This window comes from Rhizobium sp. IBUN, from assembly GCF_000510625.1.
Lineage (GTDB): Bacteria > Pseudomonadota > Alphaproteobacteria > Rhizobiales > Rhizobiaceae > Rhizobium > Rhizobium altiplani.
Window position 1 is genome coordinate 1 of record NZ_AZNV01000032.1, and the last position, 56,753, is coordinate 56,753.

A 56,753-nucleotide genomic window follows, 5' to 3' on the forward strand; every position below is an offset into this window, starting at 1 on the left:
TCTGGAGAAGCCGCCGCTTGTGATCAGGCGCCAGTTCGGTCTTAGCGTTCAACGGTTCGACACGTTGCTGGATCCATGTCCTTTGCGTCCTGTCGGAGATATGCATGTATTCGTAGCCGACCGTCCCGCAATAACTGACACGCAGGCGATCCAGGATCTCGCGCATAGTGGCCAGTTCGCCCCCGAAGGGGCCGTCTACAAATATAGGGCGGTCAAGATCGGACTCGCTGAATCCATAGGAAGAAGGCTGCAATTCCTCGCTTTCGTCGGGTGTCATCAAACCCAGTGGATCCAGCTTCGCGGCCCGATGTCCGAGCATCCGATAGGCCCGGATGATCGCCAATGCCCGCGCCGTATCGCGGTTTGCGGAGAGACTGTCACCGTCCGACGGCGACTCTTGTCCTGCTTTCACCTCAAGCTCTTTGGCCCAGTTTCCATCAAGAGCGGAAATCAGGTCTCCATTGAGAGACATTGGCCAGGTCGCCGACTTCCAGGATGCGCCCGCCGCTGTTCTCCTGATATCGACCGCATCGTCGCCAAGCGAGGAGAAGAAATCGCGCCATTCTGGACCGACAGAATTCGGATCCTCCAGATATCGCGACTGCAGGCTTTCGATATACGCCGCATTTGCGATGTCGAGAAATGACGTTCTCGAAAACATCTCACTAGGTGGCTGCCGATCGAGCGCGCGATTCATCTGGGCATCCTTTCCATTTTTCGTTGGTTGCACCAGGGGCGGCGGTGGACCGGCCGCTCGCAACCCCTTGGCGCGTCGTGCAGCCACACGCCTGGCATCCTCGCCATATCGCGAGTCCATTTGCTTGCACGGACCACGCAAAGTATAGGGCTAAAGCAATGTCCGATACTTGAAGCAGTATGCAAAAACGGACAAACTGGACCCATACGCTGCCAGACGCACCGGTCGGACTGAGCTCAATCAAAATCGCGGGTGTGCTGCCGCGGCGGTTACTGACACCATGATCGCCGAACTCCCAGTACATTCCAATTATACGGAAGTATCGAAGCAGACCCCCTCCGCTTGGGTGTCGATGCGATCAAACCCATGTGGATCCCGCATCTAGTGCAGTTTAGGAATGTCGAGAGTGGACTGATCCCCGACAGCCGTGGGCCAGGTGGGACAACGCGACCCGCCGCCGCTCGCTGTGTCTATTGGATCCTTGCCTCCGACCACCTCTGGCGGGCGCGTTCCACGATTTCACTTTCGGAACGTGCCCCTTCCTGAAACAAGGCGATCACCATTGCAGCGACCTCGACCCTTGCCCTGCGGTCGCGCTCAATTCCGTTCTCGCGACAGATGCTCTTGAGAGCATGCTTGATGAATGAGAAGTCCAGGTAATATGGAGGAATATTGCGGGCGTCGAATGGCGCACCTCGCAGAAGGATGCTGCTCTGAACCGGAGCGCCTGCTCCGAGGTATTCTTTGTTCACAGCCGTCTTTCGCAAATCAGCCTCCGTGTCATTCGATAGAGCCGTTAACTGCTAAGATCGAATAAGCGTAGCAGATTTAGTCTTTGCTAATAAATCGCGTGACCGACGTTATCTACAGTTTTATGGGAGGCGCCGGCTGATTGGTAGTGGGCGGTGCTTGGGGCACTTCAAGCCCGCGGGTCTTCGGCAGCAAGCGGTAAGCACAGCCTTGCTCAACTATACTGGGCTCTACTAACCTCACGTGGTATGTATGCCATGGAGAAATCATCATGCGCCTGACAATAGCAATCAGCGTCGTAGTCCTGGTGCCCTTGGCCGCGTTCGCAAAATCGCCATCCGATATCGCCGACCTCGTGGGCTCGCGAGCCGCTGGCGCCGAGAGCGAAATGCAGGCGCGGGGCTATGTTGACGTGGGCGGCAACAATACCTGGTGGAACGCCGACAAGAAGCAGTGCGTCAAGGTTCGCGTCTCTCAGGGGCGTTATGCGTCGATATCGCAGATTAAGGCGTCGTCATGCGGCCAGAAGGCCACAGGCGCCATGAAATGCCCGCCCGATCTGTCTCAAGCCGACCTCTACAAATATCCGGGTTGCAGCCTGTAGCGCGGACCGGAATCTAGCAGTCTGGAAGTTGGTAGGGCTTGGACCGCAAGGCAAGCAAGATCCTGCGCCGGAGGAAATGACGGATCAAATGGCAGTGTGGTTCACCCCTTCGAACCAATCGAACTGTCGAACGTTCAACGAGATCATTAGCCGTAACCTCGAAAAGACACTCACTCCCATCAGGACTGCCCGGTGACCTATCCGCAACTCCGATCCGAAGACCCGGAACTGGCGACTGAAACACGAAGCGGGTTACCCGCTTTGGTCTTGGCAGCACTTGGTGTCGTTTACGGCGATATCGGGACCAGCCCGCTCTATGCGTTTCGCGAGGCTCTGCATGCGACAGCAGGATCGGGATCGCACCGGGAGAACGTGCTCGGCATTCTTTCGCTGATTGTGTGGGCCCTGACGATCGTCGTCACGGTGAAGTACGTAACGTTCGTTCTGAGGGCCGACAATCGAGGCGAAGGCGGGACGCTCTCCTTAATGACGCTTGCACGCCAGAGTTTCGTTGGGAAGCCAGCATGGATCCTCGTACTGGGCGTCGCTGGCGCTTCCCTGTTTCTCGGCGACGCGATCATAACGCCTGCAATCTCCGTGTTGTCGGCCGTCGAAGGGATCCAGGTCGTCGCTCCTGGGCTCTCCGGATGGATAGTGCCGATCACCGTCACCATCATTGCCGCGCTGTTCTTCGTGCAGCGCTTCGGGACGAGCGGGGTTGCATCGGTGTTCGGCCCCATCATGGCGGTCTGGTTTCTGGTTCTCGGAATAAGCGGCGGCATCCATATTCTCGACGACTTGGAAATCTTCAGTGCCCTCAACCCGCTTCATGGCATTCTCTATGCCTCGAGCAATGTCGGGCACGCGATCGCTGTCCTCGGAGCAGTGTTTCTTGCGGTCACAGGGGCGGAGGCGCTCTATGTCGACCTGGGCCATTTCGGCCGACGACCAATCGTGACGGCATGGTTTTTTCTCGTCTTCCCCTGCCTGCTTCTAAACTACTTCGGACAGGGCGCGTTCGTGCTTGCGAACCCGAAAATGACGCAACATCCCTTTTTTGACATGCATCCGGAATGGGCGCGGGTGCCGATCGTGTGTATGGCAACTGCGGCGACGGTCATTGCGAGCCAAGCAGTCATCTCGGGGGCATACTCCCTTGTTCGTCAGGCCATGCACCTCAATGTGCTACCGCGTCTCCAGATCCTGCACACCTCGGAAACACACTCCGGTCAGATCTTCATGCCGCAAGTGAACGCGTTCCTTTTCGTATTCGTCGTAGCACTCGTTCTGTATTTCAGGAGTTCGAGTGGACTTTCCGCCGCATACGGTATCGCGGTTACGGGCGAGATGCTCATCACCAGCATCCTGCTCTTCGTCGTGATGAAGCACATCTGGAAATGGACGACCGCGACCACTGCAGCCGTCATCGTCCCGCTCCTTTTCATAGACGCCGGGTTCTTCGTCGCGAATATCGCCAAGTTTCCTGAGGGAGGATGGGTTCCGGTCACCGTGGCATGCACCATGGGCCTTATCATGCAGACGTGGATGGCGGGACGCCGACTGTTGGCCGCCCGCACGCGTGCCGATGAAGTTCCGCTCGAGGGTATCATCCACAGGCTTGCCAAGAGACCGCCTCCCACTGTGCACGGAACGGCCGTCTTTCTGACAAGCGACGTCGAAGGCGCGCCCACGGCGCTGCTGCACAGCCTGAAGCACTACAAGGTCCTCCATGAGCACAATGTCATCCTCAGCGTCGTCACCGCGACGGAGCCGTTCGTGCCTGACGAGGAGAAGATCTTTCTCGAGAGTTTCAGTCCTCTGTTCAGCCGACTGGTGATTACGTTCGGATACATGGAGACGCCGAACATTCCGCGCGCCCTGGTGCTTGTGCGCAAGCTCGGACTGAAGTTCGATATCATGTCGACGTCGTTCTTCCTGTCACGCCGCACCATCCTTCCTTCGAAGAAAGGCGGAATGCCCTTCTGGCAGGATCGGCTGTTCATCATTCTCGCGCAGAACGCAGGCAACGCCACCGACTACTTCGGCCTTCCCAGCGGCAGAGTAGTGGAACTCGGGCTTCAAACTGTCATCTGACTGTTTGTTGACTGCGACGATGTCGGCTCCTGCTGGCGGAACCGCGAAGACAGCCGTTGCGTTTTCGCTGCGGAGGACGTGCTCGATGTCAAAACATGGCGAGATTTCAAGAGACGAGGTATCTGAACTCGAGTTGGCGCAACGGGTTTCGTCCGAAGCTCATGAGGGGCAGACGGACAAGACAGGCAATCCCTACGTCAGCCACTGCGAGCGAGTGGCCGATCGCGTCGAAGGTGCAAAAGAAAAGACAGTCGCTTTCCTTCACGATATCGTGGAGAAGTGCGACGGGTGGAACCTCGAACGTCTTCAACAATTGGGCTTCAGCAACGGCGTCGTCGATGCGGTGAACGCTCTAACCCGCCGCAAAAACGAAACCGACGATCAGCTTGTTCTTCGAGCAGTCGAAAACAAGATCGCCTGCCCTGTAAAGGTCGCCGATCTCCAAGACAATTTGCAGCAGGCCAACGCGGTCGGATCAGATCCCGTGAAATACAAACGAGGCCTGGAGCTTGTCGCAATGATACAGGCGGATCCAAATTTGACAGGTTTGACGTGAAGGAGTGTTGTCCCTTTCTCCTGTCCATCATAACGACTCCCTCGGCAACACAGTTATTCATTTGGCCCGCCGCTCAGGAATTCTCAAGCGTTTGAGTATCATCACTCGGCATGGGCCAGACAGGCATGCCCGCCATAAAACTGCAAACTGGCTGCAGGCAGCCTTGCGAATCGCATAAGTGTGTGCTTATGTGTTGTCATGATCGAACATGATATTTTCCGCGCTCTGGCGGATCCCACCCGCCGCACGATTTTCGAGAAGCTTGCAAACGGCAGCATGAATGCCAGCACGCTGCGCCAGGGTATGGATATCAGCCAGCCGGCGATGTCCCAGCATCTTGCGGTCTTGCGAGCGGCAAGGCTGGTGCGCGAACAAAAGGAGGGCCGCTTCGTGAACTATGAAGTCGATCCGGACGGGCTGGCCCTTATCGCGCAATGGCTCGCGAAATACCGCGCCTACTGGCCGGCTCGCGTCGACGCTCTGAAGCTCTTGCTGAAGGATATGGATCAATGAAGGACGTGAAGACGAAGGTGCCGGAAAGCAGTTTCGAGCAGAGATACGAACTGGAAGCGTCGCCGGAGAAGGTCTGGCGGGCGATCAGCATCGCGGAATTCCGGGAGAAGTGGCTGCCGAGGGAGGCGCTTGCCGAGCCACAGTCGCTCTCCGAAACGCCGGGCAAGGAAATCCGCTACAAATTGCGCGACGATACCCCGCCCCATCTCGAAAGCACCGTCACCTTCACGATCGCCCCGAATGGATCCGGCGGAACCAGCCTGCGGATCGTCCACGAGCTGACCGGCGCGACCTTCGAGCGGCTGACGAAAACGGTCGCCAACGGCAACAGCCCGACCCTCATGCTCGCCGCCTGACGCGGCAAGCCCTCCCGAAAATCTCGAATGATTGGAGTCGCCGATGCGCGAAGCGATGCAACTCGTCCCTATGGTCGTCGAACAATCCAGCAGAGGAGAGCGGTCTTTCGACATCTATTCCCGTCTGCTTCGTGAGCGGATCATCTTCCTCAACGGGGAGGTAAACGACACGGTCTCGGCGCTTGTCTGCGCACAATTGCTGTTTCTCGAAGCCGAAAGCCCCAAAAGGCCCATCCATCTCTACATCAATTCGCCAGGTGGCGTCGTAACCAGCGGTCTCGCGATGTACGATACGATGCGTTACATTCACGCCCCGGTGCATACGCTGTGCATGGGAACCGCCCGCTCGATGGGCTCGTTCCTGTTGATGTCCGGCCAGCCGGGCGAGCGCACTGCGCTTCCCAATGCCAGCATCCATATACATCAGCCGCTGGGCGGATTCCAAGGACAGGCATCGGACATGCTGATCCATGCCGAGGAAATGCAGAAGACCAAGCATCGCATGACAAGGCTCTACGCCGAGCATTGCGGCCGCACCTACGAAGAATTCGAGCAAGCGATGGATCGCGACCGCTTCATGACGGCGGAAGAGGCATTGGAATGGGGCCTTATCGACCGCATCCTGCAGGTTCGGGCAGTTGCCACCGACCACGTCGACGCGACTTGAAACAAGCCCGGCGCAATCCGGGGCACCGCTACTTCGCGAACCACCTCATGCGCAGGTTTCGATCGAGCCTTTTGCAGTCACTGGTCATGAGATTCCACGTGACATGGCTTCAGCCTGGCTCAGTGAGAGCCTGCGATCCCTCCGGGCTCTGCGCAACTTGGTGATCCACGTATTGCGCTCATCAAGGGCGATGACACGATGAGATTTGCATCCTCCAGCTCGATGGAGATGGAGATCGCCGGGCGTTACCTCTTAGCACTTGTTGACTCACCCGCGGTTGAACCGTAACTTGCCAACTCAGTCGTTAGGCTTGTCCTCACATGACGGATCAATCTCTTCAGCGTCGCCTTGCCGCCATCGTCGTTGTCGATGTGGTGGGATATTCACGCCTAATGGAGGCTGATGAAGTCGTAACGCTGGCAAACGTCAGGGAACTCCGTTCTGGCGTTATCGAGCCGGCGGTGATGCGCCACAACGGTCGCATCTTCAAGGTCATGGGCGACGGATTCTTAATCGAATTCGGAAGTGCGGTGCACGCGGTCGCAGCAGCATTGGAAATGCAACGGGCCACCTCTGCTGATTCAGGCGACCGGGGCCTGCTTTTGCGTGTAGGCGTCAATCTGGGAGATGTCATTGGCGACGGTTCAGACGTCCTCGGCGACGGCGTCAATGTCGCGGTGCGCCTCGAGACGCAGGCAGCACCGGGAGGTATCTGCATTTCAGCCAACGTTCACGGCGAGATTGTCGGCAAGATCGGCGACCGGTTCTTTGATGGAGGCGAACGCTACCTAAAGAACCTGACCCGCCCGGTCCACGTGTGGCATTGGCCGGATGCGCCGCAGAGCATGTTGCCGCTACCCGAGTGCCCCTCGATCGCTGTGTTGCCTTTCACGAATACGAGTGGGGATGAAGCGGACGCGCCTTTCGTCGACGGCTTGACCGAAGACCTCATCATCGACCTTTCCCGTACGGCTGGCCTGTTCGTCATCGCGCGCAATTCCGTCAACGGCTACAAGGGCAAGCCGGTTGATGTACGGTTGGTCGCCCAGGAGCTCGGCGTCCGCTACATCCTTGAGGGGAGCGCCAGACGTGCGAGGGGCCGTGTCCGCATCAAGGCCCAATTGATCGATGCGCTTGGCGGCCAGCAATTGTGGGCCGACCGGTTTGACAGGACGGTGGAAGATGTTTTCGAGTTGCAGGATGAAGTTAACGCCAAGATTGTTGAAGCCCTCGTCGGCCGGCTGACCATCCCGAAGCAGCGCAATCGGCCGAAGAACATGGAGGCGTACGACCTGTGTGTGCGCGCCCGCCGTCTGACGGAAGAGTCGCCGCAAACTGAGCGTGAGGCCCATATGTTGCTCCAACGCGCGGTTGAGCTCGAGCCATCATATGCCGAGGCCCTCGGTCTGCTCGCCTATAACCGCTGGCTTGCCTGGACTCATTTCGGCGAGCCCGAAGATCCCAACCGTCGGATGGCGGTGGCGTTCGCGCAGAAGGCGGTCGACCTAGATCCCAACGATGCCGGCGGCCGTTACGTTCTGGGGACCATTTTGGCTTATGAGCGGCGATGGGAGGAATCGGAGGCCGCCTTCGCCAAGTCCCTGGAACTGGACCCCAACCACGCCGACACCTGGGCCGCCATGTCGGACATGTCCGTGCTGGACGGCAGGATTGCCGACGGACTAGCGCAGATCGAAAAAGCTCTGCGGCTCAATCCCTACCCAACCTGCTGGTATCTTTGTCATCTTGGGCAGGCGCAATACGCCGCGCGTGACTATGAGGCGGCAGCCGCTACACTCCGCAGGGAAGACACGTATCGTACCAACTCACGCAAATTCCTGGCTGCTGCGCTTGCGCAGTTGGGCCACAGTGAGGAGGCACGGCGAGAAGCAGACTTGTTCCTGATCGCCCACCCTCATTTCACGATTAGCCATTGGCTCAACTCCCAGCCGCTACGCGATGCATCTGTACGAGACCACTTTGTCGACGGCTTCCGAAAGGCCGGCCTGCCGGAGATGTGACAGCGGGTGGGGACAATCCCGACGCGTTCCATATGCGCTGCGCGAGAACGGCGGTTGCGAGCAGCGAATTCCAACGCTCATCAGCAATGCGCAACCAGACTTCGGTAGCAGATGCGCCTGCGTGAACGCTTCGCGATGAGCTCTCACGAAGGCCCTGCGATGTGGTCGACAAGGCGGGGTGCTTCCTCGGCGATCGCCAATATTATGCCCGACTTTCTGGTGGAGGCGAAATCCAACCCGGCGAAGTAGAGGCCCGGCAGGGCGGCCACGCCATCCTCGTGGACCGGTTGTCCCGCGGCATCGAGCGCACCGGAAAGCCTCATCCAACTGAAATCGCCCTTGAAGCCCGTGCACCACACCACGGTCGCTATGCCGGATCGCGAGAGATCAAGCGACGCGATCGCCGGGTTCGGCCGACGCATCGCGACCGTCTCCGCCGGGTCGGGTTCGGAAACGGGTGCATCGATTCCAGCGCGGCTGATATATTCGTCGATATGACGTTTGATGTTGTCGGAGGCCTCATCTGCAAAGCGAGCATTCGCTTCGAGATCGTCGGCGAACGAGAGGCGGTCGCCATCCTCGACACCAGTCAATCGCCCAAGAAGCACGATACCTTGGGCGCTGAGCGCTTGAAGGCTTATCGTGTGCAACGACCCAAGCACGCCACGAGGAGGGAGGCGTCCCGCAAGTTGAATGACCTCCTCCCGTCGCACGTCAAGAAATCCGCATTCGAGAAGCCAGATCATGATGTCGCGTCCTCGGTAGCGCCGGGGGAGCCGTCCGACACGACTGGTGGCAAGGAAGACTGTTCGTCGCGCTTGCGCAACCTCCTCCGCGATCTGGACACCCGACTGGCCGCTTCCGACGACCAGCACCTCCCCATCGGGGAGATCCGCAGCGCTGCGATAGTCGGAAGCGTCGATCTGGCGAACGACGGGCGGTAACGACGCGGCCCAAGAAGGGCGCACCGGACAATTCAGGCTGCCGCTTGCGACGATCACGTTCCGCGCCAAAAGCGTGCCGCGTGAGGTGGTCAGTCGATAAGCGTCATTCTCGTGCGTGAGTTCGCTGACCGCTGTTCCCGCTTCGATAGGCAGCGCATTGCGCCTGGCGAAGTCCTCGAGGAGAGCGACAAATTGGTCGCGCGTCAGGGCACCGGACGGATCCAAACCATCGTAGGAATCGCCTGGCATGACTGTCTGCACGTTGGGGGTATTCATCCGAAAGGAATCCCTGTGTACGCCACGTCTCTCCTATGCGGCCTCGCTCCAATACGCTATGGCGCATCCCTCTTCGTGCGAGCCAATAGCTGACGCCGAGGCCCGCCCAGCCGGCCCCGACGACGACAGCATCGAGTACATCGGCACGGTCATCTCATGATCGGCAGCCCCCAAAGCCATCCCCGCGCGGCATTAAGCCTTGTTCCCGGCAATGAGTCCAGCGTGGTGGTTCTCCACCCGACTGGCCGAGCAGACTCCGATCGGCAGCCCGGACACCCCGGAAATTGTGCCACGATGCTTTCGCCAGATCGGAAGAGCAACTTGCCTGATTCGAAGAAAGTCACTCGTCGATGGGGTGAATGTGAGACTGCCTCGGTGGCGTCTGCCACCTTGTTTGCGGACAATTACCCACAGGATGAGCCAACCGGCTTCCAGGGCGTGGGTCAGGCCTGGGAAGCAGGCCAGTCGTTTGACGGTTCCTCAATAGCCTCGTCCGATTGGTCGTCCGCGGGATCCAGGTCGCGGTCATACGCGGCCCTAAGGCGGTCGAGTTCATTCTGGATGGCATCGTAGACGTCGGTCGCCTTTGCGCCTTTCACCACGAACGTGTCGATGAAATCTTCGAGCTTCAGGCTCAGGTCGTCACGCCAATCCCTGGTCATCGCCGCTCCTCCGACTGAAGACGAAGTCCTCTGCAGAGTAGGCCCCACGTCGGGCAACCAAGTGCGGCGGCGCCCTCATCGGGTTCGGGATCGGGAAGCGGTTCCTCGCCGGGAACGCGGTCGGGATCGCGCGGTGGCGTATCGACGGACAACGGCGATGGCGGCGGCACAATGGGTTCGTTTGGCACGGACATGGGGTCCTCCTCGCAGCGAGAACGTGGGAAATCATCCCAAGTTCCGTTGACGCGCGCCCCTTTCGACACCATCTGCTGCGAGATGCCCAAGACGAAGACGAAAAGCAAGGAAAGCGACGATCCCGAGCTGATCAGGGAGTGGCCGCTTCCCGTGGAGGCGACCCTGGGATCTGGTGTCAGAGTGAAGGGGATCCTACAGGAAATCCGCTCCCGGCTACCATCTCCAGTCCGGAAATCGCTGGACATGCAGGCGAGCGGGCTCATCCTTGTCATGCCAGAGACTTCGAAGATAGCATTCAGAGCTACGACATCGGCCGTTTCCAAGGCGCTCGACGACATCGCAGACCTTCCGGTCATTCCCAGGGAGATCGAGGATATCCTGACGATCACGGCATCAGAGCGGAAGCGCTGGCTCGAAGACGGCCGCCTGCCCAGCGCTGGAACGCGAACGGTCAGGCTGCAAGGGCGCGCAAGGAAGATCACCTTTCACGTATTCGACCCCCGTGTTGTCGAAGATCTTCTCGACCGTGGCGCTGTGGACGAATGGCGCGAGAACGACGTTGCGGCTAAGGCGGAAAATCGCAGACGGGCCGCATATCAGGCGAAGTTGACGCGCTCGCTGAAGAAAAAAGAAAAAACCGAACGACCCGATGAAGCCGCAACGGGGTTAAGCGGATGGGACGAGTTCGGGATCGACGGCCTCCTTCGGTAGTGCCATCGCGCTGTCGCGTCAGTGGTCCGAGCCTTGATCTTCAAACTATCAATATGGAGATCGGGAATGAAGATGTCGCGAGGCTGAACCGCAGGCATCGGCTTGTCGCGTGGATCCGGCCCGCCACCATGGGCGAACTCGTCACCCCTGCCCGTCGGCAGCTTGAACCCCCTATCGCGATCCGCATGGCGGCCCCATTGCCGATAGGTTCGAGGGTGCAGTCCCAGAGGGATGGATTGATGCAGACGGATCGAACCTCGACGTCATGGTTCAGCACGTCGCCGACAATCTGTGCCGGAGCGTAGAAGCCCATGGGCTGGAAAATCTGACCTTTGCCAGCAAAGGTTGCCAGCGCTCCATACGTGGGAACTTCCATGCTCGCCATACGACAACGGTCGTGACGAGCCAGTCCGCATCGTGGCTCTGTTCGCGCGGACCGAAGAAGGAGAAATTCGGGTGATTACACCGCCCCTCGCAGTGTGCGTCTGTCGCCTTCCTTGAGGAAGGACCGCGGCCCCTTTAGTCTATCCCACGTTCTTTCCTAGAGCTTAATTTCAGCCCTCCAGAATGCTCGCCATCCTAACCAGATCCGCAACTGAGGATGCGTGCATTTTCCGCATCATGTGGCCGCGATGAAGCTTCACTGTGGCCTCGGCGAGTTGAACCTCAGCGGCGATCTGCTTGTTCAGCTTCCCGGCAACAACCAAAGTCATAATCTGCCGCTCGCGGTCGGTGAGTTTGGAATACCTCAGGCGCACTGCTGCCGTTTGATTTGCCTCTTCCCGTCGGGCGCTATCACTTGCCAAAGCGCGGTTCACGGCTTCGAGCAGGTCCTGTTCGCGTACTGGCTTGGTAAGGACATCGATTGCTCCGGCCTTCATGGCGCGGACCGCCATCGCCACGTCGACATGAGCACTGATCAGCACAACAGACCTGGGGTGTCGGCTTTTCGCGAGCGCCTCTTGAAACTCCAGTCCGCTTTGACCCGGCAGCCGAATATCCAGAACAATGCAGCCAGCCCGATCCGGATCATCCGCGGCAAGAAACTCTGCCACCGAACCATGGGTTTCGGCGGTCAATTCGACAGATTCAAAGAGCCCTCTCAGAGCTTCGCGGACACTTTCGTCATCATCGATGATGATGACGGTCGGCCGGCCTCTTTTGCGATCATCCATCATAAGGCGCCTGTATCCTCCGCCCTTGGCAAGGTGAATGAGAACACTGCTCCTCCCTCATTTTCCGCCTCTGAAGCCCAGATCCGGCCACCATGCGCTTCGACGATGGAGCGGCAAATCGACAAGCCCATTCCGATACCATCGGCCTTTGTGCTGTAGAATGCTTCGAAAATCCGATCCAACTCGCCGACCGGTACCCCACGGCCCGTATCCGAGATACTCACGATTACACGCTGCTTCTGAACCGCACATCTGATGGCGATGCGCTTTGCCCTTGGCGAAGCTGTCATCGCTTCAGCGCTGTTCATGACCAGGTTGAGAACAACCTGTTGCAGTTGCGTCCGGTCTCCTACGACTTCGATAGGCATTTCCCCCATATCGAGGCCGACCTCTATCTCACGCCTTTGCAGTTCGCCCGTCAAAAGACTCAACACCTCATGCAGGGCACCTTGTAAATCCGTCTGCTCCATTCGCGCTGGTGATTTCTGAGCCATTGCGCGGATACTCGTGATAATATCGCCCGCGCGATGTCCGTCCCGAACAACCCTTTCGGCGGCCATCCGCGCCTGCTCCAGATCAGTGTGGTCCGGTTGCAGCCAGCGCAGACATGTGCCAGCACTCGTGACGATTGCCATCAGTGGCTGGTTGACTTCATGGGCAATCGAAACGGCAAGCTCCCCTGTGGCCGTCATCCGCGTCACATGCGCGAGGTCACTCTGGCTCTGCCGCAGGGACTCTTCAGCCCGCTTGCGATCCTCGATATCAACGACGACGCCGTACCATCTCACAACATTTCCGTCTGCATCCAAGAGCGGGCTTTGTCGCAAGTTGAACCATCGATATTCACCATCGGCGCGTCTGATACGAGCATCGACCGGGCGACTTATTTTCGAAGCAACAATCTCGTCCCATGCCGCACGCATCGGCTCGACGTCATCAGGATGAAACATGCGATAGAAGCCGAAGCCGACAATTTCATCAAAAGGCAGACCGACATAATCGATCAAGTTGCGATTGAAATATTCAAGCCGTCCATCCGGGGTGCAGGACCAGGCCATCGCGGGTATGGTGTTGATGATAAGATTCAGCTTATGCTCACTTTCCCTGAGCGCAGCTTCGCTGTCCCGGAGAGCAATCTCCGCACGTTGTAGGTCTTCGATATCGATATTGCAGCCGAACCAGCGCACGACGCCGTTGGCATCAACCAGCTTGCGGCCCGCGAAATAGAACCAGCGGTAGTTGCCGTCGGCTCCGCGGATGCGTCCCTTCAGAACGGTGTGGTCGGAATGCTCAAGGTCTCTCTTCCAGATGTCCACCATGCTTGGGATATCGTCAGGATGATATAAGTCCAGAAAGCCCCATTCGAGGATTTGATCAGCGGGGCGACCTGCGTAATCCAACCACCTCTTATTGACAAAATCGGCGCTGCCATCCGGTCTTGCAGACCATACGAGAACCGGAAGCGAATTGATGATCAGGCTGAGATTCTCTTCGCTGGCCGCAAGCGCAGTCTTGGTTTCCTTCAATGCGTTTTCGGCCTGCTTGCGGTCTTCGATATCCAGGACGACGCCGTACCATCTCGTGACATTTCCTTCGGCGTCGAGCCGAGGTTTCTGCCGAAGCGTGCACCAGCGATATTGACCATCTGCGCGCCTGAGCCTGCCCACGACCTCTCTGGCAATCTTCGAGGCCATGATAGCATGCCATTCAGAAGCGAGATGTGCCGTGTCGTCAGGGTGAAACAGCTTGTAGAAGCCCTCTCCGGAAATTTCCTCAAGCGGCGCACCGATAAATTCGAGAAAATGCTGGTTTGCAAAATCCAGCATGCCTTCCGAGGTCGCTGACCACACCATGGCGGGGATCAGGTCGATAATGGGATCGGTTTCCGGCTCTCGTTCCACAACCCTCTCCGTTCAGAGTTCGGGACGACTCCGTGTCAGTAAATGTAGAAGGATGGTCGATCGTCCGCCGGAAATAGTTACGGGATTTCTGCGGGTTGCGTAAGGGCAAATCAATAGACGAAGGTGTATGGCGGCAATGCCATTGTCTAGTTGCACGTGACCTAGATCGCAATTGAGAGCAGTCGAAAACCAGCCTACTCCTATCCATCGAGGCCCTTGATGAACGACGACGTCGGCCGGTCCGCCGGCGCGTTCACAGCCAACATTTACGTGTATCGAATTCCACACCACTGACATTTCCTGACCTGGGGCTGTCACCTCCGGTGACGTTGTTTATCGCGACGGCTCTTGCTCGGCCAAAACGGCAAAAGCAGCCTTCATTCAAAACCAATTTTCGTTTCATCTCGACTTATAGGGAGATTAACATGCGTAGCTTGATTATGTGCCTGATGCTGGCGACCGCCAGCATGACTGCCGCAACAGTTGTGTCCGCGTTTCCCGCGCAGGCCACGACAGATGTTCGCGAGGCTCCGGTTCCCATCCACTACCGAACTGCAAAGATCGATGGCCTCGATATCTTCTACCGGGAAGCCGGTCCGGGCGACGCTCCGGTCGTGCTGCTGCTCCATGGCTTTCCAACATCGTCTCATATGTTCCGGAATCTGATTCCGCTTCTTGCAGACCGGTACCATGTCATCGCGCCGGATTATCCGGGTTACGGGCAAAGCCCCACTCCCGATCGCAGTACGTATGCCTATACGTTTGCCGCGGCCGCCGACATCGTCGACAAGCTGATGGTTCGTCTAGAGGCCAAGAGGTACGCGATGTACGTCATGGATTATGGCGCGCCCGTCGGCTATCGCCTGGCGCTGAAGCATCCGGAACGGGTCAGCGGTCTGATCATCCAGAACGGCAATGCCTATGATGAAGGACTGAAGGAATTCTGGGATCCCATCAAGACCTACTGGTCCGATGGATCAGCAAAGAGCCGCGAAGCGCTCTCCGGCTTGCTCACGCTCGAAACCACCAAGTTCCAGTACACCGACGGCATGGAAGACGTGTCGCGCATCAGCCCGGACAACTGGGTTCATGACCAAGCCCTTCTGGATCGCCCTGGGAACAAGGACATCCAGCTCGATATGCTGTACGATTACCGAACCAACGTGCCGCTATACCCTGACTTCCAACGTTTCTTTCGTGAGCGCAAGCCACCCACGCTCATCGTCTGGGGCAAGAACGATTTTATCTTTCCCGAGGCAGGCGCTCATCCTTACCTCAAGGATCTGCCGGATGCAGAAATCCATATCCTGAACTCAGGTCATTTCCTGCTCGAAGAAAAGCTGGATGTCGCTGCTCCCCTTATCAACGACTTCCTGGATCGCAACGTCGCCAAGAAGTGACTAGCCGCAGTCGCCGGCGGTGTGACCGAGGCTCCACCAAATCGAGGTCGCACCGCTGAATAGCGGATACTATATTTCGAATTTGGGAGCCCACCCATGCCTTACCACTTTCTGGAAGTTGCAATCACTCCGAATGTGCGGCAGGCCCAAGCTGAAATGGGTGCTGATCAGATATGGTTAGCCGAGCACCATTGCGCGTCTGATAGTTTCACCGAGAGTGAACTTGCCTTCATAGCGGCACGAGACAGCTTCTATATCGCCTCTGTGTCGGAAACCGACTGGCCCTATGTCCAGCATCGCGGTGGGCCGCAGGGCTTTCTCAAAGCCGTCGACAACAAGACGCTGGCTTTCGCCGACTACCGGGGTAACCGCCAATATATCAGCACCGGCAACTTCGCCGCAAACGACCGAGTCTGTCTCTTTTTAATCGATTATCCGCGACGCGCCCGTCTCAAGATCTATATGCATGTCGAGAGGCTGGCACTCGATGCCGACCCGGCACTCACCGACCTTGTTTTCGATGCGGGCTACCGGGCGAAAACCGAGCGGATTTTACGGCTACGCCTGGAGGCCTTCGACTGGAATTGCCCTCAGCACATCACTCCACGCTACACCGAAGGCGAGGTGGAGAAAGCGGTGACACCGTTGCGCGAGCGTTTGGGTCAACTGGAAACGGAAAATACAGAGCTGCGTGCCCGGCTCGCCGCCGCCTTGGGAGAAGAATAATGGACGCCACAAGACCACTTTTGCCTCCGTTTTCAACGGGTTCGCAACAGAAAAGGTTCGACTTGCCGAGGATGGCTGGAATAGTCGGAATCCCGAAAAGGTTGCGCTGGCCTATAGCGAGGACAGCCAGTGGCGCAACCGCTCGGAATTTGTAACCGGCCGCGAAGCGATCGTTGGCTTTCTAACCCGGAAATGGCAACGCGAGCTCGAATATCGACTGATCAAGGAGCTTTGGGCCTTTACCGGCAATCGCATCGCGGTTCGCTTTGCCTATGAATGGCATGACGACAGCGGTAGGTGGTTTCGGTCATACGGGAACGAAAATTGGGAGTTCGAAGCCGATGGGCTCATGCAAAAACGCTTCGCTTGCATCAACGATTTGCCGATCCTTGCCGCGGATCGACGCTTCCACTGGCAGCTTGGCCGGCGACCGGATGAACACCCCTGCCTCAGCGATTTTAGCTTTTAAAGCGAGGACAAGATGAAGCGTTCAACCTACCACCGCATCAATATCGACGGTTACGAGATGTTCTATCGGCAAGCCGGGGAGCCAACAAAACCGATCCTGCTGTTGCTGCACGGTTTTCCGTCTTCAAGCCACATGTTTCGTGATCTCATGCCACTGCTCGCCGATCGGTTCCACTTGATCGCGCCGGATATACCGGGGTTCGGCCAGTCACAGGCGCCCTCGCGTGAAAACTTCGCCTACACCTTCGACAATCTTGCCAACTGCATAAAAAGGTTCATTGAGGTTTTGGGCTTCGAGCGATTTACGCTCTACGCTTTCGATATTGGTGCACCGATCGGTTTGCGCATCGCGATGGAGTATCCCGAGCGGGTGACCGCGATTATCTCCCAAAATGGCAATGCCTACGAAGAAGGGTTGAGCGACGTCTGGAACCCGATAAAGCGATACTGGTCCGAGCCGACGGTGGCCAATCGGGACGCACTACGCGAAATCATGAAACCTCCCGCCATTCGTTGGCAATACGAACACGGGGTTTCGGACTTATCAACGGTGTCTCCCGACGGGTATTCACTCGATGCCTTCTACATGGCGCGCCAGGACGCTGAAGAAATCCAGCTCGACATTGCACTCGATTACGCGAGCAATGTTGCTCTATATCCAATGTTCCAACGCTATTTACGCCAGAATCAGCCGAAGTTTTTGGCTATCTGGGGCGACAAGGATCCATTCTTTCTGCCTGCCGGCGCAGAAGCCTTCAAACGGGACCTGCCGAATGCCGAGATTCGCTTCGTCGATACTGGGCATTTTGCACTAGAGACGCATGCCTTTGAAGTCGCCACTGCAATCGTGAATTTCCTCACCTAGCTGCCGTTGCAGTAGTCGGCGTTCGTCCCAGCAAGGCCAAGCCGCGGTGCCTCCTCGCTCTCTTATGGAACTTTTCAAGGACACTGCCATGGATCGTCTAATAAGCTTCCGCCAACTTGTGCCCGAGGAAGATATCATTGAGGCTCGAGCATTTGTGGACCTGTTCATGATCGCACCGCAGACGGTCGTGGACGAGGCTAAGTTTTGTTGCATGCAGCTGGGTGCAGGTTGCGCAATATCGCTGCCCGCAGCGCCCGCAATCGGTCTCAACCGCATTCTTGGTCTTGCCGCACTCGATGACGTCGAAAAGGCCTACGAATGGATGACCAAAAAGACAGGCCGCCGCTATTTGCAAATGAACACCGACGTCGTTCCTCTTCAGGTACTCGATTGGATAAGGACACGAGGCCTGTTTCCTGAGGGGAACGGATGGGCAAAGCTGCGACGAGCAGCTCCAGCCGCGCCGCTCGCCTACGCTGGAGAAGTCACCACCCGAGAGGTAAATATAGACGACGCCGAAATTTTCGGTTCGATGATGTGTGCCGGATTTAACTTTCCAGAAAGGCTGATACCGCTCTGGTCTGCAATCGTCGGGAAAGAAGGTTGGACTTGCTTTTTCGCTGAGTTAGGCGGCAAGCCGATAGCGACAGGTGCGATGTACGCGTCAGGCAACTATGCATGGCTTGGCGGCGGCGCGACAGTTCCCGAGTTTCGTAATCGCGGCGCGCAGAAGGCTCTTATTGCTGCGCGTCTAAATCATGGCGCCCGTCAGGGCGTTCAGACGTTCGTCGTCGAAACCGCCCAGCCGTCGGCCCAAGTGCCGAACATCTCTCACGCGAATCTCATCGCAACCGGATTTGAACAGATTTACTCGAGAGTGAACTACCGATTTACGGATGCTTCATAAGATGCTTCAAGCACCATGGCTCTGAGCCTCGAGTTGCTGCTTTCTTTCAAGTTGTCGTGCTTGCCGGACGAGCGCTTCGAATTCGGAAAGAACGTTGCCCTCTTCTGAATTCAATTATGCACCCACAACGTCCTCGATGACCGAGCATTACGCGTGTTGAACGAGCGTCGTGCACTTATCCTCGGCGACACCATCCGAGCGGTCGCCGTTGCCGTAACTTCAGCCTCCGACCGCGATCGCCGTCTGAGTGTCCGCAGGAATAGAAGCAGTTGCCACTACAGCCTGCGCAAATTCGCCTGCCGCCGATTGGATTTGTCCCGCCAACTGCAAAGCAAATCTGGCGATCACATCAGGTAGGAAACCGCCTTTTCGAAGAACCTCGCGTTTTTGCATGGGCGATCTTTTAGCCGGCGGGCCTTTGCCGTGCGCATCCGAAGTCCATATTTGCCTGCCATTAGATCCTAAGATCGTGTACCGTGCCAGACGTCGAAATCGAGGGTCAGCGGACATGGACGAGGAGGGCTTGGCTGAGATCTCAGCCCGGTATGTTCGCTTCGCCGATGCAGAAGCCCTCGGCCGTTCGCCGCTCTACGAGGCGTTAGCTCGTGCGGTTGCTGCAGACCGGGAGACCCTCAGCTTCCTATCGACCCTGCCGGACATGAAAAGGCAACCGAACCTTCTGCTTGCGGCGGTGCGTCACCTGTTCGGCACGCCGACGGGCTGGACCGAGTTCCGACAGGTGCTCCTGGCCCATCCCGACGCTGTCCGTTCGCTGATGCTCGAGCGTTCGACACAAACCAACGAACCAGGAAGGTGCGCTTCGCTGCTCCCCGTCCTGGCGCGATTGCCGCAGCCGCTAGCGCTCCTCGAAGTCGGGACCTCCGCAGGGCTCTGCCTCATGCCCGACCTCTATGGCTACGACTACGGCCACAAGGCGATCCGCGCACCCGTGATGGCCTTGGAGCCGCCAGTCTTCCGTTGCTCCGCCAGCGAGATCACCCCATTGCCGGCGGCCGCGCCACACGTTGTCTGGCGAGCGGGCTTGGACCTGAGTCCAATTGATGCTTCAGATCCTGTGCAAGTCGCATGGCTTGAGACGCTGGTCTGGCCAGAGCAGACGAAACGGCTTGCCAATCTGCAGGCCGCCGTGAAAATCGCCGCCACAGTCAAGCCACGGATCGTGAAGGGTGACCTGCGCGGGAGCGAGTTCGTTCGGCTCTGCGGCGAAGCGCCAAAGGACGCCACCCTTGTCGTCTTTCACACGGCCGTTCTCGACTACATCTCCGACCTCGCAGACAGAGAGGCTTTCGCCGAACAGGCGATGCGTCTCGCTCCGTATTGGGTATCGAACGAGTTCCCCCGCGCATTCCCGTCCATCGCCACGCGAGCAGGAACAAGCTGGCCACCCGGGCGCTTCCTCCTATCTGTGAACCGCTCTCCTGTCGCCTGGACCGACCCGCATGGAGCTTCGCTCACATGGATCGCGGACGAGCCCAAGGGCCCGGCCGATGCAGAGCATTTGCGCTAAAGCTTGCTCAGGGCGGGCCCTCCCGAATGACCGAACGTTCGGCCTTGACTTTGATTGCAGACATTAGCCGACCGAAATTCGAGTTGCTTAACAAAATTCCGGAGCACGCCAAGAAGCAGAAATCGCATGAGCTCGATCTCTAGTATGGAACTTCGGCATAGCGGATGATGCTCTGATTTTGTACGTTGGCAACTAATTCGTCAGAACGAGACAAAAATCGGCGGAGCAAAGGTGAGGAATTCGAATCGTTGTATCCTAATGTGAGATCAATTGTCGGAGGCACACCCTCAAGTGCTCTAGCAACGACATTTGGCGTCAGCATATTTTGCGCATAAAGCGGAATAAGCGTTACTCCACCGGTCGACACGACGAGCGACATTGCTGATGGTAGGCCGTCACCTTCGTACTCTGCCTTGAGTGTGATCCCAACGTTCGTCGCGTAATCTTGGATCACGGATTGCAGTACGGGAGAAATTCTGGCCGAACTGACGTAAGTTTCGCGGGCAAGGTCCTGCGGCCGGATCTTTTTGCGCGACGTCAAGCGATGGTCCGCCGGCAGTACGGCGATCAGTGGCTCCTTGGCCAAAAACTTGAAGGACACACCAACACTCTGCGTCTCGGGGCGAAGGAAAGCGACGTCCAGCTTGCCTCGCATCAGTGCCAGAGCAAGGTCCGGGGAAGACTGACTGGACAGAATGATTTCAACCTCCGGCGCTTCCTCACGAATAATGCGCAATGCATGGGGTAGCCACACGACCTCTTGTCCCGCGAGAAAACCTATAACGAACGACTGCTTTTCCGGCCGTTCTGCCCGCCGAGCCCCTTCCGCAGCCGCCTCGACTTGCAATAACGCCAGCCGCGCATGATCAAGAAACACTTTACCCGCGGCGGTGAGCGTCACGCCGCGCGGTTGCCGTTCCAGCAGTTTTACACCGATTTCGGTTTCCAGATCGCGAATTTGCCTGCTGAGCGAGGGCTGGGAAGTATGTAGCCGCCGATCGGCTGCGGTCAGTAAGCTTCCCTCCTCGGCAACAGCAACAAAATAGCGCAAATGCCTCAGTTCCATCGGGTCCTCGCTATACCTTTAAGGCATAGCTCGAACGTACAAGGTATTTGTCTTTGATAGAAGGAGATTTAATTAACGTCGCAATTTTGGGATATAGTCGAACGCGCCTCACCGGAGGTATTTCGCAATCAACTGTGTCCAAAAGGAATGTTTAACAGGGCAGATGGAGCGACCCGATGCCTACAATCACGACCACGGACGGCGTAAACATCTTCTACAAGGACTGGGGCTCAGGCCAGCCGATCGTTTTCAGCCACGGCTGGCCGCTGTCGGCGGACGACTGGGACGCCCAAATGACGTTCTTCCTTCGCCAGGGCTACCGGGTGATCGCCCACGACCGGCGCGGCCACGGCCGGTCCGACCAGCCCGGCACAGGAAACGACATGGACCACTGGGTTGCCGACCTCGCGGCCCTGACCGGGCACCTCAATCTGCGCGATGCGATCCACATCGGCCACTCCACAGGTGGCGGTGAAGTGGCTCGCTATGTCGCCCGCCACCCGGAGCGCGTCGCGAAAGCGGTACTGGTCGCTTCCCTGACGCCGAACATGTACCGGAGCGAGGAAAACCCGTCCGGTCAGCCGCCGGAGTGGTTCGAAGCGATCCGCGCGGGCGTGCTGGGCAACCGGTCGCAGTTCTTCCGGTTCGTCCCTGAGAACCCGTTCTACGGTTACAACCTTGACGAGGCCGAGCCTTCGGAGGCGATCATTGCGAACTGGTGGCGCCAGGGCATGGCCGGTGGTGCTCTCGCTCACCACGCGACTGTCGACTCTTGGCTGGAAGATTATACCGAAGACCTCAAGAAGATCACCGTGCCGGTGTTGGTCATGCACGGCGAGGCCGATCAAGTCGTCCCCTTCGCGAGTTCCGTGCCGCGTGCGGTCGACCTCCTCAAGAACGGGTCGCTGAAGACCTATCCGGGCTACCCCCATGGCATGCTGACCACACATGCGGATGTCCTCAACCCCGACCTGCTCTCGTTCATCAGGTCTTGACGACATCGACCGGACCCAACGTTGGCCGGACGATCTGTCACCATCGACATGCCAGCATGGCTGGCATTGCTGTCGTCTTTGAGTTTTATTGCGCTCAACTCGATGGCAGCGCTTGGGACACTGACCATAGTATCTGAACGGCTGAAATGGGGCCGCGAAGATGCGCGGCCCCGCGTGGCACGAGGCCGCGCACTTTCAAATTTCAGTACGTTCCGCCAGTTCCAGCGCATCCTCGATGTCGACACCCAGATACCTGACCGTGTTCTCGATCTTGGTATGACCGAGCAATATCTGGATCGCACGAAGATTTCCGGTAGCCTTGTAGATCATCGCAGCCTTCGTGCGTCGAAGAGAGTGCGTGCCGTAATCTTCCCAACGCAATCCGATCGCAGTGACCCACTTATCGACCAGCCTAGCATAGTGGCGGGTGCTGAGATGATCAGCGTGATCGACTGGGCCTGGAAATGCGAAGTCATCTATGGTGCCGCCTCTTCCATGCGAGCAAACTTGCCCTGACTTCCGCCGTAGTCTCGAACTGTACAGGACGTCCGGTTTTTTGCCGGATGACCGTTGCTTGTGTTCGGATCTCCTGGCCCCCGGTGACGAGCGTTCCGATCTTGATCTTTACGAGATCGCAGCCTCGTGGCTTGCTGTCGCTCGCGAGATCGAACAGTGCTCGGTCTCGCATACGCCCCGCTCTATCGAGAGAAACGAATTGCCTAAATTTGCCGCTGTTTCAGCGGCCTCTCTATGTCGACCTTCCTGCCGGCGTTCCAGGCCGGGCGCCCAGTGAGGCGGGATCATATTGTGCAATACCCATTTGAAATTTCCTTCGGCCACCACTGGCTGCAGGGAGAATGAGCAGGCTCTAGGTCCAAACCAGCGCCAAAAGGCGAATAACGACTTCTTGATAACCAAGTGCTTCGAGCCACCGCGTTGGCGCAATGTGCAAGTCCTGTGACACCTAATGCCAATGCAATGGCGGGTGACCAGCGCTAGTCCAAGTTTCAGAAAAGACGCTGTCTCAAAAGGGCCGCTTGGACTAATCGTTGGAACAAAGGAACCGTTCACATGGCCACAAAAGTCGCACTCGTCACCGGTGCTTCCTCAGGTATCGGGGAAACCACTGCCCTCAAACTCAAGAGCCTCGGCTATATGGTTTACGCCGCCGCGCGACGTATTGACCGCATGCGACACCTGACCAAATCCGATATCAAGATTTTCGCGATGGACGTGACCGACGACGCTTCCATGCAGGCGGGAATCGACGCAATCGTCGCAGAAGCGGGCCGCATCGACGTGCTCGTCAACAATGCCGGCTACGGCTCCTACGGCGCTGTCGAGGATGTTCCGATGGACGAGGCGCGCGCAGTTCGACGTCAATGTCTTTGGCGCGGTCAGACTGATCCAGCTTGCCCTGCCTAGCATGCGGGCGCAGCGGTCGGGCACCATCGTCAACATCACCTCGATGGGCGGCAAGATCCATACGCCGCTCGGAGACTGGTATCACGGCACCAAGTTTGCGCTCGAGGCGATCAGTGACTGCCTCCGCATGGAATTGCAGCCTTTCGGCATCGACGTGGTTGTCATCGAGCCGGGTGGCATCAAAACCGAATGGGCAGGCATTGCCGCGGACAAGTTGCGCCAGACCTCCGGTCAAGGTCCGTACGCGGTACAGGCCAATGCCATGGCGGAATCTATGGTCGGCGAGGATAGCCGGAAGCGCCAGTCGCCTCCGCAAGTCATTGCCGATACTATCGCGAAGGCCGTGACCGCATCGAAGCCCAGGACTCGTTATGCAATTGGCTTCGGCGCCAAGCCTATGATCTTCATGCGTCGCGTTCTGTCCGATCGCGCTTTCGACGGTATGATGTGGATGGCGACGGGGATATCCAAAGCCTTGAAAGCCCAACGGGCATAGAAGGAGTTGCCGATGACGCAAGCCGATAAATGCAAAATTCCGCTGGCTTTCTGGCGGGCGATCGAGGAGCTCGGCGTCCGTCCCGCCGCGCTTTTGCGGCAGGCCCGGTTGCAGGCCACGCTGCATCTAGGCGGTCAGACCTTCGTTACATCAACGCAGTATTTTGCATTGATGCAGGCACTCTCGGACCTGTCGGGCGATCCGATGCTTGGCATTCGCATGGTGCAGACGGTTGACACGGCAGTCCATCCACCGTCGAGCCTCGCGGCTTTCTATGCCCGCGACTATCGCGACGGACTGGCGCGTCTCGCGCGCTTCAAGCGCCTCTGCACACCGGAGCAATTGCATATTGCCGAGGCCAATGGTGATTGCATAATCTCCACTGAGTGGCCCTTCGCTACTGGAACTGAGCCTGCGATTTCCGTCGACATCACATTCGCGACGCTCGTGGAAATGGGGCGGCGCGCGACCAGGGGAGCAATCGTGCCGCGACGGCTGGATCTTGCCAGACCGGATCCGGTGAACACGGCGTATGCCGAATATTTTGGCTGCCCGGTCCGCACCGGTGCTTCGCGTAACCTGCTGGTGCTGGACGCTGCCGATCTCGACAAGCCGTTCCCTAGCCACAATCCCGATATGCTGGAGATGCTGACACCGGCGCTCAGCGCTGCGCTCGGCGAACTGGAGGCGCAAAGCTCCGTCGCTGAACAGGTGAAGATCATTTTGAAGCGCAACTTGGCGAGCGGTCAACCGGGCCTGTCCGACGTGGCGAAGCAACTAGGCATGAGTGAACGCAGTCTCCAACGACGCATCACCGAGACAGGCTCGACCTTCCGTAACCTCTTGACCGACACGCGCCGAGATATGGGCCGCCATCTGCTTGCGGACCCCACGACCGACATCGACGAGGTTGCTTGCCTGCTCGGCTATCAGGATACAACCTCCTTTTATCGCGCCTTTCGCGAATGGGAGGGCATGCCGCCCAACCGCTGGCGCGAGATGAACACAGCCAGGTCTGATGCCATGGTAACAGGCGGGCTTCATTGAACGACAGCTTTGCATACGAACGGACCGACGCCCCCGGACCTACCGAGGGAGACAAGGCATGAACCAACGCATCCTTCTTGCCGGCAGCACCGGTCTGGTGGGCGGACTTGTGAAGGCCCGCCTCGCGGAACGATCAGGCATGCAGCTCACGAGTCTGGTCCGGCGTGGATCAGCGGCGCCTGGTCATGCGATCGACTATGAGGAACTTTGCAAGACGCCAAAGGATCTTATCGGGATCGTCGCACCCGGTGGCATCGATACGGCGATCTCCTGTCTGGGAACGACCATCCGCACGGCCGGATCTCAACCCGCTATGTTTCGCATTGACCACGATTACGTTCTTGCAGTCGCGCAAGGTGCTCGCGAGCTTGGGGCACGCCAATTTATTCTTGTGACTTCGGCTGGCGCCGGTGGGCCAGGCTTCTATCTCCAGACAAAGGGCAGGATCGAAGAGTCAGTCAACAATCTCGGCTTTGAGCGAGTTGACCTGATCCGTCCGGGCTTTCTCATTGGTGGTCGTGGGGAGCGGCGCGTGTGGGAGACGATCGGTCAGCATATCTTCGCGACGCTCACGCCGGTCCTGCTTGGTCCGCTAGCTCGTTACGGCGCCATCCCAGCGGAGACCGTCGCGGATGCGATAGTGGCGCTTGTTGGCATGAGATCGCCCGGCCATTTCAGGCACGAAAACTCCGGCTTGCGTCTCCTTTCTGCCAAAGGGCGTTGAAACGGCTACAGGATACGAGAGATCGATGTCAGCAGACGAAATGAATTGGTTAATCCGACGAGGACTGGTCGCCATCAGGAACTGGCTTCCAAGGCTCCGATATCACATTGGTGTCAAACAGGATCATTCGAAAGTCATCGGTTCTGCAGGTGTCTCATCGCGATTCTGCTGCAGAGCTTCGACGTCCGAATTGGAGAGGTCAGCGTCGCGCCCAATGCCCGTTAATAGCGAACCCAGCTTAATGCGTTCAGGCGGGCGAACCGCCGCCTCGATAATGTCACGAATTTCGGCCTCGGTGCTGCGGCCATGATGAGCCGCGCGTACGCGTAGGGCGCGATGTGTTTCATCAGAAATATTGCGAATGGTGACTGCCGGCATAGATATCCTCAAGCATGATTGATGAAACTGATATCAATAAATATAAAATGCCGTATCTATCCAAGCATAATCTGTGTCGCTGCTCGTGATCTGCGCGGTGCCGCCGTTGTTGATGGCTGCATCGTTGGTCGCGGTCGGCCCAGATCCGGTGAATGTTGCATCCGAGGCTTCCCATATTTCCTGGCGATGGCGGCCGCGATCGCGCGCCGAACGAGAAGAGCGATAGGTCGCTCCATCGTAGCCTTCGAAGGAGGATTAATCAGGCCGTCGCTTCTGAACCTGCCGTGACATCCGATGGCGGTGTAGTCGAAGTTTCGTTACGAACCTTTAACTTCTCAAAACGACCAGCAAACGCGAACAAAGACAGGATGAGCCGCTTGATCGAGAGATGACGGGATGCACCGCGACTCCGAGAGCCCGGCTGTAATGTGGCCAAGATCAAAGCTCAGTTAGCCTTGGAAAGGTCGGCGGGCTTCAAGGCATCTGCTATCATATCTCCCAAAAGCCGATGCAACAGCTGTGCGGTGCTCATGTTCATACGCAAGCGGCTGGCGATGTCGCAGATGCCACTGTTGTTTCCGTCCACAATGGCGGAGCCAAACGCGAGGCAAACGACCCCGGTGTTGTGGCGGGCTTCAGTGATGATATCGACAAAACTCACGGGGCCTCCGTTGTCGCGAATATCTAGCCATTTGTCCCCGACAGCGATCCTTTGGCCGCTACGGACGACCAATTCATTCCTCTTGAAGTCTTCGTCGCTCATGCTCGGCTTCCTAGAGTGTGAGATGGATAGTTCTACTTTTAGGCGCTATCTTGCCCGGGCGCCAGACGAAATCCCATTTCCCGCGGGATCACCGATCGGACGATCTTTTCTCCTTCATTGCGCATAGTCGCCTGGCCGCCTATTAGCGAGCCACCCGAAGGAGGTCCCGAATTGATCGGCCTCAATGGATGCGTTTGACGGCTGGATGAGCCCACGACCCTTTTCACCGCGGGGCCGGGTCCCACATGGAGCTAAAGCCGCCTTTGGACGCGTTTACCAGTGGCGCGTTGACGCGAAAATTCGAGAAATAATGTCGAGTTGTCAATTGGCAGCGGCTTGCGCGATGAACGGAGAAGCGGCCGTGAACCTCAGCTCGCCAGATCCCATGCAGACCGGAGTGTGCCTCACCCCTTCAATCTTGGCCGCAAACGCAGGGTGCATCGGAAGCAGTAAAACTTCCGGTTTGGGGCCGCCGTGCGACGGCGACCCTGATAGAGAGGTCGCTGGAGCTTAGGCTGCCTGTGCAACATCATCCCGGTGGTGAATCTCTGTCCCGAGCACTTTCAGGCATTCCCGGATAAATGCGGCGAGCGCCGTCCATCCCTTTGCGGATACCATCGTGCCGTCAACGTAGGCCTCGGTCGGCGAAAGGTCGATGTAGGTACCGCCTGCGAGTGTGACTTCCGGCTCGCAAGCGCCGAGCGCACCGACTTTCTTCCCGCGCACGACGCCGTCGACCGCAATAAGTATCTGCACGCCATGGCAGATCGTGAAGATCGGCTTCTGCTTCTCGTGGAAATGACGGACGATGGCCTGCACACGTTTGTCGGTGCGGATGTATTCCGGACCGCGGCCACCGGCAGCATAAACAGCGTGATATTGGTCTAGCTGCACTTCGGCTTCTGAGAATGTCTTGTTGATGGTGAAGAAGTGTCCGAGCTTCTCGGTATAGGTTTGATCGCCTTCGAAGTCATGAAGCGAGGTCTTGATGAGATCTCCGGCTTTCTTATCAGGGCAGATGACATGGACCGTATGGCCAACTGCTTCCATCGCCTGCTGGAAAACGTAGATCTCGTACTCTTCGGTGAATTCACCGGTCAGCATCAGTATCTTCTTGCCTGGCATGATTTACTCCTCTTTGTTCATGCGGCGGGGTGGCTCCTTGCCACCCCTGTTTCTATGATTAGAACGGCGAGTCCGGGAAGTAATACTCCTTCGCATTCGCCTGCGTGATGAGAGGCGCGTCGAGCTTGACGTTTCCTCTGGTGGGAGCCTGTCCGACCAAGTTGGCGACCGTCATGTAGATCGCGGTCTTGATCATCGCTGGCGGGTATGGCGTTTCGACCGGGGTCATGGCGTCTCCGTCGATGACCTTCTTGACGATGTCCTTCATGCCATTGCCGCCGAGTGCCAGCTTGATATCCTTGCGCCCGGATTCCTTGACCGCTTCGAGCACCCCAAGCAGCATGTCGTCGTCGTTTGCCCATACGGCGTCGATCTGAGGGTATTTGGCCAGATAGTCCTGCATCAGCTTGAAGGCTTCATCACTGTTCCAGTTCGCATACTGGATGTCGAGTACCTTGAGGTCAGTGCCCTTGATGGCGTCCTGGAATCCTTGAATGCGCTCGTCATCGATCACTGTCGGAATTCCCCGCAACACGACGAGGTTCCCCTTGCCGCCCAGTTTGTCGATCATGAATTTTGCAGTGTTGCGTCCGACGGCGATGTTATCGCCAGCCAGGTATAGGTCCTGGATCGTTGGATCGTTCAGGCCGCGGTCGACGACCGTGATGAAGGTTCCCGCATCCTTTACAGCCTTGACGGGGGTCGTCAGTTCCTCGGACGTGTAAGGCAAGATCACCAGAGCATCGAGTTTGCGTCCGGCCGACAGATCCTCAAGCGCGCTCACCTGCGCCGTTGCCGAAGGCGAGGTCTTTACCACCACCTCCACGTCCGGAAACGCGGCATTGATTTCCTTTGCTGCGGCCTGCGCGTGATAGACGATGCCTGCCGTCCAACCGTGGTCGGCAGCCGGGATCGACACGGCCACCACTTTCTTGTCTGCGCCGAATGCGTGACCCGCGAGCAGCACCGTGCTTGCGGCGAGTGCCACAACCCATTTCCTCTTCAACATTCATTCCTCCCAGAATAGGACCGACAAAATTCATTCGCCGCGCGGTCCGGACGCGGATTATTTCGAGAACCTCTGAATGAGCATCGCGATGATGATGATCACGCCCTGGACGCCCGCCACCAGGTATTCGGAAACGAAGTCGGATAGCACCATCAGGTTGGCGATGAGTTCCAGGATGACCGCTCCGGCAACCGTGCCCCAGACGTGACCCTTGCCGCCGCGGAGTGCAGTTCCGCCGATGACAACTGCCGTGATGACTTGGAGCTCCCAGAGAACGCCAGTCGTCGGGGTGGCCGCGCCAAGACGCGGCACGTAGCAGATCGCGGCGATCGCAACGCAGGCACCCTGGATGGCGTAGGCGATCGTGCGGGTCTTGATTATCGATATGCCGGAATAGCGGGCAACGTCCTCGTTGGCCCCGACCGCGGCGCATTTGCGCCCGTACTTCATCTTGTAGAGAATGAACGAGGCGACGACAGCGACGGCAATCGAGATCATTATCGGCAACGGGATGCCCGCGACGGTGCCGAAGTACACGGGGCGGTACGCGTCGCGGAGGGTGCGATCAATCGGGATCGTGCCGCCGTCGGACATGTACGTGATCAGTGCCCTGAAGATGCCCATTGTTCCGAGGGTCGCGATGAACGGCTCGATCTTGCCGACAGTCACAATAATGCCGTTCATCAATCCGCAGAGGAGACCCACGGCAATCGCCACCACCATCCCGGCCGGGATTGCCGAAACACCCCAGTCGGGTGCCATCCGGTTCATGAACATGATCGTGATCCCGGTGATGAATGCGGCCATGGAGCCCACGGAGAGATCAAGGCCGCCCGACGAGATGACGAAGGTTGCCCCGACCGCGATGATCGCAATGAAGGCGCTGCGGGTGATGACGTTGCCGAGATTGGTCGCGGAGAGGAAATCCGGATTGACCGCAAAACCGATTGCCAGCAATGCGATCAGAGCCATAAATGGTCCCACATCCGCCCATCCGATATTCCATTCCCGCTCCGGTTTGACCGGGGTCGAACCCGTAATAACAGTCATCTGTTTCCTCCCTCGCCTTTTCCCGGAGCAGCGTCGCTTGTCGCCAGAAGCGCGACGTTGTGCTCCGTCATTTCGTCTCCTGAGACCTCCCCCGCGATGCGCCCTTCCCGCATCACAAGAATTCGATCGCAGATCCCGATCAGTTCCTGCATTTCGGAGGAGATCACGACGCACGCCTTCCCCTCCGCCACGAGCCGCTGGACGAATGCGTAAATCTGCGCCTTGTTGGCGATATCGATGCCACGCGTCGGCTCGTCGATGACGACGACCGAAGGTGCGGTCAACAATACCTTCGCAAGCAGGAGCTTTTGTTGATTGCCACCGGATAGCTGTCCTGCTTTCATCCCAAGACTCTTCAATCGGATGTCGTATTGATCGACAGCCTGTGTCAGAGCGGTCTGTTCGCGACGTCGCCGCATTAACAAACCGGGATGAAACCGTTGAAGCGCGGACAGGGTGAGGTTGGGTGCAAGCCGCTCCTGGAGGAGAAGGCCTTTTCCCTTCCGGTCTTCGGTCAAGTAACCGATCCCGGCGTCGATCGCCGCCCGCGCCGAATGAATGTTGATGGACTTGCCTTCGAGCTCGACCTCGCCAGTTGCCGGTCTCAACCCCATGATCCCTTCGAATAGCTCCGTCCGGCCCGCCCCGATCATTCCGGCGAAGCCGAGGATCTCGGACTTGCGAACGTCGAAGGTGATATCCTTTGCAAAACCCGGAACTGACAGGTTCCGGACTGAAAGCATCTTTTCACCAGTGGCCGCGGGTGACTTTTCCGGATAGAGCGCCGCGAGGTCGCGTCCGACCATCAAACGCGCCATGTCCAACTGACTGAGACTGTGGCCCGGGTGCGTGCCGACCAGCTTGCCGTCGCGCAGCACCGTGACCTTGTCTGCAATTCGCTGCACCTCGTCGAGACGGTGGCTGATATAGAGGACAGCAATCTCCTGCGCCTTGAGTTGCAAGATGATCGACAGCAATCGCTCGACCTCGTCCCCCGTAAGGACGGCTGTCGGTTCGTCGAAGATCACCAGCCTATGATCATCCAGCAGCGCCCGAGCGATCTGGACAAGCTGGCGGTCGGCAAGCGAGATGTTTCGCACCAGAGCATTGGGGGAAACCATGCTTCCGAGTTCGGCCAGCTTCTCAGCGGCGAGACGGCGCATCGTCCGGTCGTCAACGACTCCGTTGCGCATCAATTCGCGGCCGAGGAACAGGTTTTCCGCGACAGTCAGGGCATCGGCAAGCAGAATTTCCTGGTGGACCAGAACAATACCAGCCTGCTGGGCCTGCTCAGGCCCGACAAATCGGACCACGCCCTTGTCCATGCTCAGCGAACCTGCCGTAGGTTCGGCGTAGCCGGACAGAAGCCGCATGAAAGTCGATTTGCCGGCACCGTTCTCGCCGATGATCGCGTGAATCTCGCCGGGGAGGATGTCCAGTGTCACATCCGAAAGAACCGTGACCGGGCCATATTCCTTGGAAAGGTTTTCGGCACGCAACACCGGCTGACGTGCGAGGTCATCGGCCTGAACCACGGGCGCTCTTCCATCTCTCTGAATGCTGACAACGCTCGACATCGCAGATTCCTCAATCGAAAGCTGGGAGCAGCCTGTCCCGCGAATGCTCAAGGTGGACGCGCATCGCCTTCTCGGCGGCAGAAGCGTCGCCTGCAGCGAATGCCGTCAGTAACGCTTCGTGTTCGTCGAGAGCCTCCTCGGTCACCCGTGAGTGGAACATCAGACGGAAGATATGGAAATGCGTGTGCTGGTGATTGAGCGTCTCGCGGATGAGCTCGTTGCCCGCATATTCGAGGATACGGTCGTGGAACATTGCGTCCTGGCGCGCGAAGGTCGAATAGCGAAGGCGCTCATCGGTGCCATCACGTCGCCCCATCACTCCGGCTGCTTCGCGAAGCGTTGCAAGCTTTTCATCGTCCATCGCGAGGGCCGCTCTGGCTGCGCTGTCCGGCTCAAGCAGAAGACGCAGCTGATAAAGCTCGTCGAAGCGGCGTCGGGCGATCTGGGGAGCCGCGCTGTAACCGATTAGGTGGGTCTTGACTACCAGTCCCTCCCCTTCCAGCCGCCCAAGCGCTTCGCGGATGGGCGTCTGCGAGACATTCAGTTCGCGCACCAGATTATCGACATTGATCCTTGCGCCTGGGGGAATCTTCAAAGCCATCAATTGGGCGAAGATTGCCTCATAGACGCTTCCCGCAAGACTATTGGCCCTCGGGATGAACGCGCCCGTGTCCGGCGCATCGTTAACGATCGTGGGTGTTCTATTCTGCATCATCTATTGCCTCTTGACAGAACCAATCGCTAACACGATGCTCGCCGATATTCAATACTATATCCTATAGGATTTTATTTGGAGCTGTCGTGAGAGTAAAGAGGGAGATAGCGGCGGACCTGGTGAGGAACCTTCTCGAGGAAAAAGGGACCCCTCGTTCATACGCTTTGCAGCAAACCGACGTTCTCGTCGAAGCAGAGTTGAGAGGTCATCCATCGCACGGCCTTCAAAGGCTGCCGAGGATTCTTCAGAGAATTGGCAATGGTCTCATCGATCCAAGCACCCAAGGGAAATCACACTGGCGAACGCCGTCATTCCTGAAGATCGACGGTCTGCGCGGACTGGGGCCAGTGGTCGCGCTCCAGGCATGCACCATGCTCTCTGAACGAGCTTCTTCGACAGGCGTGGCCGTTGCTGGCATCAGGAACTCAAACCACCTGGGAATGCTGGCCTATTACGTAGAGCACCTCGCGAAAGACGGCATCATCGGGATCGCGCTATCTTCGAGTGAGGCACTCGTCCACCCACCCATATGGCGGAACAACGCCCCTCCTCGGTACCAATCCCCTTGCGATTGCCGTGCCGACTGCGGACCGACCGCTGGTCGTCGATCTCGCGACCTCTGTGGTTTCAATGGGGAAGATCCATCACCATGCGGCAAACGGATGCGCGATCCCGGAGGGTTGGGCACGCGACAGCGACGGAGGAATGACGACCGACGCCGCCGCTGCAATGAACGGGTCGATCGCTCCGTTCGGCGACGCCAAGGGATACGCTCTTGGTATGGCACTTGAATTGCTGGTGGCCTCGATTGCTGACTCATCGACTGCGCCTGACGTCCGTGGAACGCTGGATGCCGATGCCATCTGCAACAAGGGGGACGTGTTGATTGCTATCGACGCCGGCAAGCAGCCCGACCTCCTTGCTTGCTTCAGTACCTACCTCGATCGCATCCGGAAATCGCGTCCAGCCGAGCCCACACGACCAGTAACGGTCCCTGGCGACGGCACCTGGTCGCGCCGCCAGCAGGCGCTCTGCGACGGAATCGAGATTCCTGGAAGGCTTTGGGACGAACTTAACGCCCTTTCCCGCTCAAACGAAGCACTTGTCAAAGGACATGCACAATGACCCTTTTCGCCGCCATTCGGCTTCCCCAGGAAATTCTCTTCGGCAAGGGACAACGTCATGCCCTCCCGCACATTGCCGCGAGGCTGGGCAAGCGTGCGTTGCTATGCACTGACGAGCGGTTCGCTGCTACGCCCGTCTTCGCGGATATCGTGAAGGCGCTCGAGGCCGCCTCGATCGAAGTACTGATCCACGATGGTGTCCAGCCGGACGTTCCCATCGAGACAGTTTCCGTCTGTGTGGAGGAAGCACGAATCTTTCACCCGGACATGGTGATTGGCATTGGTGGAGGAAGCTGCCTGGACATGGCAAAGTGTGCCGCCTTGCTCCTTAGCCATGGCGGGCAGTTGAAGGACTACTACGGCGAGTACAAGGTTCCCGGCCCGACGCTTCCTATCATCGCTGTGCCGACGACGGCGGGGACGGGGTCCGAAGTCACGCCCGTCGCTGTCATTTCCGATTCCGAACGCACGCTCAAGGTCGGGATATCCAGTCCCTATCTGATCGCCACGACCGCCATCTGCGATCCCGAACTTACGATGACCTGCCCGCCCGGACTGACGGCGATTGCGGGCGCCGACGCCCTCACCCACGCAATCGAGGCCTTCACCGCGGCGCGACGCGGTACCGATCCGCTGCTTGCTCAGAACCATGTATTCATCGGAAAGAGCGCTCTTACCGATCATTTCGCGTTGCTGGCGATCAAGCTTCTCGGCCGCAGCCTGGAGAGGGCCTGCAAGAATGGCTCCGATGAAGACGCACGGGCAGATGTCATGATGGGTGCGTTGGCGGCCGGATGTGCCTTCGGGACTGCAGGGACCGCTGCGGCTCACGCAATCCAATATCCGGCCGGAGCGCTGACCCACACAGCACACGGTCTCGGTGTCGCTACCATGATGCCCTATGTGATGAATTACAACAGATCCGTGTCCGCTGCCGAGATGGCCGAAATCGGCACCGCGCTCGGCCTCGACAACCCGAACGGTAGCGAGGAAGAACTTGCAGTCGCCGCCATCGAAGAGATCCGCAGGCTGTTTGCAACAATAGGCATTACACGGACGCTCGCGGATCTGGGCCTCGCTGCCGACAAGCTGGACTGGACCGCTGAACAGGCCTTCGGCATCGACAGGCTCATCAAAAACAATCCGCGGTCTTTTGATCTCGACGCCATGAAGCGTCTCGTCAGAGCGGCCTACGAAGGCGATCTCGCCGCATCCGCCATCTAAGAGAATCGGGGAAGCATCATGACCATTGCCCAACACATACCTCAAGCCGACCACCAACTGCCGGATCTCACGGCGACCGCACGCGGCCTCTACATCGATGGAGCCTGGCAGCCATCTCGGTCCAGTCGGACAATCGACGTGGTGAACCCTTCGACGGGCGAGGTTCTCGCCACCGTGCCGGATGCCACGATCGAGGATGCCCGCGCCGGTGTCGAAGCTGCATCCGCTGCAGCGCCGGGATGGCGGGCTACGCCGCCACGCAAGCGCTCCGAGATACTGCGCCGGTGCTTCGAGCTTATGATCGAGCGCTCCGAGATGCTGGCGACACTGATCTCGCTGGAAAATGGCAAGGCGTTGCGCGACGCGCGTGGTGAGGTCGCCTACGCAGCCGAGTTCTTCCGCTGGAATGCGGAAGAAGCTGTCCGCATTACGGGCGAGTTCGGCATAGCGCCATCAGGCACCAATCGCATCATCGTCGACTACCAGCCGATAGGCATCTGCCTGCTGATCACGCCGTGGAATTTTCCGGCGGCGATGGCTAGCCGGAAGATCGCGCCTGCGCTTGCTGCTGGTTGCACCGTGATACTGAAGCCCGCCAGCGAAACACCGCTCACTGCTTACGCATTGGCTGCAATCTACGAGGAGGCCGGGGTGCCGAACGGTGTCGTAAACGTACTGACGACGACCAGCCCCGGACCATTAACGGCAGAGGTTCTCGCGGATCCACGTGTCAGAAAGCTCTCTTTTACAGGATCGACTGGTGTCGGTCGCGGCCTCTTGGCCGAGGCTGCGAAGAACGTCATCTCCTGCTCCATGGAGTTGGGCGGCAACGCACCCTTCGTGGTGTTCGACGACGCAGATTTGGAAGCGGCCCTTGACGGTGCGATGATCGCCAAGATGCGAAACGCCGGCGAAGCCTGCACCGCGGCCAACCGCTTCTACGTCCAGTCGGGGATATACGATGCATTTGCCGAAGGCCTCACAAGGCGCATGGGCGCGCTAATTATGGGGTCGGGAGTTTCCGGGGACACCGAATGCGGTCCAATGATCACCCGCAAGGCGGTCGACAAGATCGCACGCCTCGTGGACGATGCAAAGGTCCGAGGAGCCCGTGTACTCTGTGGCGGCGACGCCCCGGCAGGTGAGGGCTATTTTTATCCTCCGACTGTTCTGGCGGATGTACCATTTGAGTCAGAGATGGCCTCAGAGGAAATCTTCGGTCCGGTCGCGCCGCTCTATCGCTTCGAAACCGAGGAAGAAGCCGTCCGGAGAGCCAATGACACGGAATACGGCCTGGCTGCCTACGTCTATACGCGCGACCTTGCACGCGGGCTGCGGGTCTCCAACGGCATCGAGGCTGGGATGATTGCTTTAAACCGTGGTCTTGTATCCGATCCTGCAGCCCCGTTTGGCGGTGTGAAGCAAAGCGGCCTTGGCCGCGAGGGTGGTCAGCATCATGGCATTGCCGAATTCATGGAAGCGAAATATATCGCAACAAGTTTCTGAGCTGGGGAGCAATCGTGGAAACGGACCCATTTCGCATACGTGATCATGTTGCGCACTTCGACAGCATTGTCAGCGAGATCGTGAAAGCGAGTGAAAGAACTCGCGAAACTCTATCAATGACTGGGAACGTCGTCTATGGCGACGGTCCCTCCGAAAGCTTGGATATCTTCTATCCGGAAGGGACACGAAAGAACCTTCCGGTCCACATGTTCATCCATGGGGGCTATTGGCGGATGTTTTCCAAGCGCGACTATTCCTGTGTCGCAAACACCGTCACCCAGACAGGCGCGATCGCGGTCATCGTCGACTATGCATTAATGCCTGCCCACAGGATGGAGGTCCTTGTCGACCAAGTCGTACGCGCCAAACGATGGGTGATTGACCACATCGCAGAGTATGGAGGCGACCCCTCGACACTAACGGTGAGCGGGCATTCGGCAGGCGCACACCTGGCAAGCTTCCTATTTCATGGGACTACCATCCCCTCCGGCATCGAAGGTGCGTTCTTGCTCGGTGGCCTTTACGACCTCGCTCCATTGCAGCGGTCGTTTCTTCAAAACGAGATTGCGCTATCGGATGAAGAGGTGGCGCGCTTCACACCTCTCTCTCACAACCACGACCCGCACTGCCGCGTTATCCTAGCGGTCGGAGCAAAAGAGACAGATCCTTTTCACGCGCAATCTAATGCGTTTCTGTCTACCTTGCGAGGGCAAGGGCTCCCGGCGGTCCTGAAGATCCTGGCAGCTCGGAACCACATGGACTCAGTCCGTGACCTCGGTGTCCCTGGCTCCGAGGCTGGAGATCTTCTTGCCCGATTAGTGACTGGCGAGCCGTGCCCCGCCTGAAGCTTCGATGCTTCGATGCTTCGATGCTTCGATGCTTCGGTCCATGCTTGCAACGCGCGTGAACATCAAGGCCCCATCACTGTTGCCTGATGATGGCGCCGAATCGGGATTTGCTCGCTTGATCCTCGACAAAGGAAGGAGCCATGAAAGCGACGAATATCGTTCTCGCGAGCCGCCCCAGCGGAACGCCGACATGATTACCGACCGGGGCTCACCAATAACTGCGAGTGGAGAGCGAGTTCACCTGTCGAATGACTAGGCGTTCAGCTGATCAGCATCCAACATCGATCACAGCACGATTCGCCACCTCTTCCAGGTGGCCCATCCCGGCCATTGAGGATGCACTTTCCGTTATGAAGTCCGATTTGACCACGCTCAACAACAATGCCATCCTCCGTGGCCAAAGAACAGGAGAAGCGCTGAAACCCGCGTCATCGTCTTTCAACGCACTAGTTTTGATTTCCTAGCATCGCAAGAGAAACTGCTAAACACGGAGAGGCTTGTATGCCGGGCTCGCAGCGTTCCGCTCTCGGATCTTTGATGCTGATTGCCGCGGTGGTTGGTTTCAGCGTCGGCGCCTTTGCCTACACTGCCGGATGGCTTTCGCCCGGTCGCCTTTCTTCAACAGAACTTGTCAGCGCCCTGGCGCCTCCGGGCGGACCCGCGCTGGGACATCGGCGAAATCACGCAAAGGGCGTCTGCTTCACTGGCACCTTTGAAGCGAATGGGACCGCTGTGGCGCTTTCGAAGGCAACGGTATTCACCGCAGGGCACTACCCCGTTCTCGGGCGCTTCAACTTGGCAACGCCTGATCCGAACGCCGCTGATCCGACGGTGCGGGTGCGGGGCGTCGGCGTGCAAATCTCAGCGCCTGACAACAGCGTCTGGCGCATGGCACTAATCGACCCACCCGTCTTCGCGGTCTCGACGCCTCACGGGTTCTACGACCTGCTCGAGGCCTCGAAGAGTAAGGATCCAGAAGCGATGAAAGGCTTCGTGGCAACACATCCAGAATTTGCTGCGTTTGGCGAGTGGGCAACCACGGCTCCCTGGACGGCCAGCTACGCGGAGGTGACTTTTAACAGTCTCAATGCATTCATTTTCACGGATGCCGCGGGTACAAAGAACGCAGTGCGTTGGTCATTGCGCCCAGAAACGCAGGCCGTGCCAATCTCCGGCGCGGAATTCGCGAAACTCGGCCCCAATCATCTCGAAGAAGACATTACTGAGCGCGTTGCCAAATCGCCGCAGCGTTGGACACTCGTGCTGACCGTTGCCGACCCCTCAGATCCAACATCGGATCCGACGAGGGCCTGGCCGCCCGAGCGGCGTACTGTCGAAGCTGGAACGCTCGTGGTGCAGAAAATCGAGCCTGAAGTCGATGGTCCCTGCCGGGATATCAATTTTGACCCGACCATTTTGCCTGACGGTATCAAGGTTGGCGATGATCCGTTCCCGGCAGCCCGATCGGCAGCTTATGCCAGATCCTATGATCTGCGTACCAGTGAGGCGAGCCACTATCCTCGAAAAGCAGTGAGCGCAAAGCCATGACGGACGTAAAAACACACTTCTCCGCCGTTCAGCGTCTGTTGCATTGGCTGATGGCGATCGGAATTCTGGCCATGCTATTCATCGGCGTCGCAATGGTCTCGACCATCGGACGGCAGTACGTACCGCTGCTGATAGCCCACAAGACGCTTGGAATCGCCATTCTCGTTCTTGCCTTGGTTCGTCTTTTGGTGCGCTTCGTATCAGGCGCACCAGCACTGCCCGCAGACCTTCCCGAGCCGATGAGACTCGCTGCGCATCTCTCCCATGTTGGCTTGTACGCGCTGATGATCGGCATGCCCCTGATCGGCTGGGCCATGATGTCCGCAGCCGCCTATCCCATCGTGCTTTTTGGTGGGTTCCGCCTTCCGCCGATCCTACCGCAGAGCGCGAGCCTCCATACAATGCTGTGGAGCGCGCATTTCTATCTCGCCTTCGCGTTCTTTGCCCTCGTGATGGTGCATCTGGCGGCAGCGCTCTTCCATGGTCTAGTTCGACGCGATGGGGTCCTGCAAACGATGCTGTCTGGCAAGTAGGCTCGCTCCGACCGACGAGGTCGCCCCGCAAATGGTCTTCGTTCGTGAGGCCTGCCTCAAGGCAATTTTTTCGCCCGATCATGACGCCTGACACAGTCGAACTCGCGTCGGGACGCTGAAGTTCTTCGATGGCGTCCAGATAGACGAGAGGGTTGTAAGGGGCTTACGATCAGGTCGATCTCGCCAGAAGTATCGAGGCGTTTCTGTCCGGAATTCCCGTCGCAGCGTCACTCCATGCAATGTGGGCTAGTTTTTTCGAACGCGGCTCGGGCAGTCCGCCGCCCCTAGAGCGTGCCATTCCCCTTGATATCATTGAGTTTTTAGGCATGCGCCCAAAGTGATTATGGGTTCGCCCGAAATGGCTCGTCCCGATTGAAAAGCCGGTTCATCCTGCTACCCTCAGATTAGCCTGGCGCTTTGATGCGTCCCGCTTGGCCTCCCGCTCGTTGATAAACCTGCGGGCCCCCAGCGCATTGTCCTCCTGCCAGATTCCTTGCAGGTAGATCTGCGTCGTCGCGATATCCGAATGGCCCATCAGATCGCGGATGCTGAGAATGTCCAATTTCGAGCGGACCAACGATTGCGCGAATTCCGACGCAAGTTTCTCGAGGTATGGCCAGCCGAAAGCCCGGCCTGCTTCGTCCATCCCGCCATTTGCCCGGTCAAGGCCTTCTCGCTGTAGACCTCACCATCAAAGCGCTGGAGGACCGTCCTTCCGGTATAGGCCCTATCGTTGGCACACCGTTGAGCAACGCCGATTGCATTCTATTCCGGCGGTCTCCATGCACTGACGCAGTTGGGGGTGTGCGGATGCCATAGGTAATGCCGCCCCTTTCGCGAAGAACGACTTGGAGCTCATCCGTTTCAACACGGTGTCATCGCCAAGCGGGGATACCCTCGGTGCAAACTCCGCTGTAGTTGAAACCCGCCTTGACGAACACGCCCAGAAATACCATCGTCGCAAGCATGAACAAGGCGCTTTTGAGGGTGGTGAACCGACGCTTCATCGGGCTTCCCTTGTGACCATCAAGTAAGTCACGCTAGATGCTGCCGCTTTTCGTTGTAATCTGTTCCGGTAACTGCTCTTGGCGCTCTCCGGAACGAAGTCGTTCTTCCGCTTTCTTCAGGCCAAAGCAGACTTCGGCATAGGCGTTTACGTGTGTGTTTACCGTAACGTACTTCCAATTGCATGCTCGTCCCTATCTCCTGCTGCCACAGATTCCCTCCGCTGGATTCCGTCGGTGAGACAGGAGAAAACGATGTTGATATCGCATTTACGTGTGACGACCGCCGTTTCGGTCTTGGGGCTTGTGGCGGCATCCGGCTTGCCTGCCACCGCGCAGGACGCCACCCCGAAAATCCCACCGTTGATGGAACAGATCAACAAGGGAAACTGGTTGCCGCAACAGGAAGCGGAGTCGCTGGTTGATGATTTCTTCTACCAGAATGCCGTCCAAGCCTATGTCCTCTCGCTGCCGATCCTAAACACCATTGGCATGCGTGACGGCTCCGAGGCCGCTTTTGGTGGTGGATATAACGTTCTACCGATCTGGAAGGAGCGCATGGACAGCCGCACATGGGTTCCAACGCCGAATGCTGACGTCATATACTCCATGAGCTATCTCGACTTGAAAAAGGATGGCCCGCTGATCGTGGCCGCACCGCCGAACGTCATCGGCATGTTCACCGACTTCTACCAGCACACACTCACCGACGTCGGCGCGATCGGCCCCGATCGGGCGCGCGGCGGCCTCTATCTTCTCCTGCCGCCGGACTACGACGGAGAAGTTCCAAAGGGCTATTTCGCGTTCAAGTCGCCCACCTACAACGTATTTCTGTTCTTCCGCACCATCATGGCCAAGGGCGAGAACGGTCCCGACCCGGCTCCAGCCGCCGCGAATGCCGAGCGGACGCGCGTCTACCCTCTCTGGGCTCCCGAGAAGAACGTCAAGCCGATGCAATTCCCCGACGCCAGCGGCAAGCGCGTCAACATGATGTACCCGACCGGCAATACCTACTGGACGAAGCTGAAGGAGTTCGTTGACTACGAGCCCGTTCCCTCGATCGATCCTGTAACCCGTGGCGTGCTCGCGTCGATCGGCATCATCAAAGGCCAACCATTCGAACCGACCGACAAGCAGACAGCAGCCCTTCAGAAAGCCGTCGAGACAGCCCCCAAAATGATCCTTGCAAGCCGCCAGCTCGGTCGTCCGGATAAGCGCAATCTCTACTATACCGATCGGCAGTACGAGAACATCTGGGCAGGAGGCACCGCTGAGTGGATGCAGGATAGCTATCTGGATGTCCTTCAGCGCGCCTCTTACTTCCAGTTCGCCTATTCCTCCGCCCCCGCCATGGTCATGAGAACCCTGGACGCCGGTTCGAAGTATCCATTCACGGCCCGCGATGCCGATGGCAATTTCCTGAATGGATCAAATGCCTACAAGCTGCATCTGCCGCCGAACCCGCCAGCGGTGCTCTTCTGGGCGGTGACGGCCTACAACGTCACCGACGGATCAATGCCGGAGACAAAACAGCTCCTGCCGTCGATCAACGCCTTCTACAAGGTCAAGACCAACGACGACGGGTCAGTCGATCTCTATTTCGGCGCGACCAAACCGGCTGAAGCACCCGAAAGCAACTGGATTCAGACAGTCGAAGGCCGCGACTTCATCGCAGCCGTTCGCCTCTATGGCACTGGCACGGCATTCTTCGATCAGACATGGAAGCCTGACGATGTTGTGAAATTGAAGTGAACCAATCGAGTTTCCGCCAATCTCAACCTCAGGAAATTGTAAACCATGAGCAAGACAATGGACGAGAGCCGTCGAGGCGCCATGAAGACGAGTTTTGGCGTGGCAACACTCGCCGCCTTTGGCGCAAGAAGTGCGGCACCTCTGGTGCTTTCTGCCGCGCCGCTCCTGGCGGCAGGTGGGGCGGTTCAGGCACAGGCCAATAGCGGCGTTACTGAAATCACCATGCCCGACCGGAATCACGATGCAGCCGGGTTACGCCAAGACGATTGCCCAGATGGCCTATGTCTGGGGCTGGCCGATGGTGAACATGCTCAACCGCAACGCCAAGATTACGCAGGCTCCCTATCCGGGCCTGCTTGGCGGCATCCTGCCAGCGGCTCCGCGGGGTCAGGTCGGCATGTTGCATGACTATATCGAGCCCTCCGAAACCTTTGTGACATGCCCCAATCAGGTCTATGGGCTGGGATTCTTCTCGCTCGACGAGGAACCGGTTGTCGCGCAGGTGCCGGATTTCGGCGACCGCTTCTGGGTCTATGCCCTATACGATCACCGCACAGATCAGTTCGGTCATATCGGCAAACCTTATGGAACGAAGCCGGGGTTCTACCTGCTTGTCGGCCCGAGGTGGAACGGTCTGAAACCGAATGGGATTACCGACATCATCCGTTGCCCGACTGCGCTTGCCAACGCAATACCGCGCATCTTTCAGGACGACACGCCTGAAGACAAGAAGGCGACACAATCCGCCATCGATCAGGTTGTTTTCTATCCGCTGAAGGATTTCACCGGGGAGATGAAAAAGATCAAATGGGCTGCGGCAAAGGAAATCCCGGTGCCGCAGTCAACCGACCCCGACGGCGGCGGTGGTGAAACGAAGTGGGTAGTACCAGAAAAATTCTTTGACCAGTTCGGTGACGTGATCGCCAAGGTTGACCCGCTTCCGGGCGAAGAAGCGATATACGGCCAGTTCCGTCTATTGCTCGATGAAGCAGCGACGGACCCGGACCTGAAGAAGCTGCTCGTCGAGACAGCCATTGAAACCGAGAAGAATGTCATTGGCCCGTTCTTTGAATGGAAGCACAACGGCCGACCGGCTGGCAATGGCTGGAACCGCTCGACCAACAACGCCCAATTCGGTCTCGACTACTTCAACCGAACCGGAACCTCGAAATCGAACATGTTCGACAACCGACCGAATGAGACACAGTATTTCTACACGGATTTCGATTCTGCCGGTAAACAGCTTGTCGGTAGCGGTAGCTATGCTGTCACCTTCGCGAACGGACAGGAGCCTCCGGTCAATGGCTTCTGGTCGCTGACGCTGTACAACGACAAGCACCTATTCCACGCAAATGACCTCAAGCGCTATTCGCTCGGCACGAAGAACAAGAACCTCAAACGCAACAGCGACGGTTCGCTCACGCTCTACGTTGGCGCGAAGTCTACGGGCAAAGACAAGGAAACCAACTGGCTCCCCGCACCCGACGGAACTTTCTCACTCTACATTCGCGCCTATTGGGGCAAGGAAGGCATCTTGGACGGTTCTTGGCAACCGCCAAAGATCGAAGCAGTGAAGAGCTGATCGCCCAAGCGACTATGGCGGGGTATCATGCCCCGCCTTTAGTTACATTGTCGAATGACCGGTGGTGGCGCGCAAAGCAGACACGTCGCCCTGCCCTTGCGCCTGAAAATAACAATGGGCGCAGATGGGAACGGATGCGAACGCGGCCCATCTGCGCCCGAAAAACGCGGTTTGTTTTCAATGTTCGTGGCGCGCCCCTGGGATAACAGGGCGGCAGCCGGCAACTGGCGCTTCCTACTGCCGCTCTCCGAACAATATCGGATAGGTGTGGTTGCGAAACGTCAGCATGGGGTCAGCCGGTTGGATAGGGGCACAAACCTCGGTCCTAGGCGCCTTGGTCGATCCTGACGAGGTGGCCAGGGCTGACTTCGCGATACTCGCGTGTTGGCGGGACGTAGTCGAGGGGACGCACCGGGCTTTTCAGCTCGTCAGCCGCGAGGTTTCGCCGGATACCGCGGCGGGCGGGATCGGGGACCGGCACTGCATCTATCAGTTTCTTCGTATAGCTGTGCTGCGGATTGCCGAAGACCGCGGGACGCGGCCCGATTTCCACTATCTCGCCAAGATACATGACTGCGACCCGGTGGCTGAGGCGCTCGACGACGGCCATGTCGTGCGAGATGAACAGGTAGGCCAGGTCGAGGCTCTTTTGCAGGTCCATCAGGAGATTGCAGACCTGTGCCTTGATCGAGACATCGAGCGCCGAAACGCTTTCGTCGGCCACGATGACTTTCGGATCGAGTGACAGTGCACGGGCAATGCAGATGCGCTGGCGCTGGCCGCCCGAGAATTCGTGCGGATAGCGGCTCATCATCTCCGCCTTCAGCCCGACCCGTTCCATTAGGTCGGCGGCCTTGTCGCGTGCCTGAGCGCGCGTTCCAAGGCCGTGTTCGCTGAAGGGTTCGGCGATCAAGGTGCCGACGCTCATGCGCGGGTTAAGGCTGGCAAAGGGATCCTGAAAGATCATCTGGATGTTGCGCCGCATGGTGCGCAGGCTGGCGCCGTCGAGTTTCAGAACATCCTTCCCCTCGAAGTGGACGCTGCCGGCGCGCGCATCGAGAAGGCGCATGATCGAGCGGCCGGTCGTGGACTTGCCGCAGCCGGATTCACCGACGAGCGAGAGTGTTTCGCCCTGGTGAAGGTCGAAGGAAACGTTCTCGACCGCGTGTATCGCACCGGTTTTGCGCCCGAGCAGCCCGCCGCGAATGTCAAAGCGGGTGACGAGCCCTTTGACTTCGAGGATCGGCTTCCTGTTATCGTCAACGGTTCGGCAAGCCTCTGCGGCCTCTTTCAGCTGGCCGGTCGCCGCGTCCACCACCGGGAATGGAAGCGGGCTTTCACGATCCGTCATCGAGCCCAGACGCGGCACCGCTGAAAGCAGGGCGCGGGTATAGGGATGCTGGCCGCGGTGGAAAACGTCTTCCGTCTTTCCTGCTTCAACTGCCTCGCCACGATACATGACGACGGTGCGGTCCGAAATCTCTGCTACCACGCCCATATCGTGGGTAATGAAAAGGACGGACATACCCTCCTCTTCCTGCAGCGTCTTTATGAGATCGAGGATCTGGCCCTGGATGGTGACATCGAGCGCGGTCGTCGGCTCGTCGGCAATCAACAACTTCGGACGCAGGGCCAGCGCCATGGCAATCATCACCCGCTGGCGCATGCCGCCGGAAAACTGGTGGGGATATTCGTCGAAGCGCGAGCCCGCATTCGGGATCCGGACCTTTTCGAGCAGACGGATCGTCTCGGCCCTGGCTTCCACCGCCGAAAGATTGCCATGGCAGGTCAATGCCTCGGAAATCTGCCGCCCGATGGTGAAGATCGGATTGAGCGAGGTCATCGGCTCCTGAAAGATCATCGCGACGTCCTTGCCGCGGACACCGCGCATCTCCTTGTCGGAGAGCGAAAGGAGATCCTTGCCGTTGAGCAGGATGCGGCCTTTGACGCGACTGCTGCCTTTTGCAAGCAGCCGCATGATCGAGAGCGACGTAACGCTCTTGCCTGAGCCGCTTTCGCCGACGATGGCGACGGTTTCGCCGGGCATCACGTCGAAGGAGACGTCGCGCACGACCGGCCGCCAGGCGCCGTCCACCCTGAACGACGTCGTCAGGCCGGAGACCGACAGGACGGGTGCTAGGCCTGCGGCGGGCTTGAGCGCGGCTGCGGTTGTCATGGGCTCACCTTCCATTTGCATTAGGTCGCGGCCTTGAGCGGCGTGGCGAACGAGGCGGACGGTCTTCCGGCCGCCACGCGCTCGGCCTCCAGCCCCGCAATCCGCTCGTCGATTTCGCGCCGGTCGATCATGCCGCTTGGATTGTCCCGGGTCGGCATGGTCTCGGCGACATGCAGGTAGCGCTCCTTTGCGACGGCGTAGAGCCGGGTGAGTTCGCCCAAGGGATCGGCGTGGTCGTCGACGCGCAGATTGAGCCAGGCAAAATCCTGATCGCGGTAGATGACGAGCGCTGCCGACTGCTTGCCGCGCTTGTCGCCGCCGGCGTCCTCGCCGGCCTGCATGGCTTCAAGCAGCCGTTCGGCCAGGGGCCCGCCCGCCGTCTTCTTGAAGGTGGAAAGCGTTTCGGCGATCACCTGCGGTCCAGCCAGCATGTTGCCGGCGACCGAGACGTTGTCGTCGACCAGATGGCCGGCCCAGTCGATGCACTTGGCGCCGGTGAAGGCCGCGTTGCGGCCCTTGGCATCGACAAGATGCAGCTGGCGCTGGTCCCGCCCCTCGTCGCGCCCGGTCAGAGCCGGAATGATCGCCTCCGGCGACTTGCCGGCGGCGAGCATGGCGAGACCATCGGTGCCGTAGAGCGGGCTCACGAAGGCTTGCGTCGCGACCGCACCGACGCGGCCGCGAATGTGCGGCACGACGCCGCCGACGGCGAAGAAGCGGGTGGCGACCGCGATCGCCAGATGGCCGGTTTCCGGTTCGCGGGCAACGATGGACCAGGTCATGGCGATTATCTCCCGACCGCGTAGGCCTGCATCAGGCGCGGCGTGGCAGCCGCGCGTAACAGTCCGTCGGCATCGCGCCGCGCCGCTGTCAGGCGCCCGACGGTCCATGGATCGGCAACCGTGAGCTGATGGCCCTTCTGGCGCAGCGCCTCGAGCACTGCCGCGGGGAAGTTGGCTTCGGCCGTCAGGTCGCCTGGCGCCCGGGTGCGCGGATAGAAGGAGCCCGGGAAATGCGCGGTGTGGAAGAGCGGCTGGTCGATCGCTTCCTGCAGGTTCATGCCATGATGGACATAGCGCAGGAAGAAGGCGAGCTGCCATTGGTCCTGCTGGTCGCCGCCCGGCGTACCGAAGGCGAGTGTCGGCCGGCCTTCATGGAGCGCGATGGAAGGCGTTAGCGTCGTGCGTGGACGCTTGCCCGGGGTGAGCGACGACGGCAGATCTGGTTTCAGCCAGAACATCTGAGCGCGCGAATTGAGGCAGAAGCCGAGGCCGGGAACGATCGGCGAGGATTGCAGCCATCCGCCGGAGGGCGTCACCGACACCATGTTGCCTTCGCTGTCGATGACGTCGATATGCACGGTGTCGCCGCGCTTCTCGCTCAGATGCGCCATGGTCGGCTCGTAGACAGCACCCGTCTTGGCGCCTTCAAGCAGCGCCATGGTGGCATCGTACTGTGCCTCGAAGCCGGAAAGACGACCGGGACGCAGATCGAAGGAGGCTTCGTTCGTGATCAGCTTGCGGCGCTCGGCGGCGTAGGCGTCCGACAGAAGCTGCTCAAGCGGTACGTCGGTGAATTCAGGATCGCCATAGTAGACCTCGCGGTCGGCATAGGCGAGCTTCATCGCCTCGACGACCGTGTGTACGAAATCTGGACCGGCCGGATCCATGGAGGCGAGATCGAAGCCCTTCAGCAACGACAGCGATTGCAGGAGTACTGGCCCCTGTCCCCACGGACCGGTCTTTGCGATAGTCCAGCCGTGATAGTCATAGGTGAGGGGCGCCTCGACGGTCGCCTGCCAGTTCGCCATGTCGTCCGCGCTCAGCACGCCCTTGTGGTGGCTGCCGCTTGCGTCCATCACTTCCGCCTTGCGCAGGTACGTGTCGATCGCCTCGGCGACGAAACCGCGATAGAAGGCGTCGCGTGCGGCTTCGATCTGTGCCTCGCGGCCGGACTTGCTTTCGGATTCCGAGACGATGCGCTTCCAGGTCTTAGCAAGCACGGGGTTCTTGAAGTTGGACCAGGGTGCCGGCGCAGAGCCACCCGGCAGCCAGGTTTCGAACGAGGTCGGCCATTCCTTTTCAAAGAAGTCGGCAAGGCCGGCGATGGTGGCAGAAACGCGCGGCAGCACCGGATGGCCGTTCTCAGCATAATGGATCGCGGGTTCGAGAACGTCGCGGACGCTCAAGCAGCCGTAGTCGCGCAGCATCAGCATCCAGCCATCGAAGGAGCCCGGAATGACGGTCGCGAGCAGACCGTCACCGGGGATCATCTTCAGTCCCTCGTTCGTATAGTGCTCGATCGTGGCTCCGGCCGGCGCCGGCGCCTGGGCGCAGATGACTTCGACCTTGTCCTTCTTCTTCGAATAGATGATCGCCGGAAGGTCGCCGCCAGGGCCGACCAGATGCGGCTCGACGATCTGGAGTACGAAACCGGTCGCCACCGCCGCGTCGAAGGCGTTGCCGCCCTTTTCCAGGATGCTCATGCCGACGGCCGAGGCGATCCAGTGCGTCGAGGTGACGACGCCGAAGGTGCCGAGAATTTCGGGGCGGGTCGTGAACGTACTCATCTCAATTTCCTTTCGAAGAAATTACGCTTCCCGAGGGTCCAGCGCATCGCGCAGGCCGTCCCCGAGAAGATTGAAACCCATGACGACGAGAAAGATCGCCAGTCCCGGCCACAGCGCCATCCAGGGCGCCTGGTTTAGAAAGTTCTTGGCAACGTTGAGCATGGAACCCCAGCTCGGCGCTGGCGGCTGCTGGCCGAGACCGAGGAAGGACAGGCTTGCCTCGGCGATAATAGCAGTGGCGATCGTCAGCGTCGCCTGCACGAGGATAGGCGCAAAGACGTTCGGCAGGATGTAGCGCCTGATGATATTGAAGTGGCGAAGCCCGATGGCGCGCGCGCCTTCCACAAATTCCTCGGTCTTGACGGCGAGCGTCTGGCCACGCGTCAGCCGCACGAAGATCGGCATGGCCGAGAGCCCGATCGCTATCATCGCGTTGGAGAGGCTCGGCCCCAGGAAGGCGGCAAGCGCGATCGCCGTGATCAGGAACGGCATCGCCAGGAACGCCTCGATGACGCGCGAGATCATATGGTCGATCCAGCCACCGAAATAGCCGGCGACCAGGCCGAAGGGCACGCCGACGACAACCGCGATCGCGACCGAAAAGATGCCGGCCAGCAGTGACGCCCGGGCGCCCCAGACCATGCGCGAAAGAATGTCGCGACCGAGATCGTCGGTGCCGAGAAGATGGGCAAGCGACGGCGCCTTGCGGATCGCCGACCAGCTCGTCGCCGCCGGGTCGGGGATCGGCAGCAGCGGCGCCAAGATCGCGACGACCGCAAAGAAGAGGACGATTACAAGGCCCGCAAGTGAGCCCTTGTTGGCCTTCATCTTGCGCCAGGCGCGGTTTTGCGAACGCGGCTCGACTGCTGTGGCCGACTGCTCGATGGCGGTCATAGGGCGGTCCTCATGCGCGGGTTGAGCAGGACATAAAGCACGTCGGCGACGAGATTCATCATGATGAAGCCGGTCGCGGTACAAAGCACGATGCCCTGCACGACGGCATAGTCGCGGTTGAACACGGCATCGACGATCAACTTGCCGAAACCGGGAATGGTGAAGATCTGCTCGGTCAGAACAGCACCCGCAAGCAGCTCGCCGAAGAGAAGCGCCGTGACGGTGACGATCGGAAGCAGCGCGTTGCGGAAGGAATGCTGCAATACGACCGCCCTCTCCGACAGACCCTTGGCACGGGCGGTGCGGATATAGTCGGCGCTGAGCACGCTTAGCATCGAGGAGCGCGTATGGCGCATCAGCGTGGCTGCGAGCGCGTTGCCGAGAACGAACGCCGGCATAATCATTGTTTCGATCGAATGCAGCGGATCTTCGAAAAAGGGCGCGTAGCCCGAGGCCGGCAGCCAGCCGAGCTTTACCGAGATGAAGAGGATAAGCATGATGCCGAACCAGAAGTTCGGGATCGACAGGCCGCAGAGCGCGATGAAATTGGCCACAAGGTCGAGCGCGGTGTTTTTCTTGACTGCAGCGAGTATGCCCATGGGGATGCCGATCAACAGTGCAAAGACGATCGACATCACGGCGAGCTGGATCGTCACCGGCAGCTTCTCGGCGATCAGCGTCGTCACTTCCTGGTTCGTCCTCAGCGAGATGCCGAGATCGCCCTTCACCGCACCAGCCAGCCAGTAGCCGTACTGGTAGACCACCGGATCGTTCAGCCGGTATTTTTCGCGCAAGAGCTCCAGTACTTGCGGACTGCGGTCCTCGCCGGCCATGGCCAGGACCGGATCACCCGGCAGAAGCTTCTGCAGCGAGAAGACGAAGACGGATATGATCAGCAGCGTCGGTATGGCAAGCAGCAGCCGCTTTCCGATGTAGGTGTACATGAGGAGATCCCGATGCTTGTCAGTCGCGTTGCAGGCGCCGCGCGGGAGACAGCCCCCGCGCGGCGTTTTTTGTTAGTCGGCCTTCTTCACGCCCACGAGGCGGATCATGCCGTCCGGCGACGGGACAAAGCCGGTGACCTTCTTGTTGTAGCCCCAGATCCAGGCCTGATGTCCGATGTAGACGATCGGCAGGTCCTCAGCGAGGATCTTGCCGGCAGCATCGTATTTCTGCTTGCGCACGGTATCGTCCTGCGACTGGCGGGCTTCGGAAAGCAGCATGTCCACGTCGGGGTTGCTGTAGTGCATGTCGTTGAGGCCCGCGCCAGTGGTGTAGAACTGGTTGGTGTTGCCATCCGGATCGAAGCGGCCGGACCAATCCGAGCGGCTGACCTGGTAGTTGCCAGCGGTCTGGTCGTTGAGCAGCGTGGCGAATTCGGTGGCCTTCAAGGTCACGTCGAACCCGGCTTCGGCGACCATCGACTGGATGATCTGCATCATCTGCGCGATGATCGGATCGTTGGCCATGGTGAGCTCGACCGGAACGCGGTCGAAGCCTGCTTCCTTGATCAGGGCCTTGGCCTTGTCGACGTCGCGGGCCGGAACCGGAAGATCCTTGTTGAACCACGGGCTCGACGGCGGGAACGGCTGATTGCCGGCGACACCCGTCCCGTCATAGACGATCTGCATGGCTGCTTCGCGGTCGATCGCCAGCGAAAAGGCCTGGCGAAGGCGCTTGTCCTTGCCGAGGGGATTGTCGGCGCGGGCGCCGTTGCCGACGTTGAAGTAGATGCCGAGGTTGCCGATATTGACCTTGTCGACCATGTCCAGGTTGGAATCGCCCTTCACGGTCTCGACATCCGTCGGCGCTACGCGCTCGATCAGATCGAGATCGCCCGAGCGCAGGTTTGCGAGCCGCACCGCGCTATCGGGGATTGGCCGGTAGGTGATCTTGTCGATGAAGATGTTGTCCTTGTTCCAGTAGTCCTGGAACTTTTCGAGCACGATGCGGTCCTGCTGCACGCGTTCGACGAATTTGAACGGGCCGGAGCAGACGGGATGATCGCCAAACTTGGCGCCGAGTTCCTTGGCGGCCTTCGGCGAGATCATCATGCCGGCGCGGTCGGAAAGCTGTGCGACCAGCGTAACATCCGGAGCCTTCAGCGTGAACTTCACCTCGTAGTCCCCTGTCGCCTCGACCTTGGAGACGGAGGAAAGCTCGCTCTTGCGGCGCGATTCCGGCAGGGTCATCGCGCGCGTGATATTGTCGACGACGGCCTGGGCATTGAAGGGCGTATCATCCTGGAACTTCACGCCCTGGCGCAGCGTTAGCGTCAGTTCCTTTCCGTCGGCGGACCATTTGTAATCCGTTGCAAGCTGCCCGACGATCTTGAGATCGGGCGTGACGTCGAACAGCTTGTCGCAGAGCGCCGTGTAGACGATACGACCGACGAACGAACGCGATTGTGCCGGATCCAAGACGTCAGCGTCATCGGCAAGGCCGATCTTCAGTTCGGCGGCAAAGGTTGGTAGCGCTAACAGGACGCTTGCGCCAAGAGTAGCAAGGAAGTTGGCAGTTTTCATTTCGTTCCCTCTTATGTTTGAACCAGTGTTCCGGCCGGCTTCCCCGGCCGGCCGATCGTCAGGCGTCGGGAGCAACTCCATCAGCTTTTCGTTTCTCTTCGCTTCCCTCTTCCGGCAGATCGAAGGAAGTGACGCGGATGAGGCTTTCCTGCAGCATCAGCAGGTGCTGGCGCATCGCTTCGGCGGCGCGTAACGGATCCCGCTCGGCGATTGCGTCGATCACGGCGGCGTGCTGCGCATAAGCGCGCTCTTCCGTCTTGTGGCTGCGCCGCGCCATTTCGCGGATCGCCTGCCAGGCGTCGTCCTGGCGGACGTGGTTGATGACATCGAAGATTTCGAGAAAGAACTGATTGCCGGCACTTTGGGCGATCAACCGGTGCAGCGCGCCATCCCACAATTCGCGCGCGTCGGCATCCTCACTGGCGACGATCTTCTTCGTCAGTTCACGCATGCGCTCGATGTCGGCTGGCTTGGCACGGACGGCAGCAAGTTGCGCCAGCTGCGGCTCTATTCGCAGCCGCACTTCCATGATCTCAAGAAAATTGGTTCCGGCGACGATAGCGCCGACATGCCGGCTAAGCCCTTCGGCTCGCTGACCAGCGTAAGTCCCGGATCCCTGGCGGCGAGAAATCCTGCCCTCGGCATCAAGGACTTCCAGCGCCCGGCGAATGGCGCGGCGACTGACGCCGAACAGATCGGAGAGAGCGCGCTCGGTCGGCAGCTTGCCGTCCGCAGGAAGATCGGAAGAGCTCAGCAGCTCTCGGAGCTTCTCGAGAGCATAAGTCGAATTTTCGGGTAGCCCTTGTACTGCCATTTTGCTTATTGGTTCGAACCAATTTCCAAGTGGTTCAAACTGCCCCGCAATCCCCGATGGCGTCAATGCCAAAATTCATGAAAGTCTCAGTTTTCTTGATTTCGTAAGGGAGGAGTTGCGCTCGTAAGCTAGCATTTCACCTGCGGGCCGCGAAGGGCGCCCCGACCACGTGCAACTTGAGCCGTCGAGAGCTAACCGTCTACGCCATACAGAGGATTTCGGAGCACGCAGCTTAGGGCTCGGACGCACCTTTCGCTCAGGCTGACCGTGTCAAAGTTCCAAGATGGCACTCCGTTCAATGCTTCGGCGAGGGCGGTCGACGCCATTCGACGAAGCGATCGAGGTGCACACCGACGTGGTCAAGGTCAGCATCACGAATTGGCTCGTCAAAGACGGGTAGATCGCTCGCAGTGCCGGCTTGAGAACGATGAGGCGGAAGACGTCGGCCTTGTGCAGCCCGAGCGCAAAACCAGCTTCAATCTGTCCCTTGCTGATGCTCTCAACGCCCCCGCGGATGATCTCGATGGCGTAGGCCCCGCCGTTGATCCCCAGCGCAATGATTGCTGTGACCGTCGGGTTCAGGCGAATGCCCATAAGCGGAAGGGCGAAGTAGATGAAGAAGATCTGCACCAGGAACGGCGTGTTCGGACGACGTCGACGAACGCAATGACCGGCGCGCGGACCCAACCGATCTTGGACGTCCTCGCTACGACGCCAAGGATTCCTATCACGAGAGCGAGCAGCATCCCGGCCAAGGCGAGACCCAACGTTCCGAGCGAACCCCAAAACAATTCCGGGGCGCGGTCGAAGCGGCACCAAAATCAAACGTGTAACCCCTGTGTTGGTTTCCTCCACTCGGCGCTGCTTCGCCTCGCCGGCGCCGGATCACTGACCCGGATTTAATATTCGTACGGCCCCTTCGAACAGGCGTTTCAAATGCTCCTCCACGTCTCCCGAGCCTGAAAGAGGTACTTCGACCGAGACCGATGCTGCAGCCCCGTCGGCAATTGCGATCAGTTCGCCCAAGGGCAATTCCCCATCGCCTGGGGCAAGGCGTTTGCCTCGAGCCTCCGCAATCATCGCCTCGGCCGTACTCGGGGGAGGGCCGGCGAGGTCGCACAACTGGACGTGCTTGACCCTGTCGATTTCGGCGCGCAGCGACGTCAACGTTGCGCCGTTCCTGAAGAAATGCACTCCGTCGACGAGCGCGCCGGCATTGGGCGCGCCGCTCGATTTCAGGAGATTCACGCTGTCGGCAAATGTTCTGACCGTCCGCCAGCCCATGTTCTCGATATCGACCGCCAATCCGTACCTGCCTGCAAGGTCGCAGAACTCGCTGAAGTTCGACTGCAGCCTGCTCACGTCCGGATCGTCGCCGCAAACGCTCAGACGCTTGGCCCCGATGTTAGCAGCCGCAGCGACTATCGGTTCCAGAGACGAGGCGTTGAAGGAGGGGTCGATGACAAAGAACTCGATGTCGAAGACCTCGATCGCTTCGCCGCGCAGTACGGCCTTCAATTCTTCCGCTGCGTGGCCACCGTGGGGCAGCTCGTAGTACGGCGCTCCTGGGAACGCCGGATTCAGCCTCAATCCAATTCTCGAAAAACCCGCCCCCGCTGCGGCCTTCGCAAAGTTCATTGGCGTCAAAGAGATGGCGGAGAAGTGCGCTACACCAATCTCTTGCTCTGATTTCAATCCAGGCGCTACCATCAGACGATCCCTTTCGTCGCGAGATGATTTCGAAGGTTCGTCCCCGTGCGGTGGATGTGCAGTCGCAGTTTCTCGCTAGCGTATTCGATATCCCGTGCGACCGCTCCTTGCGCAATCTCGCTGTGCTCCTGGCCAACGTTCCGGTCACCGGAAGTCCGGATAAGGAAGACCCGGCGGTACCGGTCATTGAGGTTCAGCAAGAGGCCGCAGAAATGTAACAGGAGCGGTTTGCCGCAACCGGAAATAAGCGTGAGATGGAATTCCCGGTGAAGAGCCTCCCATTGCTCGAGCGTCTCAGGCCGCGAGGCATCTCGCTCCGTGCGGTTCAGGCGATGGAGCGAGCGCATTATATTGCTCTCCCACTCGACGTCGCCGATTCGCATAGATTCCCGCAGCGCGAACACTTCGAGCTCTTCGCGGAGCGTCGTGATTTCCTCCAGATTTGCCAGTGAGATCGGAGCTACCCGATAGCCGCGATTATCCTGAAACTCCACAAGACCGTCGGATATGAGGCGGGCAAGTCCCTCCCTCAGAGGGCTTAGGCTGACGTTGAACGTGCGGCGCGCCTTGTCGAGATTGATCTTGCTGCCGGCCTCCAACTCGCCAGAGATGATCGCCTCGCGGAGGCGCGACGCCAACTGGCTTCCGATAGTATTCTTCCCATCGTCGGCAAAACCCGCGGACGCCGTCTCCTCGTCTGTCATGGGTGCTGAGGCGCTGTCGTCGGTCGAGCTCATCCCTGCTCCTTGGCGATTTTGATCAACTGTCGATGATCGCTATAATAAACGATTATCTGCGTCAACGGCAAATTGCGAATGAGCGCCAATTTGGCGCCAGCCGCCCGTCCTCACCGTCACTATAAGTAAATTATTTCAATGTTTTATTAGTTGCCTCCCCAGACTTTCTAGCTACTGCGGAGAAAACGTCGCCGTAACAATCCTTGACAGATAATCGATTATTTTTATAGTCGACGCGATTGGGAGGTAGCCTATGGCCATAAAAACCGAAAGCGAGCTGACACCGGCCGTCCTCGGGGTGATGAACAAAACCGAGGATCCACGTCTTCGAGAGATCCTCCTAGCGATGGTGAAACATCTTCATGCATTCGTGCGGGAGGTGCGGTTGTCCGAAGTCGAGTTCCGCGAGGCTACGGCCATATTGAACGAGATCGGACAACTGCAGACGGACAGCCACAACGAGTTCGTTCTCATGGCTGGATCTCTCGGCGTATCCTCGTTGGTTTGTCTGTTGAACAACGGCAACAGCGGCCAAACGGAGACGTCGCAGTCCCTTCTCGGCCCGTTCTGGCGACTGAACTCTCCCCGTGTCGAAAACGGCGGTACGATCATCCGCTCCGACACGCCAGGCACGCCACTATTTGTCCGCGCCAAGGTGGTCGACCGGGACGGCAGGCCGATCGCGGGTGCCGAAGTCGACGTCTGGCACGCTTCTCCCGTGGGGCTCTATGAAAATCAGGATCCCGATCAGGCTGAGATGAACCTTCGGGGCAAGTTCACCACGGACGCCGACGGGCGCTTCTGGTTCAAAACCGTGAAGATGGTCGGATACCCGATTCCGGTCGACGGCGTCGTCGGCCGACTGCTAAAGGCGCAGAGGCGTCACCCGTACCGACCAGCGCATCTTCACGCCTTGATCTTCAAGCAGGGATACAAAACGCTGATTTCCCAGGTCTTCGATCCAAGCGATCCGAACATCGATTCCGACGTTCAGTTTGGAGTGACCGCAGCCCTGACCGGCGACTTCGTCCGCCATGACGAACCGCATCCGTCCGAGCCGGGCGTCGAAGGCCCCTGGTTCTCGCTCGACTACACCTACGTCATGGAGCCCGGCGAAGCCGTGCTGCCGCGTCCACCAATCAAATAACCAACGACAGAGCCGAAGCCATGATCACAGAACAGGAACGCCGAGACGCGGCCAACGCCCTTTTGAAGGCGGAAACCGACCGCAAGCCAATCGTTCAACCGAGCAAGACCTACCCCGGCCTGGAGCTTGAAGACGCCTACAACATTCAAGCGCTCTGGGCGGAGGCTCGGACTGCGAAGGGTGCTCGGGTCGCAGGGCACAAGATCGGCCTGACGTCGCGCGCGATGCAGATGGCATCCAAGATGACCGAGCCCGACTATGGTGTCATCCTGGACGACGCCCTCTACAATGACGGAGCGCAGATCAAGGCGGACCTCTTTATCAAGCCCCGCCTCGAAGTCGAGCTCGCTTTTGTGATGGGCGAGGATCTCGAGGGGCCTGGAACGCGGATCTACGACGTAGTGAGGGCGACTGAATTCGTAGTCCCGGCTCTCGAGATCATCGACTATCGCACCGAGATTCCAAGAGCGATCACCGACACGATCGCTGACAATGCCGCCTTTGGAGCGATCGTTGTAGGGGGGCGCATCATTCGTCCAATGGATATCGACATCCGCTGGGTGGGCGCCACCCTCTCGAAGAATGGCATTATCGAGGAATCCGGTGTTTCTGCAGCGATCATGGGCCATCCGGCAGCTGGGATCGCTTGGTTGGTAAACAAGCTCCATGCCGTG

General features: G+C 58.9%; 48 protein-coding genes and 8 pseudogenes (1 of these 56 running past the window's edge). 28 read left to right on the plus strand and 28 right to left on the minus strand.

Annotated features, from left to right (window positions below; all coding sequences use genetic code 11):
- Nucleotides 1-697, minus strand: a pseudogene (sucA, locus tag RHIBUN_RS33850) (2-oxoglutarate dehydrogenase E1 component); the annotation flags it as partial.
- Between the two features lie 1,021 nt (nt 698-1,718).
- Here sucA and RHIBUN_RS0124005 point away from each other — a divergent pair.
- From RHIBUN_RS0124005 to RHIBUN_RS0124035, 7 genes are all read left to right on the plus strand, one after another.
- Nucleotides 1,719-2,051: a hypothetical protein gene (locus tag RHIBUN_RS0124005; RefSeq protein WP_025661511.1), complete on the plus strand. Its 333-nt coding sequence runs from the start codon at nt 1,719-1,721 to the stop codon at nt 2,049-2,051.
- Nucleotides 2,052-2,243: 192 nt separating this feature from the next.
- Nucleotides 2,244-4,145 carry a potassium transporter Kup gene (locus tag RHIBUN_RS0124010; protein WP_025661512.1) on the plus strand — a complete coding sequence of 634 codons (1,902 nt, stop codon included), beginning with the start codon at nt 2,244-2,246 and terminating at the stop codon, nt 4,143-4,145.
- Between the two features lie 214 nt (nt 4,146-4,359).
- On the plus strand, nt 4,360-4,701 hold the full coding sequence (locus RHIBUN_RS0124015) for a hypothetical protein (RefSeq protein WP_348625995.1): 342 nt from the start codon (nt 4,360-4,362) through the stop codon (nt 4,699-4,701).
- Nucleotides 4,702-4,899: 198 nt separating this feature from the next.
- Nucleotides 4,900-5,214 carry a metalloregulator ArsR/SmtB family transcription factor gene (locus RHIBUN_RS0124020; protein WP_025661514.1) on the plus strand — a complete coding sequence of 105 codons (315 nt, stop codon included), beginning with the start codon at nt 4,900-4,902 and terminating at the stop codon, nt 5,212-5,214.
- Nucleotides 5,211-5,570 (plus strand): hypothetical protein, encoded by a 360-nt coding sequence (locus tag RHIBUN_RS0124025; protein WP_025661515.1) that lies wholly within the window; start codon nt 5,211-5,213, stop codon nt 5,568-5,570. Before RHIBUN_RS0124020 ends, RHIBUN_RS0124025 begins: the two co-directional genes overlap by 4 nt.
- A 43-nt stretch (nt 5,571-5,613) precedes the next feature.
- Complete coding sequence (locus RHIBUN_RS0124030; protein ID WP_025661516.1) at nt 5,614-6,237, plus strand: ATP-dependent Clp protease proteolytic subunit; 624 nt, start codon at nt 5,614-5,616, stop codon at nt 6,235-6,237.
- Nucleotides 6,238-6,557: 320 nt separating this feature from the next.
- Nucleotides 6,558-8,258: an adenylate/guanylate cyclase domain-containing protein gene (locus tag RHIBUN_RS0124035; protein ID WP_025661517.1), complete on the plus strand. Its 1,701-nt coding sequence runs from the start codon at nt 6,558-6,560 to the stop codon at nt 8,256-8,258.
- Nucleotides 8,259-8,401: 143 nt separating this feature from the next.
- On the opposite strand, the gene RHIBUN_RS33855 is transcribed toward RHIBUN_RS0124035, so the two are convergent.
- From RHIBUN_RS33855 to RHIBUN_RS0124050, 4 genes and pseudogenes are all read right to left on the minus strand, one after another.
- Nucleotides 8,402-9,478, minus strand: a complete 1,077-nt coding sequence (locus tag RHIBUN_RS33855) for an NAD(P)-binding domain-containing protein (protein ID WP_348625996.1) — start codon at nt 9,476-9,478, stop codon at nt 8,402-8,404.
- A 13-nt stretch (nt 9,479-9,491) separates the two neighbouring features.
- Nucleotides 9,492-9,551 (minus strand): annotated as a pseudogene (locus tag RHIBUN_RS38055) (hypothetical protein); the annotation flags it as partial.
- A 370-nt stretch (nt 9,552-9,921) separates the two neighbouring features.
- Entirely contained in the window at nt 9,922-10,140 is a 219-nt protein-coding gene (locus RHIBUN_RS0124045) for a hypothetical protein (RefSeq protein ID WP_025661518.1), read from the minus strand.
- The gene (locus tag RHIBUN_RS0124050) at nt 10,137-10,334 is read right to left on the minus strand and encodes a hypothetical protein (RefSeq protein ID WP_025661519.1); all 198 of its coding nucleotides are present in this window, start codon (nt 10,332-10,334) and stop codon (nt 10,137-10,139) included. The genes RHIBUN_RS0124045 and RHIBUN_RS0124050 overlap by 4 nt, the downstream gene beginning before the upstream one ends.
- A gap of 82 nt (nt 10,335-10,416) precedes the next feature.
- Here RHIBUN_RS0124050 and RHIBUN_RS0124055 point away from each other — a divergent pair, with 82 nt between their 5' ends.
- Nucleotides 10,417-11,046, plus strand: a complete 630-nt coding sequence (locus RHIBUN_RS0124055) for a hypothetical protein (protein ID WP_025661520.1) — start codon at nt 10,417-10,419, stop codon at nt 11,044-11,046.
- Between the two features lie 554 nt (nt 11,047-11,600).
- Here RHIBUN_RS0124055 and RHIBUN_RS0124065 read toward each other — a convergent pair.
- Entirely contained in the window at nt 11,601-12,224 is a 624-nt protein-coding gene (locus tag RHIBUN_RS0124065) for a response regulator (protein WP_025661522.1), read from the minus strand.
- Nucleotides 12,221-14,122, minus strand: a complete 1,902-nt coding sequence (locus RHIBUN_RS0124070; RefSeq protein ID WP_025661523.1) for a PAS domain S-box protein — start codon at nt 14,120-14,122, stop codon at nt 12,221-12,223. The genes RHIBUN_RS0124065 and RHIBUN_RS0124070 overlap by 4 nt, the downstream gene beginning before the upstream one ends.
- Before the next feature lie 425 nt (nt 14,123-14,547).
- Between RHIBUN_RS0124070 and RHIBUN_RS0124075 the strand changes: the two genes are divergently transcribed.
- From RHIBUN_RS0124075 to RHIBUN_RS0124095, 5 genes and pseudogenes are all read left to right on the plus strand, one after another.
- On the plus strand, nt 14,548-15,522 hold the full coding sequence (locus RHIBUN_RS0124075; protein ID WP_025661524.1) for an alpha/beta hydrolase: 975 nt from the start codon (nt 14,548-14,550) through the stop codon (nt 15,520-15,522).
- A 96-nt stretch (nt 15,523-15,618) separates the two neighbouring features.
- Entirely contained in the window at nt 15,619-16,248 is a 630-nt protein-coding gene (locus RHIBUN_RS0124080; protein WP_025661525.1) for a pyridoxamine 5'-phosphate oxidase family protein, read from the plus strand.
- Nucleotides 16,248-16,717: pseudogene (locus tag RHIBUN_RS33860) on the plus strand (nuclear transport factor 2 family protein). The gene RHIBUN_RS0124080 and the pseudogene RHIBUN_RS33860 overlap by 1 nt, the downstream one beginning before the upstream one ends.
- A gap of 12 nt (nt 16,718-16,729) precedes the next feature.
- Nucleotides 16,730-17,581, plus strand: a complete 852-nt coding sequence (locus RHIBUN_RS0124090) for an alpha/beta hydrolase (RefSeq protein ID WP_025661526.1) — start codon at nt 16,730-16,732, stop codon at nt 17,579-17,581.
- Between the two features lie 88 nt (nt 17,582-17,669).
- The gene (locus RHIBUN_RS0124095; RefSeq protein WP_025661527.1) at nt 17,670-18,488 is read left to right on the plus strand and encodes a GNAT family N-acetyltransferase; all 819 of its coding nucleotides are present in this window, start codon (nt 17,670-17,672) and stop codon (nt 18,486-18,488) included.
- Between the two features lie 219 nt (nt 18,489-18,707).
- Here RHIBUN_RS0124095 and RHIBUN_RS36515 read toward each other — a convergent pair whose 3' ends face one another.
- Nucleotides 18,708-18,881 carry a hypothetical protein gene (locus tag RHIBUN_RS36515; protein ID WP_156932746.1) on the minus strand — a complete coding sequence of 58 codons (174 nt, stop codon included), beginning with the start codon at nt 18,879-18,881 and terminating at the stop codon, nt 18,708-18,710.
- Between the two features lie 130 nt (nt 18,882-19,011).
- Here RHIBUN_RS36515 and RHIBUN_RS0124110 point away from each other — a divergent pair, with 130 nt between their 5' ends.
- Nucleotides 19,012-20,016, plus strand: coding sequence for a DUF2332 domain-containing protein (locus RHIBUN_RS0124110; RefSeq protein ID WP_025661528.1), 1,005 nt, complete (start codon nt 19,012-19,014; stop codon nt 20,014-20,016).
- Nucleotides 20,017-20,155: 139 nt separating this feature from the next.
- On the opposite strand, the gene RHIBUN_RS0124120 is transcribed toward RHIBUN_RS0124110, so the two are convergent.
- A complete protein-coding gene (locus tag RHIBUN_RS0124120) occupies nt 20,156-21,082 on the minus strand; it encodes a LysR family transcriptional regulator (protein ID WP_025661529.1) in 927 nt (308 codons plus the stop codon).
- Between the two features lie 176 nt (nt 21,083-21,258).
- Here RHIBUN_RS0124120 and RHIBUN_RS0124125 point away from each other — a divergent pair, with 176 nt between their 5' ends.
- Nucleotides 21,259-22,077, plus strand: a complete 819-nt coding sequence (locus RHIBUN_RS0124125) for an alpha/beta hydrolase (RefSeq protein ID WP_025661530.1) — start codon at nt 21,259-21,261, stop codon at nt 22,075-22,077.
- Between the two features lie 195 nt (nt 22,078-22,272).
- Here the strand turns inward: RHIBUN_RS0124125 and RHIBUN_RS35640 are convergent.
- Nucleotides 22,273-22,897, minus strand: a pseudogene (locus tag RHIBUN_RS35640) (tyrosine-type recombinase/integrase).
- A 251-nt stretch (nt 22,898-23,148) separates the two neighbouring features.
- On the opposite strand from RHIBUN_RS35640, the pseudogene RHIBUN_RS33865 reads away from it, so the two are divergent.
- The 3 genes and pseudogenes from RHIBUN_RS33865 (at nt 23,149) to RHIBUN_RS0124145 (ending at nt 25,769) form a co-directional block, all read left to right on the plus strand.
- A pseudogene (locus tag RHIBUN_RS33865) lies at nt 23,149-23,998 on the plus strand (oxidoreductase).
- A gap of 12 nt (nt 23,999-24,010) precedes the next feature.
- Nucleotides 24,011-25,045 (plus strand): AraC family transcriptional regulator, encoded by a 1,035-nt coding sequence (locus RHIBUN_RS0124140; protein WP_025661532.1) that lies wholly within the window; start codon nt 24,011-24,013, stop codon nt 25,043-25,045.
- A 58-nt stretch (nt 25,046-25,103) separates the two neighbouring features.
- Nucleotides 25,104-25,769, plus strand: coding sequence for an NAD(P)H-binding protein (locus RHIBUN_RS0124145; protein WP_025661533.1), 666 nt, complete (start codon nt 25,104-25,106; stop codon nt 25,767-25,769).
- A 123-nt stretch (nt 25,770-25,892) separates the two neighbouring features.
- Here RHIBUN_RS0124145 and RHIBUN_RS0124150 read toward each other — a convergent pair whose 3' ends face one another.
- The 7 genes from RHIBUN_RS0124150 to RHIBUN_RS0124180 form a co-directional block, all read right to left on the minus strand.
- Nucleotides 25,893-26,147 carry a plasmid stabilization protein gene (locus tag RHIBUN_RS0124150; protein ID WP_025661534.1) on the minus strand — a complete coding sequence of 85 codons (255 nt, stop codon included), beginning with the start codon at nt 26,145-26,147 and terminating at the stop codon, nt 25,893-25,895.
- A 445-nt stretch (nt 26,148-26,592) separates the two neighbouring features.
- On the minus strand, nt 26,593-26,910 hold the full coding sequence (locus RHIBUN_RS0124155; RefSeq protein ID WP_025661535.1) for a hypothetical protein: 318 nt from the start codon (nt 26,908-26,910) through the stop codon (nt 26,593-26,595).
- 510 nt (nt 26,911-27,420) lie between these two features.
- Nucleotides 27,421-28,035: a DJ-1/PfpI family protein gene (locus RHIBUN_RS0124160; RefSeq protein ID WP_018858163.1), complete on the minus strand. Its 615-nt coding sequence runs from the start codon at nt 28,033-28,035 to the stop codon at nt 27,421-27,423.
- Between the two features lie 58 nt (nt 28,036-28,093).
- Entirely contained in the window at nt 28,094-29,044 is a 951-nt protein-coding gene (locus RHIBUN_RS0124165) for a substrate-binding domain-containing protein (RefSeq protein WP_037217502.1), read from the minus strand.
- Between the two features lie 57 nt (nt 29,045-29,101).
- Complete coding sequence (locus tag RHIBUN_RS0124170; RefSeq protein WP_025661537.1) at nt 29,102-30,094, minus strand: ABC transporter permease; 993 nt, start codon at nt 30,092-30,094, stop codon at nt 29,102-29,104.
- Nucleotides 30,091-31,629, minus strand: a complete 1,539-nt coding sequence (locus tag RHIBUN_RS0124175; RefSeq protein WP_025661538.1) for a sugar ABC transporter ATP-binding protein — start codon at nt 31,627-31,629, stop codon at nt 30,091-30,093. The genes RHIBUN_RS0124170 and RHIBUN_RS0124175 overlap by 4 nt, the downstream gene beginning before the upstream one ends.
- 52 nt (nt 31,630-31,681) lie before the next feature.
- Entirely contained in the window at nt 31,682-32,383 is a 702-nt protein-coding gene (locus RHIBUN_RS0124180; protein ID WP_018858167.1) for a GntR family transcriptional regulator, read from the minus strand.
- Nucleotides 32,384-32,490: 107 nt separating this feature from the next.
- Between RHIBUN_RS0124180 and RHIBUN_RS33870 the strand changes: the two are divergent.
- From RHIBUN_RS33870 to RHIBUN_RS0124215, 6 genes and pseudogenes are all read left to right on the plus strand, one after another.
- Nucleotides 32,491-33,511: pseudogene (locus RHIBUN_RS33870) on the plus strand (Ldh family oxidoreductase).
- Nucleotides 33,508-34,734 (plus strand): iron-containing alcohol dehydrogenase, encoded by a 1,227-nt coding sequence (locus RHIBUN_RS0124190; protein WP_025661539.1) that lies wholly within the window; start codon nt 33,508-33,510, stop codon nt 34,732-34,734. The pseudogene RHIBUN_RS33870 and the gene RHIBUN_RS0124190 overlap by 4 nt, the downstream one beginning before the upstream one ends.
- Before the next feature lie 18 nt (nt 34,735-34,752).
- Nucleotides 34,753-36,240 carry an NAD-dependent succinate-semialdehyde dehydrogenase gene (locus RHIBUN_RS0124195; RefSeq protein ID WP_025661540.1) on the plus strand — a complete coding sequence of 496 codons (1,488 nt, stop codon included), beginning with the start codon at nt 34,753-34,755 and terminating at the stop codon, nt 36,238-36,240.
- Between the two features lie 116 nt (nt 36,241-36,356).
- Nucleotides 36,357-37,085 (plus strand): alpha/beta hydrolase, encoded by a 729-nt coding sequence (locus tag RHIBUN_RS0124200; RefSeq protein ID WP_084659802.1) that lies wholly within the window; start codon nt 36,357-36,359, stop codon nt 37,083-37,085.
- A 504-nt stretch (nt 37,086-37,589) separates the two neighbouring features.
- A complete protein-coding gene (locus tag RHIBUN_RS0124210) occupies nt 37,590-38,636 on the plus strand; it encodes a catalase family peroxidase (RefSeq protein WP_025661543.1) in 1,047 nt (348 codons plus the stop codon).
- Nucleotides 38,633-39,169 (plus strand): cytochrome b, encoded by a 537-nt coding sequence (locus RHIBUN_RS0124215; RefSeq protein WP_025661544.1) that lies wholly within the window; start codon nt 38,633-38,635, stop codon nt 39,167-39,169. Before RHIBUN_RS0124210 ends, RHIBUN_RS0124215 begins: the two co-directional genes overlap by 4 nt.
- Nucleotides 39,170-39,554: 385 nt before the next feature.
- On the opposite strand, the gene RHIBUN_RS0124220 is transcribed toward RHIBUN_RS0124215, so the two are convergent.
- Entirely contained in the window at nt 39,555-39,815 is a 261-nt protein-coding gene (locus tag RHIBUN_RS0124220; protein WP_025661545.1) for a tyrosine-type recombinase/integrase, read from the minus strand.
- Between the two features lie 613 nt (nt 39,816-40,428).
- On the opposite strand from RHIBUN_RS0124220, the gene RHIBUN_RS0124230 reads away from it, so the two are divergent.
- Both RHIBUN_RS0124230 and RHIBUN_RS0124235 read left to right on the plus strand, forming a co-directional pair.
- Entirely contained in the window at nt 40,429-41,925 is a 1,497-nt protein-coding gene (locus RHIBUN_RS0124230) for a DUF1254 domain-containing protein (protein WP_037217504.1), read from the plus strand.
- 45 nt (nt 41,926-41,970) lie between these two features.
- Nucleotides 41,971-43,507, plus strand: a pseudogene (locus RHIBUN_RS0124235) (DUF1254 domain-containing protein).
- Between the two features lie 325 nt (nt 43,508-43,832).
- On the opposite strand, the gene RHIBUN_RS0124240 reads toward RHIBUN_RS0124235, so the two are convergent.
- The 10 genes and pseudogenes from RHIBUN_RS0124240 to RHIBUN_RS0124285 all read right to left on the minus strand — a co-directional run bounded on the left by RHIBUN_RS0124240 (nt 43,833) and on the right by RHIBUN_RS0124285 (nt 54,932).
- Nucleotides 43,833-45,683 carry an ABC transporter ATP-binding protein gene (locus RHIBUN_RS0124240; protein ID WP_025661548.1) on the minus strand — a complete coding sequence of 617 codons (1,851 nt, stop codon included), beginning with the start codon at nt 45,681-45,683 and terminating at the stop codon, nt 43,833-43,835.
- 20 nt (nt 45,684-45,703) lie between these two features.
- Nucleotides 45,704-46,465: a DUF1028 domain-containing protein gene (locus tag RHIBUN_RS0124245; RefSeq protein WP_025661549.1), complete on the minus strand. Its 762-nt coding sequence runs from the start codon at nt 46,463-46,465 to the stop codon at nt 45,704-45,706.
- 5 nt (nt 46,466-46,470) lie between these two features.
- Nucleotides 46,471-48,252, minus strand: a complete 1,782-nt coding sequence (locus RHIBUN_RS0124250) for a gamma-glutamyltransferase family protein (RefSeq protein WP_025661550.1) — start codon at nt 48,250-48,252, stop codon at nt 46,471-46,473.
- 21 nt (nt 48,253-48,273) lie between these two features.
- Nucleotides 48,274-49,146 carry an ABC transporter permease gene (locus RHIBUN_RS0124255; protein WP_025661551.1) on the minus strand — a complete coding sequence of 291 codons (873 nt, stop codon included), beginning with the start codon at nt 49,144-49,146 and terminating at the stop codon, nt 48,274-48,276.
- On the minus strand, nt 49,143-50,090 hold the full coding sequence (locus RHIBUN_RS0124260) for an ABC transporter permease (RefSeq protein WP_025661552.1): 948 nt from the start codon (nt 50,088-50,090) through the stop codon (nt 49,143-49,145). The genes RHIBUN_RS0124255 and RHIBUN_RS0124260 overlap by 4 nt, the downstream gene beginning before the upstream one ends.
- A gap of 72 nt (nt 50,091-50,162) precedes the next feature.
- Nucleotides 50,163-51,671, minus strand: coding sequence for an ABC transporter substrate-binding protein (locus tag RHIBUN_RS0124265; protein ID WP_025661553.1), 1,509 nt, complete (start codon nt 51,669-51,671; stop codon nt 50,163-50,165).
- 58 nt (nt 51,672-51,729) lie between these two features.
- Nucleotides 51,730-52,485 carry an FCD domain-containing protein gene (locus RHIBUN_RS0124270; RefSeq protein ID WP_025661554.1) on the minus strand — a complete coding sequence of 252 codons (756 nt, stop codon included), beginning with the start codon at nt 52,483-52,485 and terminating at the stop codon, nt 51,730-51,732.
- A gap of 330 nt (nt 52,486-52,815) precedes the next feature.
- Nucleotides 52,816-53,371: pseudogene (locus tag RHIBUN_RS33875) on the minus strand (amino acid ABC transporter permease); the annotation flags it as partial.
- A complete protein-coding gene (locus tag RHIBUN_RS0124280; protein WP_025661555.1) occupies nt 53,371-54,195 on the minus strand; it encodes a sugar phosphate isomerase/epimerase in 825 nt (274 codons plus the stop codon). The pseudogene RHIBUN_RS33875 and the gene RHIBUN_RS0124280, both read right to left, overlap by 1 nt.
- On the minus strand, nt 54,195-54,932 hold the full coding sequence (locus RHIBUN_RS0124285) for a GntR family transcriptional regulator (RefSeq protein WP_025661556.1): 738 nt from the start codon (nt 54,930-54,932) through the stop codon (nt 54,195-54,197). The genes RHIBUN_RS0124280 and RHIBUN_RS0124285 overlap by 1 nt, the downstream gene beginning before the upstream one ends.
- Nucleotides 54,933-55,185: 253 nt before the next feature.
- Here RHIBUN_RS0124285 and RHIBUN_RS0124290 point away from each other — a divergent pair, with 253 nt between their 5' ends.
- Together RHIBUN_RS0124290 and hpaH are read left to right on the plus strand one after the other, a co-directional pair.
- Nucleotides 55,186-56,079 (plus strand): dioxygenase, encoded by an 894-nt coding sequence (locus RHIBUN_RS0124290; RefSeq protein WP_025661557.1) that lies wholly within the window; start codon nt 55,186-55,188, stop codon nt 56,077-56,079.
- A gap of 20 nt (nt 56,080-56,099) precedes the next feature.
- Nucleotides 56,100-56,753, plus strand: the 5' portion of a protein-coding gene (gene hpaH / locus RHIBUN_RS0124295; RefSeq protein WP_025661558.1) for a 2-oxo-hept-4-ene-1,7-dioate hydratase. The gene runs 129 nt beyond the window's last position; only the first 654 of its 783 coding nucleotides appear in the window; its start codon is at nt 56,100-56,102; its stop codon lies off the right edge, out of view.

What these genes read in the sequence shown, in the direction of transcription:
- RHIBUN_RS0124065 (WP_025661522.1), bottom strand. Translation starts at nt 12,224, where the DNA reads ATGATGGATGATCGCAAAAGAGGCCGGCCGACCGTCATCATCATCGAT.
- RHIBUN_RS0124125 (WP_025661530.1), top strand. Translation starts at nt 21,259, where the DNA reads ATGCCTACAATCACGACCACGGACGGCGTAAACATCTTCTACAAGGAC.
- RHIBUN_RS0124280 (WP_025661555.1), bottom strand. Translation starts at nt 54,195, where the DNA reads ATGGTAGCGCCTGGATTGAAATCAGAGCAAGAGATTGGTGTAGCGCAC.
- RHIBUN_RS0124160 (WP_018858163.1), bottom strand. Translation starts at nt 28,035, where the DNA reads ATGCCAGGCAAGAAGATACTGATGCTGACCGGTGAATTCACCGAAGAG.
- RHIBUN_RS0124260 (WP_025661552.1), bottom strand. Translation starts at nt 50,090, where the DNA reads ATGTACACCTACATCGGAAAGCGGCTGCTGCTTGCCATACCGACGCTG.
- RHIBUN_RS0124005 (WP_025661511.1), top strand. Translation starts at nt 1,719, where the DNA reads ATGCGCCTGACAATAGCAATCAGCGTCGTAGTCCTGGTGCCCTTGGCC.
- RHIBUN_RS0124145 (WP_025661533.1), top strand. Translation starts at nt 25,104, where the DNA reads ATGAACCAACGCATCCTTCTTGCCGGCAGCACCGGTCTGGTGGGCGGA.
- RHIBUN_RS0124055 (WP_025661520.1), top strand. Translation starts at nt 10,417, where the DNA reads ATGCCCAAGACGAAGACGAAAAGCAAGGAAAGCGACGATCCCGAGCTG.
- RHIBUN_RS0124050 (WP_025661519.1), bottom strand. Translation starts at nt 10,334, where the DNA reads ATGTCCGTGCCAAACGAACCCATTGTGCCGCCGCCATCGCCGTTGTCC.
- RHIBUN_RS0124285 (WP_025661556.1), bottom strand. Translation starts at nt 54,932, where the DNA reads ATGAGCTCGACCGACGACAGCGCCTCAGCACCCATGACAGACGAGGAG.
- RHIBUN_RS0124270 (WP_025661554.1), bottom strand. Translation starts at nt 52,485, where the DNA reads ATGGCAGTACAAGGGCTACCCGAAAATTCGACTTATGCTCTCGAGAAG.
- RHIBUN_RS0124255 (WP_025661551.1), bottom strand. Translation starts at nt 49,146, where the DNA reads ATGACCGCCATCGAGCAGTCGGCCACAGCAGTCGAGCCGCGTTCGCAA.
- RHIBUN_RS0124180 (WP_018858167.1), bottom strand. Translation starts at nt 32,383, where the DNA reads ATGCAGAATAGAACACCCACGATCGTTAACGATGCGCCGGACACGGGC.
- RHIBUN_RS0124035 (WP_025661517.1), top strand. Translation starts at nt 6,558, where the DNA reads ATGACGGATCAATCTCTTCAGCGTCGCCTTGCCGCCATCGTCGTTGTC.
- RHIBUN_RS0124230 (WP_037217504.1), top strand. Translation starts at nt 40,429, where the DNA reads ATGTTGATATCGCATTTACGTGTGACGACCGCCGTTTCGGTCTTGGGG.
- RHIBUN_RS0124190 (WP_025661539.1), top strand. Translation starts at nt 33,508, where the DNA reads ATGACCCTTTTCGCCGCCATTCGGCTTCCCCAGGAAATTCTCTTCGGC.
- RHIBUN_RS0124155 (WP_025661535.1), bottom strand. Translation starts at nt 26,910, where the DNA reads ATGAGCGACGAAGACTTCAAGAGGAATGAATTGGTCGTCCGTAGCGGC.
- RHIBUN_RS0124140 (WP_025661532.1), top strand. Translation starts at nt 24,011, where the DNA reads ATGACGCAAGCCGATAAATGCAAAATTCCGCTGGCTTTCTGGCGGGCG.
- RHIBUN_RS0124215 (WP_025661544.1), top strand. Translation starts at nt 38,633, where the DNA reads ATGACGGACGTAAAAACACACTTCTCCGCCGTTCAGCGTCTGTTGCAT.
- RHIBUN_RS36515 (WP_156932746.1), bottom strand. Translation starts at nt 18,881, where the DNA reads ATGCAAAAACGCGAGGTTCTTCGAAAAGGCGGTTTCCTACCTGATGTG.
- RHIBUN_RS0124200 (WP_084659802.1), top strand. Translation starts at nt 36,357, where the DNA reads ATGACTGGGAACGTCGTCTATGGCGACGGTCCCTCCGAAAGCTTGGAT.
- RHIBUN_RS0124265 (WP_025661553.1), bottom strand. Translation starts at nt 51,671, where the DNA reads ATGAAAACTGCCAACTTCCTTGCTACTCTTGGCGCAAGCGTCCTGTTA.
- RHIBUN_RS0124170 (WP_025661537.1), bottom strand. Translation starts at nt 30,094, where the DNA reads ATGACTGTTATTACGGGTTCGACCCCGGTCAAACCGGAGCGGGAATGG.
- RHIBUN_RS0124095 (WP_025661527.1), top strand. Translation starts at nt 17,670, where the DNA reads ATGGATCGTCTAATAAGCTTCCGCCAACTTGTGCCCGAGGAAGATATC.
- RHIBUN_RS33855 (WP_348625996.1), bottom strand. Translation starts at nt 9,478, where the DNA reads ATGAATACCCCCAACGTGCAGACAGTCATGCCAGGCGATTCCTACGAT.
- RHIBUN_RS0124245 (WP_025661549.1), bottom strand. Translation starts at nt 46,465, where the DNA reads ATGACCTGGTCCATCGTTGCCCGCGAACCGGAAACCGGCCATCTGGCG.
- RHIBUN_RS0124025 (WP_025661515.1), top strand. Translation starts at nt 5,211, where the DNA reads ATGAAGGACGTGAAGACGAAGGTGCCGGAAAGCAGTTTCGAGCAGAGA.
- RHIBUN_RS0124080 (WP_025661525.1), top strand. Translation starts at nt 15,619, where the DNA reads ATGCCTTACCACTTTCTGGAAGTTGCAATCACTCCGAATGTGCGGCAG.
- RHIBUN_RS0124240 (WP_025661548.1), bottom strand. Translation starts at nt 45,683, where the DNA reads ATGACAACCGCAGCCGCGCTCAAGCCCGCCGCAGGCCTAGCACCCGTC.
- RHIBUN_RS0124020 (WP_025661514.1), top strand. Translation starts at nt 4,900, where the DNA reads ATGATCGAACATGATATTTTCCGCGCTCTGGCGGATCCCACCCGCCGC.
- RHIBUN_RS0124210 (WP_025661543.1), top strand. Translation starts at nt 37,590, where the DNA reads ATGCCGGGCTCGCAGCGTTCCGCTCTCGGATCTTTGATGCTGATTGCC.
- RHIBUN_RS0124220 (WP_025661545.1), bottom strand. Translation starts at nt 39,815, where the DNA reads ATGGACGAAGCAGGCCGGGCTTTCGGCTGGCCATACCTCGAGAAACTT.
- RHIBUN_RS0124150 (WP_025661534.1), bottom strand. Translation starts at nt 26,147, where the DNA reads ATGCCGGCAGTCACCATTCGCAATATTTCTGATGAAACACATCGCGCC.
- RHIBUN_RS0124090 (WP_025661526.1), top strand. Translation starts at nt 16,730, where the DNA reads ATGAAGCGTTCAACCTACCACCGCATCAATATCGACGGTTACGAGATG.
- RHIBUN_RS0124250 (WP_025661550.1), bottom strand. Translation starts at nt 48,252, where the DNA reads ATGAGTACGTTCACGACCCGCCCCGAAATTCTCGGCACCTTCGGCGTC.
- RHIBUN_RS0124030 (WP_025661516.1), top strand. Translation starts at nt 5,614, where the DNA reads ATGCGCGAAGCGATGCAACTCGTCCCTATGGTCGTCGAACAATCCAGC.
- RHIBUN_RS0124290 (WP_025661557.1), top strand. Translation starts at nt 55,186, where the DNA reads ATGGCCATAAAAACCGAAAGCGAGCTGACACCGGCCGTCCTCGGGGTG.
- RHIBUN_RS0124075 (WP_025661524.1), top strand. Translation starts at nt 14,548, where the DNA reads ATGCGTAGCTTGATTATGTGCCTGATGCTGGCGACCGCCAGCATGACT.
- RHIBUN_RS0124195 (WP_025661540.1), top strand. Translation starts at nt 34,753, where the DNA reads ATGACCATTGCCCAACACATACCTCAAGCCGACCACCAACTGCCGGAT.
- RHIBUN_RS0124120 (WP_025661529.1), bottom strand. Translation starts at nt 21,082, where the DNA reads ATGGAACTGAGGCATTTGCGCTATTTTGTTGCTGTTGCCGAGGAGGGA.
- RHIBUN_RS0124165 (WP_037217502.1), bottom strand. Translation starts at nt 29,044, where the DNA reads ATGTTGAAGAGGAAATGGGTTGTGGCACTCGCCGCAAGCACGGTGCTG.
- RHIBUN_RS0124045 (WP_025661518.1), bottom strand. Translation starts at nt 10,140, where the DNA reads ATGACCAGGGATTGGCGTGACGACCTGAGCCTGAAGCTCGAAGATTTC.